The sequence below is a fragment of the Bacillus sp. UNC437CL72CviS29 genome (genome assembly GCF_000482345.1).
GTDB lineage: Bacteria > Bacillota > Bacilli > Bacillales > Bacillaceae_G > Bacillus_A > Bacillus_A arachidis.
In genome coordinates this window covers 115,344-173,014 of record NZ_AXVB01000003.1, presented here as the reverse complement: position 1 = coordinate 173,014, position 57,671 = coordinate 115,344, and the positions used below count along the sequence as shown (strand labels likewise).

The window sequence follows — 57,671 nt, the reverse complement described above, 5'->3', positions numbered from 1 at the left end:
CTACTTGTAAATGTAAAACCTCTTCATTATCAAAGACTGGTTCTTGAAGCCACTCTGCCTCTTGTCCTAAATGCCTTTTTAGAACTTCGTCTAAATAACTCCCCCAAATTAAAGCCATCGAATACATTTGATTTTCTGTCGGTATATCTTCTTCATCCCCAATTGCTTTCTTATCCCGTAAATCGTTCGCATAATAATCTAAAATCTCTTCCAATTCTTTGATATCCTCCTCGGAATAATTAAAAGTTTTGTCAAAGGCTTTTGCATATTCAATAGCCACATTACAAAGTTCTTGTATCCTATAGCTCAGATTACTTTGCTCCATGCCCTTCCCCCAAAACTTATTTGATAAAAATTATATCATCCTATTTCACTATGCATAATAAATGTACAACTGGTCATTTTAAGAACGTAGTATAATGAAGGAGGGTTATCATTGAAAAATGTAAAGATGCTTACAATCTGTTTTTTAGCAGCTATTTCGCTATTTGGATGTGCAGGAAAGCAAAAGGAGAAAGCATTGGATACTCGCGAAAACAATGACGTACGCAATGTTAGATACGAAGGAACCAACACTGACCTTCAAAGGGTACGAAATGATACGAACGGTATCACGAACAATGAAACACGACTACACGTAGCCAATAAAGCAGCTGACCGGATTGTTGAATTAGCAGAAGTGGACAACGCAACTGTAGTCGTCACAAACAAAAATGCCTATGTTGCAGTCGTTTTACGTGACAACGTAAAAGGTGATGTCACAAAGCAATTAGAGAACAAAATTGCTGACCAAGTAAGAGCTACAGATCCAGATATCCGCAATGTATTTGTATCATCAAATCCTGATTTTGCAGATCGCATGAGAGACTATGCGGACAAAATCAACCAGGGTAAACCAGTATCAGGACTATTTGAAGAATTTACTGAAACCGTTAGAAGAGTATTCCCTAATCCTCGATAATAAATCAAGTAGCCTTAATTGAAGAAGTAGTAAGCCGAATACTTTTGAAATCTAGACTGGCCGCTACTTCATTCAATTAAGAAGCTATTTAAACATAAAAGGTGTCATGATATGAAATTGTCATGACACCTTTTACATAAATTTATTTTCTAATTTCTGCTGAAAAGATTTTTCCTGCTTTCGAAATAACTGACTTCCTCTTTGCAAAATAGGAGCTCCATATTTATCATTGATCTGGTCAATCACAGCTAATATTGGCTCTTCTTTCGCATCTTCTTCAAATGAAAATAAATCCAGTTGCTTGATTGATTCTGTCTTCCACTCTAGTTCAGTAGCTGTAACACCAAGCAACCTAATCGGATCTCCATCCCAATGTTGTTTCCACAAACGTGAAGAAGCTTGAAAGATATCGCTTTCTTCCCAAATTGCATTTTTTAATTGTTTACTCCGTGTTACTGTACGCCGATCATAATATTTAATCGTAATTTGGATGTTATAACTGACAAGCGTACGTTTTTGTAGCCTTTTACTAACTGATTTCGCTAAGCACTCTAACATATCAAGCAATTCCTTCTCTTCATCCATATCCTTTGAAAATGTCTTTGAATTCCCAACACTTTTATGTTGTCCCATTTGATTCGGATCAACTTCTCTATCATCCATACCTTTTGCTCTTTTTTGTAAATCCACACCATGCTTTCCTATTTTGGCGCGAATGATATGTTCTTCCCCATGTGCTAACTGTTCAATTGTATATATATGGATCTCTTTCAATTTCTCTGCTGTTTTCTCACCAATTCCATGCATCGCTTCAACAGGAAGCGGCCACAGTAACTCCTGAATATCTCGTTTACGAAACACAGTAATACCGAGCGGCTTTTCCATGTCCGACGCAGTCTTTGCAAGAAAAAGGTTTGGGGCAATCCCAATGCTACATGGCAAATGCAACTCCGTTAATAACGCCTGTTGAATCATTCGAGCGATATCAATGGGGGAACCTAATCCATAACAATCTGTTATATCTAAGTATCCTTCATCTATAGAAACAGGCTGTATCTTCTCAGTAAAACGTGACAGAATTTGAAACATTTCAAATGATGCCTCACGATATAATTTAAAATTTGGATGCTTCACAATTAAATCTGGACATAATCGTTTTGCTTCCCAAAGAGGCATTGTTGTTCGTATTCCGTATTCTCTCGCTTCATAACTACATGTTATAATAATTCCTTTTCGCTCTTTTTCATTTCCGGCAATTGCTAGTGGCTTACCTTCTAACGATGGGTCATGCGCAATTTCAACTGATGCAAAAAAACAATTCATATCAACGTGTAAGATGACACGACCGTTTTTGGGATACATTTCTCTCATGTTTTCCACCCCCTAAAGAACATTCGTTCCTAATTTTATTATATCAAATTCCATGAAAACAGTGGAGCTTCTCCAACTACAAAAGCACGTTCGTTCCCATTCATATTTTTGATATACTTATATTAAATATGGATATTTTTTCACAAGAAGTGGCGTACATTACAAACTCAATTACACATTCCTTGTTATTATATTAATTATTGCTATTAACTATTTACTACTGCAAATTTTCAATTTTTATATTACCTTTGCACTTTTCCCTCGCGCAGTAGGTGTAGTAACAAAGTATATACTCCCATGGATTTTTTCTATTGGCTCATTCGCCTTGTAAAAGCGATTGAATCTAAATGAAAAGGGCGTGTAAACCTATTGTGGTTTACACGCCCTTTTTTCTTATGCTTACAATTATTTCGCTACTTCTTCAATAATTGCCACAACTAATTCAGCTGTTTTTGCTAATTCTTCAACAGGAATTTTCTCGTTTGTTGTATGAATTTCTTCATAACCAACTGCTAAGTTTACTGTTGGAATACCATGTCCAGCAATTACGTTTGCATCACTTCCGCCACCGCTTTGGTGAAGAGAAGGCGTACGACCAATTTTTTCAGCAGCACGTTTTGCAACTTCTACAACATGATCGCCATCGGCAAATTTAAATCCAGGGTACATAACTTTTACTTCAACATCCGCTTGACCGCCCATTTCTTTTGCAGTTGTTTCAAATGCTTCTTTCATTTTTGCAACTTGTTCTTGCATTTTTTCATCTACTAAAGAGCGAGCCTCTGCAAAGATTTGTACATGATCACAAACAATATTTGTTTGTGTGCCACCTTCAAAGCGACCGATATTTGCAGTTGTTTCCGAATCAATACGACCTAGTGGCATTTTTGCAATTGCTTTTGCTGCAATCGTAATTGCAGATACACCTTTTTCTGGTGCTACGCCAGCGTGAGCTGTTTTCCCACGAATAATCGCATTTACTTTTGCTTGTGTTGGTGCTGCAACTACGATTTCGCCAACTTTTCCATCGCTATCTAATGCATAACCATATTTTGCTGTAATACGGTCACGGTCCAATGCTTTCGCACCAACAAGACCAGATTCTTCACCAACTGTAATAATAAATTCAATTTTCCCATGGGAAATATTTTTTTCTTTTAAAACACGAATTGCCTCGAACATAGAAGCTAATCCCGCTTTATCATCTGATCCTAAAATTGTAGTACCATCTGATACGATATAACCATCTTTAATAGAAGGCTTAATTCCTTTACCAGGAACTACTGTATCCATATGAGAAGTGAAGTAAATTGTATCTACTCCTTCTTTCGTCGCTGGTAAAGTACAAATTAAATTTCCAGCTCCATGTCCAGTCACACCCATTGTGTCATCTTCAAATACTTCAACACCTAAAGCAGTAAATTTTTTTGTTAACACTTTACAAATTTCTGCTTCATATTTTGTTTCAGAATCTACTTGAACAAGTTCCATAAATTCATTTACTAAACGTTCTTGATTAATCATGAGAATGCGCCTCCTGCATTGCATTATGTATGTAACAAGGTTAATTATAACAGAATTTCGCAAAAGTTTCGAAAGACACGAAAAAAATAGATGGTTCACACATCTAGATAACCATCTATTCTACTCATTTAACAATACCCAGCGCATATGATCTTCCCACACCCCATTCACCATTAACATTTTCCGCGACACTCCTTCATATTGAAAACCAATCTTCGTTACAACTTGAATAGATGCTAAATTACGCGGCATAATCGGGGCTTCAATACGGTGTAAGTGAAATTCTTGAAAAGCAACATCAATTGCTTTTCTAAGCGCTTCTGTTGTATATCCTTTATTCAATTCATCTTTATCTAACTTATAGCCTAGAACGCAAGATTGATAAATCCCTCTCACAATTAAATTGAAAGAAATACATCCTATAATATTCGTATTATCTCCATTCTTAAAAATCCATAATCGAATCGTTTTTCCTTCATTAAACTCTTTTTTATCTTTTTGCAATCGTTTTTTTTGATAGTCTAGTGTAAAAAAATCATCTGGTCGATATTCTTCCCACGCCTTTAAAAACTCACGATTTTTGTCGTAATATTGAAGAACTTGCTCTGCATACGACTCATCGATTTCTCTTAATTGTAAACGTTCTGTTTCATATATTTTCATCATCGTATCTCCATTCTTCATCTAGTAAAACTTTTTAAAGGCACCGAAAAACCTTGTGTCCCATCCTTCTATATTCTCTATGTATTCTATATTTTCCTGTTATATTTTAGATACACTTCTCGAATTTTGTCTTCTTTATACTCTTGTCCATGTTTTCATTTCTCGATACAATAAAATTGTAATGATTGCAAGGAGGACCAGTATGAATAAAAAAGCACAAAAAATTATGATATACGTTATGCTAATTTCAATGCTTGTAACAACATTACTCACTGGAGCTAGTATGTTTTGGTAAAGAGGGCGATATATTTCGTCCTTTTTTACACAAACAGGCTGCTTATTCTTCTAGATAGAAAATAAGCAGCCTGTTCAATCGCAATGATTTTAATGAATAATATTTATTTCATGATTAGCACAATCGCGACAATACTGAATGAAAAGGCCATCACAAGTGCCATAACAAAACTCGTATAATGTTTCTGCTGAAACGCTCCAATTACAAATGTCAAATTAAGGAACACCATAAAAACAATAGATACAAGAAAAGAACATACATTAAAAGTTGCCAATATGAAAGTAACAACGAATAGAAAGCCAATAAAAAATTGCATATAGGAAAGCTTTGGATTCAAATACATACAAGCAACTCCTTTTCCTATTATCTTTGTATATTCTCATTAACTCATGGTTATGTACACATGTCAAGACAACCTAGTCAGAAAGAAAAAGCCAACTTGTATGGTTGACCTTTTCATAAGCAATAGCCCCTTTTTCTTTTGCGAGCTTCTGAAACGGCTTATTCGTTTTTACAATCCACACCTTTGTTCCAATCGGAATACGATCAAATAAATATTCCACATCTTGTTTTTTCATCCTTATACACCCTTGTGAAATATATTTCCCGATTGAACTTGGCTGATTTGTACCGTGAATACCATATTTACTCCCATCAGTACCTCGTGCATTAAACCCCATCCACCTAGACCCAAGTGGATTTTGGGGTGAACCACCAGGGATATCCTTCGCAATATAATAAGGATTTTTTGCCTTCATTACAATATCAAAAGTCCCCTCTGGTGTTAACTCGTTTGTTTTTCCAGTCGCTACAGGAAAAACTTTTTGAATTTTACCATCATCAATATAAGCAAGCTTATTCGTCTGCTTATTTACAATAATAAATGGATCTCCAGCACGCGGATTATCTCCAAGAGGCCAAATTGGTGAAAGAGAAAAACATAGTAGCAAGGATAGAAAATACGGCATGATTCATTCCTTCCCTCTATATAAGTTCTTTCACATTATCCTTCCCTTTAAACCTACTTTTAATGAGTAAATATTGCTCCATTTCATAAACAAGTTGAACAAGCTTCGCACGCATTTCAAATTCTTCACGGGTCTCAGGAAGTGGCATTTCCCTAAAAATCTCTCGCATTTCTTGTAATTGTCTAAGTGAAATAAGCCCCGTACTTTCAGGACGAATTGAGTTCCCAACGTTTTCAATCATTTCCGCAATCATATCTGATTGTTCATATGACCACGATAATGAGGCTGCAAGTGGCATAATCCGCTCCAAAATTTCAAATTGCTGCATACGCATATCAAAATATCGATAATAATAATCATCTTCTCGCATAAATTGATTTTCAAGCTTTTTGAAAGACAGCTCTTTTGCTTGCTTCAAAATGTTCTCTGTTTCAATTAATTCTTTTCCAGACCATGCGCTATCCCGATTTCGTAAATATACAGCCATCTCAAATAAAATCGTTTTAAAATTCCATTCTACTTTTTCTTGATAGCCTTTTAATTTTTTTTCTGCACTTGGCATATACATATTTACTAACAAAGCCACACTAATCCCAATTGTTAAAACAGCTACTTCATTTCCAATCGCTGCCCATGTGATATGTTTTAATGAATATAAATGCATAACAATAACTGAACTTGTAACAATTCCTTCTTGAATCTTAAACATAACAGCTGTCGGAATAAAAGTAAGAAGTAACAAACTAATTGCAAGCGGCGTATAACCGATTGTTTCAAAAATACAAAATGAGAATGCCATTGATAACAAACAGGCCAAAAATCGATGTAAAGAGACTTGAAGTGATTTCCACTTCGTATTTTGTACACACAAAATAACCAAAATCCCCGCAGAACTATAAAATTCCAACCCGAATAGCTGGGCAATAAAAACTGCTACACCTGTTCCAACTGCTGTTTTCACTGTACGATATCCAATTCTAAACATATCATTGCTCCTATACATTCATTCTAATTTCCCAGCATATAAGTCACGGCTATGAAAATAAAAAGGTCTCTCCACTCATTTTCTCCCTTTGTTTTCACGTGGCATGGGGATAAAAAAGCAATGACCGATTCTATGCAAGGGCTGACGCTCTCTTCTCCCTAAAAGAAAAGGTTTTATATTATTTTTTCAATCTGTATTTATATATATGTATACAGGTAGTTACAGTAAGTATAAAAAAAGGATGACAAACTGTCATCCTTTTCTCCTTATTATTCACGTAACTTTTACATGTTACAATATTTTTTGTAAAAATTCTTGCGCCCGCTTGCTCTTTGGCTCTGTAAAAAACTGTTCTGGGTGTGTATCTTCAACAAGTTTACCACCATCTAAAAAGAGCACACGATCAGCTACTTCTTTCGCAAAACCCATCTCATGTGTCACAATTGCCATCGTCATTCCAGTAGTCACTAAAGATTTCATTACTTCTAATACTTCCTTTACCATTTCAGGATCAAGTGCAGATGTTGGTTCATCAAATAGCATAACTTCTGGCTCCATTGCCAAAGCTCTGGCAATTGCAACACGCTGCTTTTGTCCGCCTGAAAGACGATTTGGATACGCGTCCTTTTTATCGAGCAACCCTACTTTTTCAAGAAGCTCCTTTGCCTTTTTCTCCGCTTCCTGTTTTGTCACTCCTTTTACATTTACTGGTGCATACGTAATATTTTCTAATACAGTCATATGAGGGAATAAGTGAAAATGTTGAAACACCATACCAACATTTTCGCGAACATGCATAATATTCGTTTTCGGGTTAGTCACTTCGGCATTACCAATCCAAATGTTACCACTTGTAGGTGTTTCTAGTATGTTCATACAACGTAAAAATGTTGATTTCCCCGATCCAGACGGTCCAACAATGGCAACAACTTCGCCTTTTTCAATTGTTGTTGTAATGCCTTTTAATACTTCATTTTGTCCAAATGATTTATGAAGGTTTTCAACTTTAATCACTTTTCTTCATTCTCCCTTCAATTGCTTTCCCAACAAACGTAAGAATAATTACTAAAATATAGTAAACAAGTCCGACAAATAATAGCGGTTCAAGATATTTAAACGTTTCACCACCTACAATATAAGCACGGCGCATTAAATCTGTAGCACCAATTACCGTTACTACTGCTGACTCTTTTGTAAGTGTTGCAAACTCATTCACAAGCGCTGGTAATATATTTTTTAATGCTTGTGGCAAAATAATATTTCTCATCATTTTTCCATACGGAACACCTAATGCCATCGCAGCTTCTGTCTGTCCTTTATCAACTGCTTGAATACCTGCACGAATTATCTCTGACATATATGCACCAGAATTTAAACTAAATGCAAGTACTGCTGCTAAAAATGCAGGTATATCATATCCAATCATTTGCGGGACACCGAAATAAATAATCATTAATTGCAAGACGAGCGGTGTACCACGAAATATCGATGTATATAAATCAGCGGCGATATTTAATACTCTTATTCTAGCAATTTTGCAAAGTGCTAATAGCGTTCCGAGCATAAAACCAGCTATAGCAGATACTGCTACAATTTTCAGTGTAACTTCTAGACCCTTTAATATATATGGTATCGACGGAGTAATTGCCGAAAAATCTAAGTTCATCTTTTGTCATTCCTCTCACAGAAAATAGAAAGGCAGCTTACTTTCCGCTGCCAAACCATTTCTTCACTAATTTATCCATTTCACCATTCTCTTGCATTTTCTTAATTACTTTATTAAATTCTGCTGTTTTATCACTATTTTTCGGAAGGGCAATTGCTGCTCCTACTTCTTCTGGAGCTTCCTTGATTTCAATTCCTTGTAAATCTTTTATTTTGTCTAAATAATTTTTAGCAACTGTATCTTCTATAATGGCAGCGTCAAAGCGTCCAGCCTGAATTTCTTGTACAATTTCTGGTATACGGTCACGACCTTCCGCCTGGAAGTTCACTTGTTTTTTGAAGTCGTTTGCTTTTTCTTCTTGAATAGAACCTGTTTGTACTCCTACTTTTTTATCTTTTAAATCTTGTAATGATTTAATACCAGAATCCTTTTTCGAAACGATCATGTTTTTAGCAACAAAATATATATCTGTAAAATCGGCATTCTTCTTACGATCTGGATTTGGTGTCATACCTGCCATAACAAAATCAACTTTTCCTGAGCTAAGAGATGCTAGCAATCCCCCAAAATCCATATCCTTTATTTTCACTTCATAACCAAGTTCTTTTCCAATATATTTTGCAATATCTACATCAAAACCGATAATTTCATCACTCTTGGAAGCTTCTACATATTCATAAGGTTTATAGTCTGCTGAAGTTCCCATAATAAGTACTTTCTTATTTTTATTCGCTTCTTTTGTTTCTCCCTTACTACAAGCACTAAACATACTTACGATTAAAATAAGTGCAAATGAAATTGATAATAACTTCTTCATGTTTCTTCCCCCTAATAATGTATATTTAAAAGTTTTATAGAATTTTTATTCGATGTTTGTATTGTATCAACGTTTTTATTTTTATGCAATAATTAAAATAAAAATAAATAATGTTTTTAATTATAATCAATATCCAATATGTTTTTTATGTATATTTTTTTGCATAATACATGTTTTTTATGTATATTCTCTTTCATGATATGCAACTAAGAATAAAGAAATTCAAATTCTATTAACCATTAAAGTGAGATTTTTCTACATATCCTTTCAATATGTGAAACTTCTAGCAAAAAGGAAATTTTTCTACTCCCCATCTTCCTCGTTTCACTCTAATTAGCAAGATACAAAAAAAACGGTACAAACACATAAGTGTCTGTACCGTTTTTTCATTCTATTAAATCTCTTCACAATTCTCTTCAAAATACGATTGTAATTTTGCAATAACTTGCATTGGATCGTGACCTTCAATTTCATGGCGTTCAACCATCGTTACAATCTTTCCATCTTTTAATAATGCGAAAGACGGAGAAGATGGTGGATATCCTTCAAAATATTCACGTGCACGTGCTGTTGCCTCTTTGTCCTGACCTGCAAATACTGTTACAAGTTGATTTGGACGTTTATCATAGTGTACGGAATGTGCAGCAGCAGGGCGAGCAATACCACCTGCACAACCACATACTGAGTTTATCATTACAAGCGTTGTGCCCTCTTTTTTGAACGCTTCATCGACCGCTTCTGTTGTTGTTAATTCTGTATATCCAGCGGAAACAATTTCCTCACGCGCTTGACGGACAACATCATTCATAAAAAAGTTAAAGTTAATCAATGTTTTCCCTCCTCTAGATCTATCTATTTGTATCTTACCAGTTACTGTTTCAGAAGTACAAGTAAACTTACTTTTGTGTATAAATAAAACGTCTTAGAACAAGTGTCCTAAGACGTTTCTCTTAATGTCCACGATGCTTTTGTTTTGCTTTTTGCACTTTGATAAGACGTTTTTTCTGCTTTTCTGCTTCACGCTGTTCCTTAGATTGCACTCTTTTTTCCTGCTTATGCAATTCATAAGATAAACTAATTGCTTCTTGTGCTTTCGTAAAGCGCTTTGTATGCATTTCTTTCGCAGCTTCTCTTATGATACGCTTTATATTTTTTGGACGCTGTTTCTCTTTCACTTTAACACCACATCTAGCAAAGTGATTAAAACACTTTAGCATCATACCATTTACAAACAAAAGTATCTCTTCATCTGATGGCTCAGCACCAAAAATATACCTCGCTGCATACAAAGTTCCTTTATGTGTGTTCTCAATCATTCCTACAAAAAATTGACCATCATGATATACTGTCAAATCCATTCGACAGCCCCTCCTTAGAAAAAATTAGAAATACTGGACATCCCGGAGGGGAAGGTTACTGACATACTAGTATGCGCCTGGACTACCAACCAGAACTGTGTTTTTGCATTTCTATATCCATTATACATCATTTTTACTTCATTTAACTCTTTTTCCTATATTTTCATATACTTCAATCATTTTTTTATGCGAACCTACAATATAATCTGGTAATCCTGTAATTGGAAAGAATTTAAGTTGAACTGCTTCCTCTTTATTGACAGATAGCAACCCTTCATATTCATTTGTATAATAAGCCGTCGTTACGGATTGAAATTCATCACCATTCGCTAATTTTATAAAGTAATTCGCTCCAGAGAACACATTAATGAGCTTTAAATTTTTTACATGAATCCCTGCTTCTTCATATACTTCACGGCAAGCTGTTTCTTCTGGTGATTCTCCAAGTTCCATCAAACCGCCAAGTAATCCCCATTTTCCGTACGGTTCTGTTCGTTGTTGTAGCAAAACATGTCCATCTTCATTCAATACGAGAACAACAGCACCAACTAAAATTAAAGGGCGATGACCAACTACTTTCCGTAATTCTTCTACATATCCCATCAAAACAAACCCTTCTTTTTTTATTTCGTTGTCCACACTATTGTATCATATGCAAGAAATGGTAAAATGCCATATTTTTTACTTTTTTATAAAGTAAAACTTTAATCAGTGGAGTTTTTCTCCCTCCCCAGTAATAATTCATTTTCATCAATTAGGCTTTTACGAGCAGCACATTCCCCCACCTAACTTTTTTTCTTTCCTTGCATTTTAATCTTAAACGCTAGACAAAATATTGATTTGTTCATTTTCATCTATAGTTGCTAATTGAATCAATTCAATTGATACTTTTTTTGATAATTCCTCCTTTGCCCATCTTTCCGTTTTCCCCAATAAAGTGAGCACATCCTTTTGAATTTTCCCGTCTTTTACAAGAATAAATGAAATAGGTGATTTTTTACCAGCTACTTTCATATCCTGCCGAGATACCGTTTCATATTCTGGATACTGAAATACCGAAACAACACCACTTGCTTCCCATAATGCTAATCTTATCGTTTTAATATCACTAGCACTTTGTAAGCGTAATTCAGAGAATAAATACTCTACTGTAATTCTTGCTTTTTTCAAATTATTAAAATCAATTGACCCATTATGTATAAGTATAATGGGCGATGGTTCTAAAAAGCGTCTCCATCGATCCCATTTCAACGCTAAAATCGAACTGACAATATAAAGAACAATGAGCATACATGTTGTAATCATCGATCCGAGTAAACCGACTCTTTCATCGGATAGTGCGTTAGAGAGATTCCCTTCCAACAATAGCACTAATACGACATCCAAAAAACGAAGCTGTGCAATGGAGCGTTGTCCCATTGCTTTAGCAACAAAAATTAAAAAAATATACGCTATGATAGCTCGAATCATCCATTCTATATAAGAAAGATGATGTGCCCCATTCAAAATATGCATATGCATGAATTTGCACTCCTTAATCATCACAAACTTTCACACTCCCTTTAGTTTGTGATGATTAAGAGCATCTATACAAAAAAGACCGATTCGCATGAAAACGAATCAGCCTTTTTACATAAAAATTAACTAACTGAAAACATATACTTTTTATAAGTTTTCCGCACCGATAAAACGAGCCCCATCATCATCATATTCGAGAATAAGGAACTTCCTCCATATGATAAAAACGGAAGCGCAATTCCTTTTACCGGCATTAATCCAACGATCATACCAACATTTTGGAAGATTTGTAGTGTTAAAACACCAATTATTCCTGCACATAATAATGTACCGAACAAATTATCTGCTGAATACCCAATTATAATTGTTCGATATAAAAGAAGAAGGAACATAAATACAATAAAAGCTGCAATTAAAAATCCACCTTCTTCAGCAATTGTAGCAAAAATGAAATCGGTATGCTTTTCGGGAATGTAGACACTTCCATATCCAAATCCTTTTCCATCCATTCCTCCACTACCCACCGCTAAAATTGATTGTTGTGTTTGATAACCTTGATCTGCGTGCTCAAATGGATCTAGCCATCCCAAAATTCGTGACTGTTGATGTGGCTTTAGTAAAGCAACCAATTTGTTGAAAAAAATATCTGGGTATTTCAAAAATATAAATACTAATGTGGACAATATGGTCAGTGGAATAACTGTACATATTGCAATTAACTTCTTTTGAATACCTGACATAAACAAAATACATGCGATCCCTGCAGCATATAGGAAAACCATCCCTGTATCAGGCTGACTATATACAATTAAAGCAGGTGGAATCGATACTAAAATAATCTTACCTACTAATATTAAATCCGTTTGAAAAGTTCGTACCATATATTTCGCATTATGCTTCACCGCTAAACTGGCAACTAAAATAAGCAACGCAATTTTGAAGAACTCTGATGGCTGAATTGCCCCAAGGACAGGGACACGAAACCATCTTTTTGCACCTAATATTTCAGGTGTTAAACCTTTAAATGGTGAAATCTTAAGTATGATAATAGAAGCAAATCCAACAATATACAATGGCCACGCTAATTTTTGCAACTGATCTAAATCAATACTTGCAACAAGTAGTAATAACACAATACCTATTATATAGTTAATCCCTTGTTTCATTGCAAAGTTCGCAGCTCCATATTGCCCTGTTTGTTGACTGCTATATATGGCAGCTATACTTGTAATGCATAAGACACACAAAATTAAAATTAATTTTACATCTAAACTTTTTAGAAACTCGGTACTTCTCTTCATGACACCCTCCTGAAACATTGTTAAGGCAAAATAAAAAATCAGGAGTCAATACGCTTCATGTTTTGACGGCTGATTGCACATTAATCTATAAAATACTTATATAGAATAACTTTCTTTTTCAAACAATACAATACATTATACTACAGTTTCGTCAGTAAGATTTGCCAAAAAAGGATTCTTTTTTTATTGTATATCTATATACTGAATATCAGCAATGTATTTTCATAAATTTATAATACATTGTTATTCATTGTCAGATTAATGGAAGGCATTTTTTATTGTGGAATACAAAGTGAAGAAGTATATCTTTTCTAAAGCAAAAAGCTCGCAGACGCGAGCTTTTTATTAATATACAGATGTATTATCCGCTGATACATTTTCAAGAATTTCTTTTACACGTCCTAAGAATTTACCACAAATCAAACCATCAAGTACGCGGTGATCAAGTGATAGACATAAGTTAACCATGTCACGTGCACCAAACATGCCATTATCCATAATTACTGGACGTTTTACAATAGATTCTACTTGTAAAATCGCAGCTTGTGGATAATTAATAATTCCCATGGACTGAACAGATCCAAATGATCCTGTGTTATTAATTGTAAATGTACCGCCTTGCATTTCGTCTGCTTTCAATGATTTTGTACGGACTTTTCCTGCAAGTTCTGTAATTTCACGAGCAATGCCTTTAATTGTTTTCTCATCTGCTTGTTTAATAACAGGTACAAATAACTCATCTTCTGTTGCAACTGCGATAGAAAGGTTAATATCCTTCTTCTGAACGATTTTATCGCCAGCCCACATTGAATTAATTTGCGGGTACTCTTTCAATGCTTGTGCAACTGCTTTTACAAAGAATGCAAAGAATGTTAAATTGAAACCTTCGCGCTTTTTGAATTCGCCTTTGATTGAATTACGGTATGATACAAGATTTGTTACATCTACTTCAATCATCATCCATGCGTGCGGTGCTTCATGTTTGCTACGCAGCATATTCGCAGCAATTGCTTTACGCACACCTGTTACCGGAATTTCGATATCTCCAGGTACTGTCGGTACAGATACTTGTTTTGCCGCTTCTGCTTTTGGTGCTGGCGTAGCTGATTTTGGTGCCTCCTGTAGTTTTGGTACAGAGACAGGTGCCTCTTCTTTCTTTGCCCCAACTACCGGGATGTTACCAGATTCAACTAGCTTTAAAATATCTTTACGTGTGATACGGCCATTTGCCCCCGTACCTTCCACTGCATCTAAATCAATATTATGTTCACCTGCAAGTTTTAATACAGCTGGTGAGAAACGTGGTTTGCCATCAGTTGGTTGCTTCATTTTTGGTGCTTTTTCAGATGAAGCTACTTCTACTTTTGGTTCCTCTTTTGTTTTCTCTTCTACAGTCGTGGCAGCTACTTCATCTGCTCCTTCTACTTGAATTACACAAACAACTTCACCTACAGCCAGTGTATCACCTTCACCAGCGATTAACTCTTTCACAATTCCAGTGAAAGAAGATGGCACTTCTGCATTTACTTTATCTGTCATTACTTCTGCAAGCGGATCATATTTATTTACATGATCGCCAACATTTACGAGCCATTTACTAATTGTACCTTCTGTTACACTTTCCCCAAGCTGAGGCATTGTAATATTTTCTACAGCCATGTATAGTCCCCCCGATTAAAATTCCGCAAGTTCACGCATTGCTTTTTCAACTTTATCTGGATTTACCATAAAGAATTTTTCCATTGTTGGTGCATATGGCATTGCTGGAACGTCTGGACCTGCAAGACGTGCAATTGGTGCATCTAAATCGAATAAGCAATTTTCTGCAATAATTGCTGCTACTTCACTTATGATGCTTCCTTCTTTATTATCTTCCGTTACAAGAAGAACTTTACCAGTTTTTGAAGCTGCTTCAATAATCGCTTCTTTATCTAATGGATACACAGTACGTAAATCAAGAATGTGAGCAGAAATGCCATCTTTCGCTAATTTTTCAGCAGCTTGAAGAGCAAAGTGAACACATAATCCATATGTGATGACCGTAATATCATCACCTTCACGTTTTACATCTGCCTTTCCGATTGGTAATACATAATCGTCCTCTGGTACTTCGCCTTTAATTAAACGATATGCACGTTTATGTTCAAAGAATAGTACTGGATCTTCATCACGAATTGCTGCTTTTAATAATCCTTTTGCATCATATGGTGTAGAAGGAATGACAATTTTTAAACCTGGTTGATTTGCGAACATTGCTTCTACAGACTGTGAATGATATAACGCACCATGAACACCGCCACCAAATGGTGCACGTATAGTAACTGGACAAGTCCAGTCGTTATTAGAACGGTAACGAATTTTCGCTGCCTCAGAAACAATTTGGTTTACTGCCGGCATAATGAAATCAGCAAATTGCATTTCAGCAATTGGACGCATTCCGTACATTGCCGCACCAATTGCTACCCCAGCAATTGCAGATTCTGCAAGCGGTGTATCCAGGGCACGATCTTCACCAAATTGATCATACAATCCAGTTGTCGCTTTAAATACGCCACCTTTTTTACCAACGTCTTCTCCTAATACAAATACTTTCTCATCGCGTTCCATTTCCTCGCGCATCGCTAATGTAATCGCGTCAATATAAGACATTACAGCCATGAAACGTTCCCCCCTATTCTGCGTATACGTGCTTCAATGCGTCTTCAGGTGCTGCATACGGAGCATTTTCTGCATATTCTGTAGCTTCGTTTACGATATGCATAATTTCATCTAACAGTTGTTTTTCAGATTCCTCTGTTAACACGCCAACTTCCTTTAAATAAGCAGCAAATGTAAAGATTGAATCTTTTTTCTTTGCCTCTTCTACTTCTTCTTTATCACGATATACACGATCATCGTCATCACTAGAGTGTGCTGTCAAACGATATGATACCGTTTCAATTAAAGTTGGACCTTCACCTCTGCGGCCACGATCAGCTGCTTCTTTTACAGCTTTATATACTGCAAGTGGATCATTTCCGTCTACTGTATATCCTGGCATACCATAACCAATCGCACGATCTGATACATTCTTACATGCTAATTGCTTTTCAACAGGAATAGAAATTGCATATTTGTTATTCTCACACATGAAAATAACAGGCAATTTGTGTACACCAGCAAAGTTTGCACCTTCGTGGAAGTCACCCTGGTTAGAAGAACCTTCACCAAATGTTACAAACGTTACTAAATCTTTCTTCTCCATCTTTCCAGCTAAAGCAATACCAACTGCATGCGGTACTTGCGTTGTAACTGGAGACGATCCTGTCACAATACGGTTTTTCTTTTGACCGAAGTGACCAGGCATTTGACGGCCACCAGAGTTTGGGTCTCCTGCTTTTGCAAAGCCAGATAACATAAGCTCTTTTGCTGTCATACCAAATGCTAGTACTACACCCATATCACGATAATATGGCAATGCATAATCTTTTTCGCGATCAAGTGCAAATGCTGCACCTACTTGCGCAGCTTCCTGTCCTTGACAAGAAATTACGAATGGAATTTTCCCTGCACGGTTTAATAACCACATACGTTCGTCAATTTTACGTGCAAGTAACATCGTACGATACATTTCTAATACTTGCTCATCACTTAAGCCAAGTTCTTCATGGCGCTTTTCTTTTACTTCTGCCATTTTTATAACCTCCTAAATCCACATTTTTATGCGTGTAACGCTTTTCCATCTACTGCTAACGCAGCTTCACCAATCGCTTCTGATAATGATGGATGCGGATGAATTGTATGTGCCACTTCCCAAGGTGTTGCATCAAGCACTCTTGCAAGACCTGCTTCAGAAATCATATCCGTTACATGTGGACCAATCATATGAACACCAAGAATATCATTTGTTTCTTCATCAACTACAAGTTTGACAAAGCCATCTGATTCGCCGTATACAAGCGCTTTTCCTATTGCACGGAATGAGAATTTACCTACTTTTAATTTATAACCTTTTTCTTTTGCTTCTTGTTCCGTTAAACCAACAGAAGCTACTTCTGGACTACTGTATACACATTTCGATACCATAGAGTAATCGATTGGCATAATTTCTTTACCAGCTATATGTTCTACAGCAACAATACCTTCATGAGAAGCAACGTGTGCAAGCTGTAAGCCGCCGATTACATCACCAATTGCATAAATATGTGATTCTTTCGTTTGATAAAATTCATTTGTTTGAATGTATCCTTTTTCTACGACAATTTCTGTATTCTCTAAACCGATATTTTGTGTATTCGCTTGTCTTCCTACAGATACAAGCATTTTTTCTGCCTTGAATTCTTTATTTTCACCATTGTGTTCTGCTTGAATTGCTACTCCATTATCTTTCACCAATGTTTCTGGTAATACTTTTGCACCCGTCACTACTTTAATACCTTTTTTCTTGAATAGACGTTGCATTTCTTTAGAAACATCTTGATCCTCAAGCGGCAGGACATGTTTTGCATATTCTAAAACAGTAACTTCTACACCGAAGTCAGCAAGCATAGATGCCCATTCAATCCCGATTACACCGCCGCCCACAATAATAATGGACTTCGGAAGTGTTTCCATTTTTAAAGCATGATCTGATGACATTACATATTCTCCATCTAATTCTAAACCTGGTAATGAATTTGGACGAGATCCTGTTGCAATCAGAACATTTTTTGGAATAAGCATTTCATTCTCTTCACCACTTGCAAGTTCAACCGAAATGGTTCCTGGCATTGGAGAGAAGATAGAAGGTCCAAGGATTCGGCCGATACCTTCAAACACATCAATTTTACCTTGCTTCATTAAATGTTGAACGCCTTTATGAAGCTGCGTTACAATTTTTTCTTTACGCTCTTGCACTTTTGCAAAGTTTAATTCTACATTGCTCGTTACAACGCCAAACTCTTCACTCTTTTTCGTAGTTGCATATACTTCAGCACTGCGTAGCAATGCTTTACTAGGGATACACCCTTTGTGTAAGCAAGTTCCGCCAAGATTATCTTTTTCAACAAGCGCTGTTTTTAGCCCTAATTGTGATGCACGAATGGCAGCAACATATCCACCAGTACCGCCGCCAACGATGACTAAATCATATTCTTTTGCCATTATCTCAACCCCTAGCTACCGTTTCTTTTTCTCGTACAACATACTCTTTTGGAGCTTCTTCCTCACGTAACACACGAAGCGCTCCTTCTGCTAATGCTTGTAATTCATCTTCTCCAGGATGTACAATGACATCTGCAATCCAATGAACACGCTCTTTAATTTCATCAACAAGGATTTTACTATATGCAAGTCCACCTGTTAAAACAATTGCATCGACTTTCCCATGAAGAACGGCACTTGCCCCACCAATTTCTTTTGCAACTTGGTACGCCATTGCTTTATAAATAAGTGTTGCCTCAGGATCACCTTTCTCAACCATGTTTTCAACCTTAATTGCATCATTTGTGCCAATGAGACTCACTAACCCGCCTTGTCCAACAATCTTTTTCATCATTTCATCGCGGTAATACTCACCAGAGAAACACATTTCAACTAACTGTCCAACTGGTACTGTTCCAGCACGTTCTGGACTAAATGGCCCTTCTCCGTTTAAGCCATTATTTACATCGATAACTTTTCCATTTTTATGAGCACCAACTGTAATCCCACCGCCCATATGAGCAATTAATAGGTTTAAGTCTTCATATTTACGATCAAGCTCTGCTGCAACCTTACGAGCTACCGCTTTTTGATTTAACGCATGAAAAATACTTTTCCGCTCCATACCAGCTATTCCACTAATGCGTGCAATCGGTGCCATTTCATCAACAACAACTGGATCAACGATGAATGCCGGAATATTTAATCCAGAAGCGATTTCATATGCTAAAATCCCTCCAAGATTTGATGCATGGTGACCGCTATATCCACTTTTTAAATCTTCTAACATCGATTCATTTACTGTATACGTACCACCTTCAATCGGACGAAGTAATCCCCCGCGGCCACAAACAGCGTTTAATTTCGAAATATTAATACCATGAGAATGAAGAACTTCTAAAATGGTTTCTTTTCGGAATTCATATTGATCAATAATTCGTTTATATTTCCCAATTTTATCTACATCATGACGAATTGTTTCTTCTAGAACAGGTCTTTCATTATCAAAAACACCTATTTTTGTTGATGTACTACCCGGATTAATAACAAGGATTCGATTTAAAGACAATGTTGCTACCTCCACCTTTAAATTCAAAAGGCAGTGGAAACCTCATAAGAGGTAACCACAGCTTTTGTAAAATTTATATATGATAGATTAGCGACGGCTAATAATGTCATGGCCGTTGCGTAAGAATGTACTACGTGTATTTTTTAAACTTGCAATACGCTCTTCAGCTAGACGATCTGCTGCAAGATAAGTTGGTACACCATCACGTTTTGAAATTTCAATTACTTTTGCAATTGTGTCATAAATAGATTCTACGCGTTTTAATGCACGTTCTCTATTGTATCCATATAATTCATCCGCTACGTTAATTACGCCGCCCGCATTAATTACATAATCCGGTGCATATACAATTCCCATTTCATGAATCGTATCGCCATGACGATCTTCTTTTAATTGGTTATTTGCAGAACCCGCAATTACTTTTGCTTTCAGTTGTGGAATTGTTTCATCATTCACTGTTGCCCCTAGTGCACATGGTGCGTAAATATCACATTTTACACCGTAAATTTCGTTTGGCTCAACTGCTGTTGCACCAAATTCTTCTACTGCACGTTGTACTGCTTCTTTATTAATGTCTGTAACGATTAATTGTGCTCCCTCAGCATGTAAATGTTTGCATAAGTGATATGCTACGTTTCCAACACCTTGAACAGCAATTACTTTTCCTTCTAAGCTATCTGTACCAAATGCTTCTTTTGCTGCTGCTTTCATACCACGGTAAACACCATAAGCAGTTACTGGAGATGGATTACCAGAAGAACCGAATGAAGGTGAAATACCTGTTACAAAGTCAGTCTCTTCATGAATAATATCCATATCATCAACCGTTGTACCAACATCTTCTGCAGTAATATAACGACCGTTTAAGCCTTGGATATAACGTCCTAGCGCACGGAACATTGCTTCACTTTTATCTTTACGTGGGTCACCGATGATAACTGTTTTTGCACCACCTAAGTTTAAACCAGCTGCTGCGTTTTTATATGTCATCCCTTTTGCAAGACGCAATGCATCTTCAATCGCCGCTTCTTCAGAATCATATGTCCACATTCTTGTTCCACCAAGTGCCGGTCCAAGTGTTGTATCATGAATTGCAATGATTGCTTTTAATCCAGATTCTTTATCTTGACAAAATACTACTTGCTCATAATCATATTTTTCTAAGTATTCGAAGATTTCTAATGTCATTGTCATTTCCCCCTAATTGTTTTTACCCTTTTGGTTTATTTAGAAGCAGTCGCAACTGCTAAAGCTAATGAATATACTTTTGTTTCTGCCGAATCGGCACGAGATGTTAAAACAATTGGTGCTTTCGCGCCAGCAATCATCGCTCCTACATTTGCATTTGCAAAATAAACAAGCGATTTATATAGCACGTTTCCGGCTTCAATCGTTGGGACGAGTAAAATGTCTGCCTTACCTGCTACATCACTTACAATGCCTTTGTGTTCTGCTGCAATTTGTGATACAGCATTATCTAAAGCAAGTGGTCCATCAACGACACAATTTTTAATTTGTCCACGACGATTCATTTGTGTCAACATTGCTGCATCAATTGTTGCCTGCATTGCTGGATTAATAACTTCCACCGCTGCAACTGGAGCCACTTTCGGTAATTCAATTCCTATTGCCCGGGCAACTTCAACAGTATTTTGTATAATAGCAGCTTTTTGCTGTACATCAGGTGCAATATTCATCGCTGCATCTGTGACGAAAATAAAGCGATCATAATTTGGAACTTCAAATGCCGCTACATGCGATAATACGCTACCTTTGCGAAGTCCCCACTCTTTATTTAATACTGCTTTTAAAATACTTGCTGTTGGGATGTTCCCCTTCATAAGCACATCGGCTTCACCATTTCTTACTGCCTTAACAGAAAGTTCCGCAGCCTCGATATTTGATGATGCTGCAATCACTTGAACATGGTCTGAAGCTTGTAATCCATGCTCTTGTAACATACCCATAATTATTTCTTGATTTCCATATAGACGAAATTGAGCTAACTGTAATTGTATCGCTTTAACTACTGCCTCAATTACTTCATGATCTTCAGCTACTGCCACAGCCACAGTTTTTCTTGGCTTTCCGGCTGCTTGATCAATTAGGTTTTGCAACTTCATATTTTGTAATCAACCCTTTCCGTCGTCCCTCGTCTATTTAATAAGCAAATACCGTGCCAACTTTTTAAAGTGGTCATACCAATTATGAAAACGTATACAAAATGCAGTAAAATCAGCACTTTGAAAAATCACATAATATTCTGTCTTAAAATGTCGTTTTTTATATACCATGCAATAAATTGCATGGTATGCAATTTATTGCATGCTATTTTTTGCATGGTCATACTTTTCTAACTTATAATATAAATTTCGAACTGAAATTCCTAACGCTTTTGCCGTCTTTGTTTTATTCCCTTCAAATTCCTCTAAATATTCATGTATAATATTCCCTTCAAATTCTGTTACCAGGTGTTCAAGAGACCTTTCTTCTAATTTAGGTAGCAAACTAGTCCCCTTTACCTCCACTTGATCTCCCTTATGCAAAGAAGGTAAATGATGCACCTCAATATACATTTCATTATAGTTCATAAAAATAATGGCCCGTCCCAAAATATTTTCTAGCTCTCTCACATTCCCAGGCCAATCATACGATTGCAAATATTCAATAGCCGCTTCTGTTAACCCTTCTACATTACGGCCATAATCTTGGTTAATTTTTTGAATCAATCGTTCTGATATAACAGGAATATCTTCCTTCCGCTGACGAAGAGAAGGAATTTGGATCGGAATTTTATTTAAGCGATAATATAAGTCTTCTCGAAACTCACCTTCCAAAATTGCTTTTTCTAAATTTACATGTGTGGCTGCAATAACCCGAACATTAATAGGAATCGGCTTTGTCCCTCCCACCTTCACAATCTCTTTCTCCTGTAAAACACGCAGTAATTTCGCTTGTGTACTTGCAGAAACTTCTCCAATCTCATCTAAAAAAATACTCCCATTGTTCGCTTCTTCAAAGAAGCCACGTTTACCGCCTCTTCTCGCACCAGAAAATGCTCCTTCTTCATAACCAAACAGTTCACTTTCTAATAGCGTTTCTGAAATAGCAGCACAGTTCACACGCACAAATTTATTGTACTTCCGATTACTCCCATTATGAATAGCATGCGCAAATAACTCTTTTCCAGTTCCTGACTCTCCTCGGAGCAATACAGTTGCCGGTGTATTCGCTCCAAGTTTTGCTTGTTCAATTGCGGCCATCGTTTCATCAGACGTCCCCACAATATCCTCAAAAGAATATTTTGCTTCGAGCGTTCGAATAATTTGTCTTGCCCGATTTAATTCATGCGTTAACTTTTGAATTTCTGACACATCACGAATAACACCAACGCTGCCCTTCAATATACCATCAACAATAACCGGTGCCACATTTACAACTACATCTCGTTTTTTCTGTCCAATCTTCATATGTATCCCCCGAACAGCTCTACGCGTCCGAAGTACTTTCATATGCATACTCTCGCCTTCTACAATATCAGTCGTCGCCGGTTTCCCAATAATGTCATCCTCGTTTAGACCGGTTAATTTTGTATAAGCAGGATTAATTACAAGACCTCTCCCCTTCTCATCTACAACAGAAATCGCTTCCTCAGACGAATGAATGATCGCTTCTAATAATGTTTGAATTTCTTTTAAATCTGTAACCTCTTCCGCCAAGTCTACAACTTCTGTAATATCTTTAAAAATTGCAAATGCCCCTTGAACCTCTCCGTCTTCTTTCAAAATAGGAATGCGCGTTGTAATAATCTTCTTTCCATTCCCTAATGTCAGTTCATGATTCACTTCTATTTGTTTCGTTCGTATAATGCGAAGTAATTTACTAGTCGGGATTACTTCGAAAATGTATTTCCCTACCGCTTCTCCGGACTTATAACCTGTTATACGTTCTGCACTTTTATTAAATAATTTTACATACCCTTCTGAATTAATCACGATCATTCCATCATGAGTGGAATTTAAAATTAAATTCCCTTGCTGCGTTTGTTCTTTTAATTTTTCAATTAGCTCTTCCTTCTCATGTGCTAACCTCGTAACAATCTTCGCAATATCTCCTGGTATCAAAAGGGTGTTTTCTCGTTTGCTTTCTAAAAGAACTTTATGTAATTGATAATCCCCTGTCATATCAAACATCACATCAATATCAGTTGCCAAAAAGGGCTCTATATTCGTTCCAATTGCAATATGTCGTTCTTTTGCAAGTTGCAATCCTTTCGCCTTTGGGTTTATATCAATCATCCCTATAATCTCAAATATATTTGAACTCTGTAGCAAGCTCAGAATCGTACTTCCACCTTCGCCCGCTCCAATAATTAACACTTTTTGTTTCACACATTACACTTCCCCTCGAAGTATCTCTGCAAAATTTTGCACACCCTTATCTTACTCGTTCAGCCCCCTCTTGACAAACCCCCTTTTTATATAACATCATTTAATATATACAAAATTATCTGAAAAGGAGCATTACCTATGCAGCGTTACTTTGCTCTTCTCTTAGCACTTATTCCCATTTCATTAGCAGTGCTAGGGATAAAACTAATGAGAGATACTGTATTCGGCATCCTTTTATCTCCCATTCCTGTATTGTGGTTGCAATTTTTAATAGGTGTATTCTGCTTTGCAATCGGTTTTTATATCTTTGGCGGCTTCGTATTATACCGCGATCGTAAGCGAAATAAAGTTCAAGCCCGTTTTCGAAGATAAGTAAACATAAAAAATGAGACCTTCTTTCATTAAGGGTCTCATTTTTCCACTTGCAATAGTACTCTAGCAGTTTCTGGATAATCAGTAATAATTGCTGATATATTCATATCAAAATATTTACGCATGACCGTCTCATCATTTATCGTATACGGACGAACATCAACTCCACATTCCATTGTTAATTCAGCAATCGCATCAGGAAGGTAACGATAATTCGGATGAATAGCAGTAGCACCCATTTTTTGCGCATACGCCCACGGACTATGTAAACCTTCTCGATATAAAATAGCCGTTTGAATATCCGGGGCCATCATATGACACATCTTCATACTGTAATGATTAAAAGAGGAGAAAATGATTCGATCTTCTAAGGCAAATTTTCTTACAAGTGTTATAACCTCTTCTTCTAAACCATGATATGGAATTTTATTATTTTTTAATTCAATGTTAAGCAACAATGAATTAGATTGTAGCCATTCTAGCACTTCCTCCAGTAAAGGAATTTTGCAGAACCCTACTTTTTCAGAAAACTTGTAACTGGCATCTAACTTCCGTAAATCTTCATATAAATAATTTCGAACAGCACCCTTACCGTTCGTTGTACGATTGACCGTTTCATCATGAATAACAACGATTTTTTTGTCTTTTGTAAACTGTACATCCAATTCAATACCATCTGCTCGAAATGATTCCGCAGCTTCAAACGAAATCATTGTATTTTCTGGATACGTCCCAGCTGCACCTCTGTGAGCAAATACAAGAGTCATCCTCTCTCCCCCAATCTTATGCTATACTATACGAAAAAGGAGGTACTTCTATGAGACCATTACAAATTTCTCCAGACACTGCAATTCGCCTATCAAAAGCTCTAGGTGTTCCACTTGAACAAATTATGCATATGCCACAGCATATTTTAATTCAAAAGTTAGTTGAATTAGAAAAACAAAATAAAGATAAAGAATAATATAGTCCTGTTTTGCAGGGCTTTTTATTACCCTCAATTTATTCCCTTTTTAATTCATCTTATCACTGAGCAATTTCACATAAAACCTTATAGTTTAAACGAAAATAATGTGAGTGCACAGTTACCCATCATTAACAAACATTTTTTAATGCGAAAGAAAAACACCTCTTACTTTATAACCTCGATAGTGAACCCATTTAGATTGGCAATGTTAAAGCCATTACGATATTTTCTCTATACTCCTCGTCCTTTTCCTTCAATTCTAGAACCTTACGCCTCAAATCAATATTCACATATAGTTCGCAATAACGATTTAATTCTTCATCTTCATCAAAAAACAATTTAAATTTTAGAATTTCATTTTCAAAATTTGATGGATCACCCGCTAATGTAAAACACGTAAAAGGTACTACATTATTCATTTTAGAATTACTATCTTTCGATAAGTATAAATGTGATATAACGTTTACTAAATAATCGGAATCACTCCCCAAAGAATAAAATACAATACCGTTTTGATGAAAAGCGTTATCATTTATTTCCCCTTCAGTACTTATACCCCTTATCATATTATTTTTAAAAGCAATCATGAATCCAACAATTTCCCCTTCAAATTGACCAAAAGCTTTAACAACATGATACCCTTTCTCTCTCCAATAATGTGTAATATTAAACGTTAAATCTTGAAATCCCTCTTCTGTATTTTCATTAATCACCACAAATTTCATATCAGTCCTTATACTCCTTTTTCTATTTTCTAAAAAGATACCTCTTATTTCCAGCGTAACATAATAAAAACCTCCTATCTATCGGAATAAACTTCTAATCCAATAAATAAAAGGTTTTTAAATTAACCGCCAATTACTTATGTACTTTATTGCCTACATACGTAATTTGTTGGCTATTAAATTTTGTTATGAAATACGCTTAACATCTTGATACAACAACACTTACGAAGCCTTATGTTCAAGCCTTAACTTATCTGCTACCATCGCGATAAATTCTGAATTCGTAGGTTTTGCTTTTGACATCGATACAGTATAACCAAATAAGGACGAGATTGAATCAATATTCCCACGGCTCCACGCCACTTCAATTGCATGGCGGATTGCGCGTTCTACACGGCTTGCTGTCGTATTATATTTTTTTGCAATATCCGGGTATAAAACTTTCGTAATAGAGCCAAGAAGCTCGATATCGTTATATACCATAGAGATCGCCTCTCGCAAATACATGTATCCTTTAATATGAGCTGGTACACCAATTTCATGAATGATGCTGGTAATACTCGCATCTAGATTCTTCGGTTTTCCATCTACTGTTGTTGCAGATCGGAAAGATGGTAGTGGACGTTTAATTGTAGTATTCGTTTTACCGCTTACTTGACGAATATGACTCGTTAAATTTTCCATATCAAATGGCTTTAAGATAAAATAAGAAGCACCTAAATCAACTGCTTTTTTCGTTACATCCTCTTGTCCAAATGCTGTTAACATAATAACATTCGGCTGCCTTAGTCGTTCAATATGCCGCATTTTCTCTAATACCGCTAAACCATCTAAATGCGGCATAATAATATCCAAAACGAGTACATCTGGTTGTTTCTCTTTCAGTAAATTTAAACACTCTTGACCATTATAAGCAATCCCAATTACTTCCATATCATCTTGGGCAGCAACATAACTTTCTAACATTGATACTAGTTCCTTATTATCATCCACAAGACACACTTTAATTTTCTCCACAGCTTTTCCTCCCTTACCGAATCGATTCTCCCGACATGTGTAAGCTTCTAGGCTACATGAATTGTTCGACAATTGTGTGAAATTTCCCTTTTAAAGTTTCTTAATTTCCGATAAAATCACAAAAAAATATGTTTATCGTTCATTTATTTTCTTTCTTTACACATTCCATCATAGGTTTACAACGAAACGTTCACTCTTTTGTTTTATTTTACAACAAAAAGCAGCTCTTGCGGAGCTTTTACAAAATTTCAACGAATTTCTCAAAAAAAAAGCAAGCTGATGTTAGTCAGCTTGCTTTTTTCTCTTGCTCATAAATATTAATTCCTGCTTCATGTAACATCCATTCAATATGAACACCATACCCCGAAGTCGGATCATTCACAAATACATGTGTAACAGCACCAATCATTTTTCCATTTTGAACAATTGGGCTACCACTCATCCCTTGAACAATACCACCTGTTTTGGCCAACAAACGTTTATCTGTAACTTTTACAACCATTCCTTTTGTCGCTGGGAACTTTTGTGGTACCGTGCTTACGATTTCGATATCAAATGCCTCTACTTTGTCTTGATCGATAACTGTTAATATTTTTGCCGGTCCTTCTTTCACTTGATGAGATAAAGCAATCGGCATCGCCTCATCCATTATGCCATTTTTTATGCCTGTATTTAATTTACCAAAAATACCAAACGGACTATTTGTTGTAATATTACCAATTACTTCACGATCCGGTGAAAACCTTGCTAATTTTTCTCCTGGATTTCCATGACTACCGCGTTCAATAGAAGTAACTGTCGAACGAACAATCTGTCCGTCTTCTACTTGAATTGGTTTTTTCGTATCATTATCAGAAATAACATGCCCAAGTGCTCCATATTTCATGGAATCCGGATGAACAAACGTCATTGTTCCAATACCAGCAGCTGAATCACGAATATATAAACCAATTCGGTAAGACGACTCACCATTACCTTTTTCTGGTGTTAGTTTTGTACGAATATACTTACCATCTCGTAATAAAACAAGATTAATCGGTTCACCTGTTTGTCCACTGTCATGGATAAAAGGTGCCACATCACTCATTTTTTCAATTGTTTTTCCATTAATTTCAGTAATCATATCCCCAACTTGTACACCAGCCACTTCTCCAGGTGATACTTTACCTCTCTCTGTTTGAATTAAATGATGCCCAACAACAAGTACACCTTTTGTATTCAATTTTACTCCAATTGATTGGCCGCCTGGAATCACTTTAAAATCTTTCAATACTTTAACATTTACTTTTTTTACTGGAAAACCAGCAAGTTGAAAAACCATATCCGCTTCACCAGTTTGATGCGAATTTACTACAAGTCCGGATTTCTGTTCTTTATTTGAACTCACTGTAAAAACACTATGATTTGTCGATGAAGCCTGGAAAACTGGAAATGATGTTATTTCTGATTGTTGTCCCTCAAAAATAACAAGTTGCTTTGGGGATGAAATAAACGTACGAAGCGGTTTAAAACATCCGATAAAAACTAATGAAACAAGGAGACAAAGACCTATTATTTTTCGAAATTGCTCTAATTTCAATTTGTTCACTCTCCTCGCTCCTACCCACATTCAGCCTAACGACTTCATCTTTTAATTTCTCCTTGCAACGCTCTGTTTATAACCGGAAGAATTAAGAAATCATCATTTGAGCAAAAAGGCTATCCATTATTGGATAGCCTCTGCTGTCTGTTTAAAACGATGTGCTTGCATAAGTAACTCTTTAGCATGTTCCGTCGTTAAATCGGTAATTTCCACGCCAGAAATCATTCGAGCGATCTCCGTTACCTTATCCTCTGTACTTAATACAGCAACTGATGTAATCGTCCGATCATTTGCAACTTGTTTACGGATAAATAAATGTGAATCCGCCATCGATGCTACTTGAGGTAAGTGCGTAATACAAAGTACTTGTGAGTTTACAGATACACGATAAATTTTTTCCGCGATCGCTTGTGCTACCCGGCCACTCACTCCCGTATCTACTTCATCAAAAATGACAGATGCAACACCTTGGTGCTTAGAAAAAATACTTTTCAAAGCTAAAATAATACGGGATAATTCTCCACCAGAAGCTACTTTTGAAAGTTGTTTTAATGGTTCACCTGGATTTGTTGAAATATAAAATTCCACATGATCATATCCATCCACCGTACATTTCACTGGCATCCCATCTACAAGCGGATCATCAATACTACCTTCCCTTTTCGCAATCCTCACTTCAAATTTCGTTTTTTCCATATAGAGTTCTTTTAATTCTTGGTGGATTGCGTTCGTAAGGTGATCTGCCAGCTGATGACGCATATCACTCAACATCGTTGCTTCCTTTAAAACTACATTTTCTACTTCTTTTAATTTCTTTTTCGTCGTTTCAATATGTATATCTTTATTTTCAATTGTAAAAATTTCTTGTTCTATTTTATCAGCATACGCCAAAATCTCTTCTACAGTATTTCCATACTTTCTCTTTAACATACGAATTTCATTTAAACGTGTTTCAATTTCGTCTAAGCGATTCGGATCATATTCCATCATATCTAACTTTTCCCGAAGCTGATAGGCAACCTCTTCTAACAAGTAATAACTATTAGCAATCGAATCATGATTTTCTTGATATGCCTCATCTAGGTGTGTAATACTTTCCATTTGTCCCATTGCATTTCGTACATGATCGAGCCCACCGCCATCTTCACTTAATGAACGGTATGCATCACCAAGCGCTTTATAAATTTTTTCGAAATTGGAGATTTTTAATCTCTCTTCCGTCAATTCATGTTCTTCATCAACCTTCAAATCTGCTTTACGAATTTCTTCATGCTGGAATTGAATTAAATCTAATCGATGTGCCATCTGTTGTTCATTCTCTGTTAGAGATTTAAGATGCCTCTTCAACTGCTCATACTCAGCGTGTACACCTTGATATATTTCTAATTGGTTCACGATACGATCCCCATCAAAATGATCGAGCATAAACAAATGACGTTCCTCATTCATCAAATCTTGTGTTTCATGTTGTCCATGAATATCGACAAGTGTTTTCCCAATCTCTTTTAATATACTCAATGTAACAAGCTTACCATTTACACGACATACACTTTTCCCGTTCGCAGCAATATCCCGTTTTAAAATGATCATTCCATCTTCAATTTCAATATCTAGCTCTTCAGCTTTCGCAATACATGGATGCTTGTCATCCTCTATATAAAATAAACCTTCGATTTCAGCTTTCTCTGTTCCGTACCTAACAAACTCTGCTGAACCACGGCCACCAACAAGTAAGCTAATTGCATCAATAATAATTGATTTACCGGCACCTGTTTCACCACTCAAAACTGTTAAACCTTTTTGAAAAGAAATATTTAATGACTCAATAATAGCAAAGTTTCTAATCGATAATTCCGATAACAATGCTCCATTCACCTCGTTATAAACTAATCCTCTACTAAGGGCTTCCGCTGAGCACTTTTCGCTCAAGTAGTTATTACATGTATCATTTACTCTTCTAGCCCGCTCCATTGTACCAAACATTTGTTTTACGGGTCAATCCATCGATTTCCTAACTTCATTCTAACAAACACTATATTCCACTTTACATTTATCTATTTTTCCCATAACAAAAAAATATCTTGTTTACTTTTTGCTTAAAGCAAAAAATAAACAAGATTCTTTCTTTACAGCATATTTAAGAAACGATCTGATACAAAACCTGTATCTTCAGGCGTACGACAAATGATTAAGCAAGTATCGTCACCACAAATGGTTCCGATAATCTCATCCCATTCTAAATGATCAATAAGTGCTCCGAGCGCGTGCGCGTTACCAGGTAATGTTTTTAACACAAGCATATGTCCTGCTGTGTCTAACTTTACAAACGAATCGACGAGATTACGTTTTAATTTTTGCAACGGATTGAATCGTTGATCTGCTGGCAAGCTATATTTATAGCGACCATCATGTAATGGCACTTTCACTAAGTGCAACTCTTTAATGTCACGTGACACAGTTGCTTGCGTTACATTAAAGCCTTCATTACGTAAAATATCAACTAGTTCATCTTGCGTTTCGATTTCTTTATTCGCGATAATTTCTCTAATTTTAATATGGCGCTGACCTTTATTCATACATTTGCACCTCACACTATCTCTTACCATAGTTTAAACATTGGTATACTTCACTTATTTATGTTAACTTATAATCGTTTACTTGTACATAATTGTTTTTACAATCATTATACAATTCGAACAAAAAGAGGAACAACAATCGTTATTCCTCTTTCCCTTTTTGTTTTAAGACCTCATGAGCTGCTGTTACAACTTGCTCTACAGAAACTAGGGAATGATTTTCACCACTCTCACGCTCACCATGCCACGTTAAATGAATTAAAAACTCAATATTTCCGTCTCCACCCGTAATTGGAGAGTATGTTAAATTTTCAACATCATATCCTTCTTTTATTGCGAAATCAATGATCATTTCTACGACAGCTTCATGAACTTTACGATCGCGAACAATACCTTTCTTCCCAACCTGCTCTCTTCCGGCTTCAAATTGTGGTTTAATTAAAGCCGCAACATCACCATTTGGAGTCAATATTGTTTTTAAGACTGGCAAAATTAATTTTAATGATATAAATGAAACATCAATGCTAGCAAATTGCGGTAATCCACGCTCTAAATCGGTCGGTGTTACATAACGAAAATTCGTTCGTTCCATGACAACAACTCTCTCATCTTGACGAAGCTTCCAAGCGAGTTGATTGTACCCTACATCTAAAGCGTAAGATAACTTCGCACCGTTTTGCAGCGCACAATCTGTAAAGCCACCAGTTGATGAACCAATATCTAACATAATTTTATCTTGTAAATCAAGGTGAAAAGTCTCTAATGCCTTCTCTAACTTATAACCGCCACGGCTCACATATGGCATGACTTGTCCTTTTACCGTAATCGGTGTATCTTGTGGTATTTTTTCCCCTGGCTTATCGAGTCTCATTTCATTTGCATACACTAGTCCTGCCATAACAGCGCGTTTTGCCTTTTCGCGTGTTTCTATAAGCCCTCGTTCTACTAATAGTACATCTACTCTTTCTTTTTTTACACTCATTTGTTACGCCCTTTTTTGTTTTGATGGAATCATTGTATGAATACGGTCCACAACAGCATCTGTCGTTAAACCAATTTCTTCTAACAGCTTTGTAACACTACCATGTTCAATGAAATAATCTGGAATACCCATTCGTTCAATTAAAGCACTATGATATCCATGCTCAGTAGCAAATTCTGCTACACCTGTACCAAATCCACCGATTAAACAAGCTTCTTCAATTGTTAAAATCGGCATATTTTTTCCTAAGAGTTCATGTAAATACGTTTCATCCATTGGCTTAATAAAACGAGCATTCACAACTTTCACTGAAACTCCAGCTTTTTCAAGACGCTCCGCTGCTTCCATTGCCATTGGAATCGTTGTACCAAATGTTAAAATTGCTGCTTGCGTGCCTTCTTTTAATGTTTCCCATGTACCAATTGGAATCGCTTTGAATTCTTCATCCATTTGAACTCCAAGTCCATTTCCACGAGGATAACGCAGAGCAATTGGACCATCTTCATACTGCATCGCTGTATATACTAAATGCTGACCTTCATTTTCATCTTTCGGCATCATGAGTACCAAGTTCGGTAAATGACGTAAAAATGCGATATCAAATACACCTTGATGCGTTTCACCATCTGCCCCAACTAGTCCTGCACGGTCAATTCCAATGAAGACATTTAAATTTTGACGACATATATCATGAACAACTTGGTCATATGCACGCTGCAAGAAAGTTGAATATATTGCTAAGAACGGCTTCATTCCTTGCGTTGCCATCCCAGCGGCCATCGTTGTTGCATGTTGCTCAGCAATTCCAACATCAATCATACGATTTGGAAACTCTTTATGAAACTTTTCTAGCTTAGAACCAACTGGCATCGCTGGTGTAATCGCAACGATGCGCTCATCTGTTCTTGCAAGCTTATGAACCGTATCACTTACAACAGAACTCCATGCTGGTGCAACTTCCTTCGGTTTCACAAAGTCTCCCGATTCAATTTTATATGGCCCTGTTCCATGCCAAGTCCCAATGACATCACTCTCGGCAGGTTTATAACCTTTTCCTTTTTTCGTAATGACATGAACAAGCACTGGCCCTTTTGTTTTCTTTGCATATTGAAGCGTTTCAAACAAGTTTTCATAACTATGCCCGTCAACAGGACCTAAATATGTAAACCCTAACTCTTCAAAAAAGACACCTGATACAAGTAAATATTTTAAGCTATCTTTTACTTTTTCTGCCGTTGCTGCAACCTTCCCGCCAACTGCTGGAATCTTCTTAAGTAAATACTCTAGTTCATCTTTCACCCACTGGTATTTCCCAGCGGTACGTAAGCGACCAAGTACATTATGAAGTGCACCAACATTCGGCGCAATCGACATTTCATTATCATTAAGAATAACAATCATATCTGTTTTTTCATGTCCGATATGGTTTAACGCTTCTAAAGCCATTCCACCCGTTAAAGCGCCATCCCCTATGATTGGTATAACACATTCTTTCGTTTTCTTTAAATCGCGCGCCAGAGCCATTCCCATCGCAGCAGATAATGAAGTTGAACTATGGCCTGTTTCCCATACATCATGCTCACTCTCGCAACGTTTTGGGAAACCACATAGACCTTTATATTGTCTTAATGTACCAAACTCTTTTGCACGCCCTGTTAAAATTTTATGCACATAGGATTGATGTCCTACATCCCATAAAAATTTATCGTTTGGACTATCAAATAATTTATGCAGAGCAATTGTGAGTTCTACTACACCTAAGTTAGGAGCAATATGTCCACCTGTTTGAGAAAGCTCTTCAATTAAAAACTTCCGAATATCCTCACTCAGTGCCTCTAGTTCGCTGATAGACATATCTTTCAAAAAACTAGGGTTTTGAATTTGCGTTAGATCCACATGGATCACTCACTTTCGTTTCATAATCTGTCAACATGTCAAATATTATAAAAAATATTTGTACAACACAAGAAATTCTTTACTGGTTTTCCTATTACACTCTATTCTACCCTACTTTAGCAAACAATTTTCCATCCTTCTCTACCTTCTAAGAAAGTGAATTATCCCTTTCTATTAAGAAGTGATTCGATTCAAAGGATTATTGATTGCAGCTTCTCTATACGATGAAAAAAGAGCCGCTAACACAAAGTGATAACGGCAACGTAATCTAAATATATTTTTGCCAATAACAAAAAAAGAAAAACCTTTTTCTACATTTATACCACAAAATGAAGAATGACTCAACAAATGAAAACGCTTCTATATTAGTTATTACGCTTTGCTATTAAATCACAAATGGATAATAAATATTCATCTTGTAATCGTAAAGATGCTATCGCATCTTTCGCTTTAGCAATTGTTTCTCCTAAGATACATTTTGCTTCATCTATCGTAAACAACGTAGTATATGTACTTTTTTCATTGGAAACATCACTACCTATTGGTTTTCCAATCTCTTCTTCTGTTCCTTCTACATCTAAAATATCATCGCGAATTTGAAAAGCCAGACCGATATATTTTGCAAATGCAAGTAGTTTTTCTTCTTGCTCTCTAGTTGCTCCTGCAAGTATAGCTCCCGCAAGCACAGCATACTCTAATAAACGCCCTGTTTTATGCCTATGAATATATTCTAATTCTCTAAGTAACAGTTGCTTTCCTTCCGCCTCCATATCCGCTACCTGTCCGGCAACCATTCCTTCTGGTCCAGCTGCTTTGGCAAGTTCAAGCGCAAGCCTTAGTTTTGTTTCTGCAGAAATATCTTGATGATCATACGCTGACACTACTTGGAAAGCATATGTTAATAAGCCATCTCCTGCTAAAACAGCCATCGCTTCACCAAACACTTTATGATTTGTTGGTTTTCCTCTTCTTAAATCATCGTCATCCATACATGGTAAATCATCATGAATTAACGAATACGTATGAATCATTTCAAGAGCACAAGCTGCTCCTATGCCCAGTTCTCTTTCTTTTCCAAAAGCTTGCAACGTTGCAAATAAAAGTAACGGACGAAGACGTTTTCCACCCGCTTCCAATGAGTATGTCATCGCTTCACGAAGTACATTTGGACATTGTAATTGATTTACATAGCGTACAAGCTGCCCCTCGACGAAAGTTTTACTTTCTTTCACAAAAGCATCAAAAGCTACATATGCCACTATGCTTCATCTCCTACAGCCGTAAATGGGCTAAGTTCCCCATCTTCTCCCAGGATAACCGCCATTTGTTCTTGTACATCTTTCAACTTCTCATCACATAGCTTAGACAACTCCATACCTTCTTTAAAATATGAGATTGCCTCTTCTAAAGGAACATCACCTTGTTCGAGCTTAGAAACGAGATGTTCAAGCTGAGAAATTGCTTCTTCAAAGCTTAATTTATTTTCCATTGTTTAATTCACGCTCCTCTACGCCCGATACGTTACAATCTAAAACACCATCTTGTAATTGTACTGAAACAACGTCACCAAGACCGACATCTTTCACACTTTTTAACACTTGCTTTTTCTCGCTATACACAAGTCCATAACCTCTCATCATTACTTTCAGCGGACTTAATGCTTCTAGTTTTTGAGCCGCCCCCATAAATGCAAATTCTTTCGTTTGCAGTAATGTTTGCATTTCGCGTTGTAATTGCTTCTGCAATGTTTGTATTCTTGTCTTTGTTTGTAAAATCTTTTGAGAGGGATGATGCTTCTCCAAATAAAATGAAAGTTGTTTTAACTGATTTATCTTTTTCTCTATATAACGTTCTTTGGCTAAAATAAGCTGCTCAAGAGTGCGATCTAACTGTTCTTCTTTTTGTTCATACACTTGCTTTGGATAACGAAACGCATACGATTTTTGAAGTGTTTGCAACTGTTCTTGCTTTTTATGTAACGTTTCTCGCATTGCTCTTTGCAGACGAAGGGTTCGTTGCAACACTTTCTCTTGTAATTCAAGTATATTAGGTACTGCAAGTTCTGCTGCTGCTGTTGGAGTTGGTGCACGTAAATCTGCTACAAAATCTGCAATTGTAAAGTCTGTTTCATGTCCAACTGCTGAGATGATTGGAATTTCACTTGTAAAAATCGCCCGTGCAACCATTTCTTCATTAAAGGCCCATAGCTCTTCAATAGAGCCGCCTCCACGCCCGACAATTAATACATCTATCTCCCTCATATCGTTCGCTGTTTGAATCGCTTGTACAATTGAGGGAGCCGCAAACTCCCCTTGTACAAGTACAGGAAATACAATCACATTGCCAATTGGATAACGACGTTTAATCGTTGTTATAATATCACGAATCGCTGCTCCCGTTGGTGATGTGATGACACCAATTGTTTTTGCATATGCAGGAATTGGCTGTTTATATACTTGTGAAAACAACCCTTCTTCCTCTAGTCTTACCTTTAATTGTTCATAAGCTAAATGAAGATTACCAACTCCATCAGGCTGCATGTCATTAACATAAATTTGATATGAACCACTTGCTTCATAGACAGAGATTTTCCCTTTTACAAGTACCTTCATTCCATCTTCTGGTCTAAACTTTATATTACGATTATGCCCCGCAAACATAACCGCTGCTATCCTTGCATTTTCATCCTTTAATGTGAAATACATATGGCCACGGCTATGATATTTAAAGTTTGAAATTTCTCCTTTTAACCAAACAGACTGTAAATGCGGGTCATACTCTATTTTTGTTTTTATATAGCGTGTTAATGCTGTAACGGTTAAATATTGCTTTTCCATCTCTCTCTCCTCATAGCCGATTCAAATTATTTACAAACAACCCCTGCACGTTTTGCAGATTCAACTGTATTATGAAGAAGCATTGTAATTGTCATTGGACCGACTCCTTTTGGTACTGGTGTAATATAGCCTGCGATATCCAGTACATTATCAAAGTCAACATCACCGCATAGTTTTCCTGTGTCTAGACGATTAACACCAACATCAATTACAACTGCGCCTTCTTTTATATAGTCAGCAGTTACCATTTTTGGTCTTCCAACAGCTACAATTAAAATATCCGCTAACTTTGATAATTCTTTTATATTTTTCGTTTTGGAGTGACAATATGTTACAGTCGCATTTTCATTTAAAAATAACTGTCCCACTGGTTTTCCAACAATATTACTTCTTCCAATTACAACAACATGTTTTCCTGTAATATCAAGATTTGTTTCTTTTACTAATTCAACAATACCATGCGGTGTACATGGAAGGAATGTATCTTGGCCTGTCATCATACGACCAACGCAGATTGGATGGAATCCATCTACATCCTTTTCAGGTGAGATTCTTTCAATGATAGCTTTTTCTTCAATATGTTTCGGTAAAGGTAGTTGCACTAATATTCCATTAATACGGTCATCTTCATTTAAGCGATCGATTTCAGCTAACAAACGCTCTTCTGTAATTGTATCTGGAAACTCAATTAGCTCTGAATAAATTCCAACTTGTTCACAGCCCTTTTCTTTTCCTTTTACATAGGAACGAGACGCTGGATCTTCTCCAACTAAAATAACAGCTAATCCTGGTACAATCCCTTGTTCTTTCAACTTCACAACTTCTTCTTTTAATTGTGCTCGTTTTTTCTCCGCAACTTCATTGCCTTTGATGATTACTGCTACCATTTTAAGATTCCCCCTTAAAGAAATTACAGTGTGTCTTTTATATTAGATAAAACGCCGTTTATAAAACGACGAGATTCCTCATCCCCAAATGTTTTGGCAATCTCAATTGCCTCGTTAATTGTTACATTATGCGGAATTTCTTCCATGTACTTCATTTCATACACAGCTAGACGTAAAATACTGCGATCCACAATACTAATACGTTCTAATTTCCACTTCTTTAAATTTTGACGAATTGCTTCATCAATCGCTTCTTTATGTTCTACAAAACCAACAACAAGTGATTCTAAAAACTCGTTTGTTTCTTCGCCTTCTTCTAGCGTATTTTCCACCGCTACTTTCGGCTCTAATTCACCAGTAATATCCATTTGATATAATGCTTGCATGGCTCTTTCTCTAGCCGTCCTACGTTTCATTGTAACTCTCCTTTATACTTCAAGTCTTTCCTTATGTTTTGTTATATTATTATAATTTATAAGCCGTCAATTTACTTACCCTTACAGTTTTCATTGATTTTTCAACTTTATAATACAATGATAATACCACAATTTATCGTTTCATACACGAGTTATAAGGCTGAAAAATAATAAAAAGATTAACTTCAAGTTCCATATCATATCACAATGTACGTTTTTTTTAAAACGCATCATTTCTTGCTTATTTTTTCTATTTTTGAAATAGTATAATAATTAGAAGGTTTTGTGTGTGAAGAAATGAAACAAGAAAAAAAGGTGCCTTTTTGACGAGGCACCTTTTCATTTTTACACTGGCTCGATTTCTGTTTTTTGCGTTTCGAATGTTACACCAACAATGTGAACATTCACTTCTTTTGGCTCAAGACCCGTCATTGTAAAGAGCGCTTGACGAATATTATCTTGAATTTTTTGTGCAACAACTGGAATTGCTACACCAAAATACATAACAACATAAACGTCAACAATAATATCTTCGTTTACTAATTCAACCTTTACGCCTTTACCATGATTTTTCTTTCCTAACTTTTCAACAACATCTGTAGCAAAGTTACCGCGCATTGCAGCTACTCCATCTACTTCAGCAGCTGCAATACCTGCAATTACCTCAATTACTTCTGGTGCAATTTCTACTTTTCCAAGGGTTGTATCTTGACCCATATCTAACATATGTTCAGCCATGAAAAAAACCTCCTTTAAATGTATCACTGCGTCACAAGTTCATGCTCTTCCAAAAATTTCGTATTAAATTCCCCTTTTATAAAATCAGGATGATCTAGCAATTGTAAATGGAATGGGATTGTCGTATGTACGCCTTCAATGACAAATTCACTAAGCGCTCGTTTCATTTTTGCAATTGCTTCTTCACGTGTTTTTCCGTGAACAATTAATTTCGCAATCATCGAATCATAAAAAGGTGGAATTGAATAACCAGGATAAACAGCTGAATCGACGCGAATACCAAATCCTCCTGGTGGTAAGTACATTTCTACTTTCCCTGGAGATGGCATAAAGTTTTTGGCAGGATTTTCCGCATTAATTCGACATTCAATTGCCCATCCACTAAATTGTACTTCTTCTTGCTGTAGCGATAGCTTTTCTCCTGAAGCAACACGAATTTGTTCTTTAATTAAGTCCATCCCTGTTACCATCTCTGTAACCGGATGTTCTACTTGAATTCGTGTGTTCATTTCCATAAAGTAAAAGCTTTTCGTTTTATATTCATAAATAAACTCAACCGTACCAGCACCTGTATAATCAACCGCTACCGCTGCTTTTACCGCTGCTTCACCCATTTTCTCGCGAATATTCGCATCAAGAGCAGGAGAAGGGCTTTCTTCTAATAATTTTTGCAAACGGCGCTGAATTGTACAATCACGCTCTCCTAAATGAATCGCATTGCCATGTGCATCTGCCATTATTTGAATCTCAACATGGCGGAAATCTTCAACGTACTTTTCTAAGTATACACCAGGGTTCCCAAAAGCGGTACTAGCTTCTTGCTGTGTAATTTGAATCCCCTTTACAAGCTCCTCTTCATGACGCGCAACGCGAATACCTTTTCCACCGCCACCTGCAGTTGCTTTAATAATAACGGGATATCCAATTTGCTTTGCAAGCTCGATCGCTTCTTCTATGTTTTTTATAATTCCTTGTGAACCCGGTACAATTGGAACTCCTGCTTCTTTCATTGTATCACGAGCAACGTCTTTTGTACCCATTTTTGAAATTGCTTCGGGGCTAGGTCCGATAAAAATCAAATTACATTCACGGCATAGTTCTGCAAAATCAGCATTTTCAGCTAAAAATCCATAACCAGGGTGAATTGCATCACAACCTGTTAATTTTGCAACGCTTATAATATTCGTTAAATTTAAATAGCTTTCTTTTGATACCGTTGGCCCAACACAATACGCTTCATCTGCAATTTTCACATGAAGTGATTCTTTGTCCGCCTCTGAATAAATAGCAACTGTTTCAATATTCATCTCTTTACAAGCACGAATAATTCGTACAGCAATTTCCCCACGATTAGCTATCAATACTTTTTTTATCATCACAAAGACTCCCTTATTACGCTTTTACAAGAAATAGCGGTTGTCCATATTCAACAAGTTGTCCATTGTTGACAAGAATTTCAACAATTTCTCCATTTACCTCTGCTTCAATTTCATTAAAAAGTTTCATCGCTTCAACAATGCAAACGACTGTCCCTTCTGAAACACGATCTCCAACACTTACATATGGAGGTGTATCAGGAGAAGAAGAAGCATAGAATGTACCTACCATCGGTGATACGATTTTATGTAAATTCTCATCTTGAACAGCTTTCTTCTCTTCCTGCTTCGGTGCTTCTACTTGCGCCGCCGCTACCGCAGTTTCGATTTCTACAGCCTGTGTTTGTAGCGCTTGCTTCATAACTGGAGCAGTTTGCACAGAAACCACTTCATTACCTCGCTTTTTCATTTTAATTGTCGTGCCATCTTTTTTGTATTCAAATTCATCAATGTTAGAGCTATCAATTAATTTAATTAGTTCACGAACTTCTTGAATTTTAAACATGTAAAATCCACTCCCATACACTTGTTTGTCTCGTTTTTACAACTACCAACATATATAAAACTGTTTCGGTTGTAAAAATACGATGATTCTACTAGAAAGCTTATTTCTATGACACTTACTAGATAAAAATATTTGTTATTCTCATTTTACGATAAATATTTTCAACATTCCAACTTTATATTTCTTTACAATAAATCGAAACTCCTGTAAGAATATTATTTCACTAAATGATTTATTACCTAGTAATAATACCAAGTTTCACTCAAAATTGGCAAGACCACTTCAGAAAAAACATGTTTTTTCTTTATTAAAACTACGAAATACAAAGCATATTTCTACTAATACATTTTGATTCTCCAACATATAAATCGCTACTACGAGGAACAAAGAAGGACCTGATCGCTTCTATGCACAGACGAATTCGCTCCCTCAAAAAAGGTTTCTTTTTCATTTTATGTACCCCTGCATTTGTTGATTTATCAATACATATTTTTACCAAATATTATTTTTTTATTTACAAGCCGTTCATCCTTCCTTCATATACGAATAGTATATTCAAAGTAAAATATCTTGTAGTGAGGTGCAGAAATATGATATGGCTCATCTTGTTCGTTCCAGCTGTATTGATATGGCTCATCGTCGTCTTCACTCATGTAAAATATGGAAATAGTAATCATCATTACCACGAACCTTTAATTTTTTACTCGCAGCGCATTTCTCCTTTTCCTATAGAAAAGATTGAAACAGCACAAAAAAAGTGACATAGAAAAAAGCTATCGAAAGCGATAGCTTTTTCTATTATTCTTGCTATTGATATATCATACATTTTATTTAACTGGGTCAAACTTGACACCTACATCTTTTAATCCCGCCTCAGCTCGAACAAGTTGGATAATCTTATTCGCTTCTTTCTGAGAATGCTTTGCAGCTTTTACTGTTACTTTAATATCATTTCCATCTGCTCTTACTAGCGCATCATTATAACCGCCTTGTGATTTAATAACTGTTTCAAGCAAACCTTCTTTTGTCTGCATCTTATCGATTGCGTTTAATTCATCTTTTGCTTTACTTATTTCTTCAGCAGAAGATTTTTCTGATTTCATAACATCTTGCAATTTTTCTTTTTGTGCACTACGTTGATCCTCCAATTGCATACGTAAGGCTGTAAAATTCTCATCACTTGATTGTACTGATACATTGCTTTCTTTTTTATTTGTTTCTTTTTTACTTGTCTCTTTTTTACCATCCTCTTTTTTATCTGTTTCTTTATTGGATGTTTCTTTTGTTGTTTCTTTTGTTGTTTCTTTTGTTGCTTCTTTCGTCACTTCTTTTTCAACACCTTGCTTTTCTTGTCCAACCTTTTCACCCGCTGTTGGTGTTGCAGTGTTCATCTTGTCAGGCGTTGTTACATAATAAACAGATAACACAACAACTAAACTTAGCATTGTTAATAACCAAACTGTTTGTTTTTTTAACACTTTATTTCCTCCCTAACTCTTTTTTGGTAGTACCGCAACGCGGTGTGATGGCACATCAAGCATACGTGTCACCGCTTCCTTCACCATCGCTTTAATTTGTATATTATCCACTCCTTTTGCTACAACAAGAACGCCTCGCACTTTCGGTTTCTCTGTTCGTAGTACAATTGGAGTTTCTTTATCACCTTCGCGTATAATCACTGTTTTTTCATCAGTAGATTCATCTTCAACTTGCCTTTTACCTCCAGTTTTATCTGTTTCACCTGTTGTTTGTGATCGTTTTACAATATTTTTTTCTAGTATTTTTTCTTCAGATGAATCCAAATTCACTTCAATAGACACATCTTTAACCCCTGTTATATCTTCTAATGCCGTTTTCAATTCTTGTTCATACGCTTTTTCATATTTTTCTACAGCTGACATATTATCGCTCTTTTTTTGCCCAAAGGTCGGTACTTCTTTTTCGGTCTCTTGACTTGTCTTTTCTTTAAACACAGGTACTTCTTCTTTTTTAGGTTGAAAAAAATTACTAGAAAACATAAGCAACATTCCAAGTATAAGTAGGACAAGTAAAAACTTCGGTGTTACCTTTTTCCCCTTCTCCTTATCGTCTTTTTCGTCCCCTTTTAATAAGTTGCGAAAAAATGAGAATTTCGAATTTTTATCTTTATTGTCCATTTACTCTACCTGTCCTCCCTTCCATTTGAACTTGGATTTGTTTACCCTCTAGTTGCCACCTGCTTGAAAAAAACTCTTTCATTTCTATGTTTGTTTCTTCCGAAGTTTCTCGTGGTTCTTTCGTATTAATTTCAACTGGTTTTACTGTTTCAATTGCATCGCTTTTTTTCGGCTCCATTTCTTTTAATGTCACAATAACAGATTGAATATCCTTTGCTGTTTTTACTTCTTCTTTCGTTTCTGCTGCGATTACTTTTATTTCAGACACTGTCACGCCATACTTTTTCTCAAATTCTTTCCCAACTTCTTTTTTCATTTTGACAGCCATCTCTTCTAAACTATATGCACGTGTGAGGGCTTGTATTTCTTTTTTCTTTGTGTCAATTGAATTTTTTATTGATCCATCTGCTACGTATTTTTCTTGATTAAAATTTGCAATCACTTCATTTACATCTGTTTGCAATAATTTAAATAGCGGCGTTAAGATCAATACAACTAACAATAGACCTACAACAAACTTGACATACTTTTGCAAATTCGAGTTAGGAAGGATAAGATGAAGCATTGTCGCTAAGAGTAAAAATACGATAATATTTCGAATCCACTCTGTAATAAATTGCATATCTGTCACCTCCTATCGCATCATGAGAGTAATGTTCCCCGCAGCAATAATGATGGTAATGCTTAAAAAAAACATAAAAGATACGATAGATAAACAGGCAAATACATAAATAATACTTTTCCCAATAATGTCTAAACATTTAATAATAGCCCCTCCACCAACCGGCTGTAGTACCGCTGCAGCAAATTTATAAATAAATGCAATACAAAAGATTTGAATGGCTGGAAAAGCTGCAATTAAACATAAAATAATAAGCCCAATAATCCCTACCGTATTCTTTAACAATCCAGAAGCACTAATAACCGTATCTGCCGCTTCTGTGAACATCCGCCCTACCACTGGAATAAAGTTCCCTGTTACAAACTTCGCAGTTTTAACAGCAATACCATCAGCAACTGCTGTTGCTGTCCCTTGCACAGATAATACGCCTAGAAAAATTGTTAGAAAGATACCAATGATCCCCACACTTACATTTTGCAAGAGCTTGGACAATTTCGTAACTTTATATTGATCACTCATTGTACTTACAATGCTTAAAATGGTCGCGAGTAATAAAAGTGGAAGTACAATATAGTTCATAAGTAGCCCACTTGTATTCATTAAAAAAATGATAATCGGATGGAAGAATGATACCGATACAACCCCGCCTCCTGTCGCTATGAGCGCTAAAAGAATAGGAAGTAGCGCCAATATGAAATCTACCATCGTTTGAATCGTTTCTCGCGCATATGTCATTACTACATAAAAACTATTTAAAGCAAAAATAATTAGTACCATGTATACAACTGCATCTGCAATTTTACTCACACTACTCTTTGAAAAAGCAGATTGTAACGACTGTAATAATGCACTAAAAATTGTGAGCATAATAAGCGTTCCAAGCAGCTTTCCATTTGCAATAAGCTCATGAAATAAATATTTTAATAGCCCTGTCATCCATTCTTTTATCGAAAATTCCTTTTCGCCCTTTACAAATTCCATAAAGCTTCCCTTTTGGCTTTCTGGTAAATAGCCTCCATATTTCGTGACAAGCCCGTCCCAATACTGCTTCACATCTTCTATCCCAAGCTTATCCAATTGCTGATCTACGACGTTTTTTTCTATAGGAGAAGCTTGTACAACAATTGGTAAAGAAAAGAAAAGGAAGCAAGCAAACAGCAGCTTTTTTCCAAGCCTTCGCAACATTCACTCCTCCTTATCCGGTAGGTAAGAAACCGAGAATGGTTTCAATAACAACCGTTAAAATCGGAATCGCCATAACAAGAATTAAAATTTTCCCCGCTAGTTCAATTTTTGATGCGATTGCACCTTGACCAGCATCTTTTGTAATTTGTGCTCCAAACTCGGCAATGTAGGCAATTCCAATAATCTTCAGCAGCGTCTCTACATAGACATTGCTCACTTTCGCCTCACTTGCAACTCTCTCAATCATTTTTAGAATGGAATGAATTTGATCAATTAGTAGCAGAAACATTACACTCGCAATGAACACAATAAATAAAGAAGTAATACTAGATTTATGTTGATTTAGCACAGCTGCTAAAAATGTCGCAACGAGGCCCAATCCGACAATTTGCAAGATTTCGATTCGAACCGCCCCCTTTACTGGAAAAGAAAGACACTTTTAATCTTGTCAAACAAAGTATTAATTAAAAATGCAACATGAAATAAAATAACGACAAAACCGACAAGAATCACCCAGTTTGCAATATCCTCCCGCTTTAACTCTTTTAGTACTGTATGAATGAAAGCTAAAACAATGCCGATTCCGGCGATTTGAAATATTAATCCAACATCGATGGACATCGCCCTTCCCCCCTATAGCAGTAAAATTACGATAAGTAGCCCTGCTAATACACCCAAACTCTTTATCATCTTTTCATATTGAAATTGTAGCGCTTTCGCTTCACCCTCTTCTCTTTCTAAATGTGTAATACATAAGCGAATATGTTTTTGCTGCGATTCACGGTCATGCTGTCCTAATGTTTCACCAAATTGTTGTAAAATCTCATATTCAGTTTGTTTAAATGCAGTGAGCTTCCAATTTTCTTGCAAACTATCAAGCCAAGCATCTCTAACTGTTTGCTCACCGCTATCTAATCGCTTTGAAAAACTTTGAAATATCCAATTTAAAGGCTTGGGCATTTGTTTAACTAAACGCTCTGCCGCTTCTGATAAAGGCGTATGTCCATACATGATTTCAGCTTCTAGCGATTGCAGTGCTGCCTTTAAAAGCCTAAGTTGACGTGGGCGTTCACTATACCTCTTAGCGTACGATAAACCAAAAAAAGTGGTAACCGCTACAATTAACACCGCACCAAAGATTTTTACCATACACTTTGAACCTTCCCTCGTTTTCGAACCGGTTTTCCATCTTTATCCTTTACTTGAGCAACTGTTCCAGGCCCCTTTGCTTTCGATAGTTCAATAAAGCGATCAAACACACCAAGTTCCATCACACCCTTTAAAGATGGCCTTTTCATTACATCATCAAAAGAAAATCCATGAGCACTTATAAAAAGCTGAACACCTGCATGGACCGCCTCCATAATTGCTTCACTATCTTCTATACGCCCAATTTCATCCACTATTAATATATCCGGGCTCATGGAACGAATCATCATCATCATTCCTTCTGCTTTCGGGCATGCATCCAATACATCAACACGCGGACCAAATTCATATTGCGGAATCCCTTTTACACATCCGGCAATTTCCGAACGCTCATCAACAATCCCAACTTTACAAGATGGAATTTCATGAGAACGAACCCCTTGGCTCATACAACGTGCAACATCCCTTAGAAGTGTCGTTTTCCCTGTTTGTGGCGGCCCAATTACCATCGTATTTAGCCAACGTGTATCATACAAATAGGGCAGAAGCGGCTCAGCAATTCCAATTTTTTGACGTGCAATCCGAATATTAAATGACGACACATCCCGAATCATTTTCACTGCACTTTTCTCAGTAATTACTTTTCCAGCTAAGCCAATTCTGTGTCCACCGCGCAAGGTAACATATCCGCGCTTCAACTCCTCTTCCATCGTATAAATGGAATATTGACTCAGCTTATTCAACAAGTAGATAGCATCCTCTGCTGTAACAATATAGTCAGAAAAGAACACTTCTCCATGTGCAATACACTCAAGTGGCCTTCCGATTCGAACTCGGATTTCTTCTAACTTGCTATATTGTTCACAGCCCTCAATGAACTGTCTCATCGTTTTTGGTAAAACCTCTAATACTTCTTTCATAGGATTCTCCCCACCATACTTGACTTACTATTTCAACACCGCAATAAAAATGCAGCCTATTCCAAGAGCGAGAAAAAAAAGCTTTAAAAAAGAAATCTCACTCGCAACGCTCGCAATTCCAATTGACATCGTTAAAATTAATACAGTCGGTCCAACAAATGCCAACATACCATTTATAAACAATGCTTTTTTTGCATCATTCACATAGAGCATAAGCAAAGCGGCGAATATTTCCGCGCTACCTGAAAACAACCGAAGCAAACCCATGACAAGCACGGATGTTTCCATTGCCGCCAGCCACTGTTTCATTCTCCCACCCTCTCTCCTAACAATTCCTTTACAAATAGCTGACAAAATCTTTAGGCTGAAAGATCATATTTGTACAACCATATGCAGAGGTTGTCTATTTCAGAAGTAAAAACATATTTTCTGTATTAAATTCCATAAAATTCCGAATATTCACATCCACTTATGTTATACTAAATGCAAGAAGGAGGGCGGGGGAATGTAACACGTAACATTAGTACCACTGGATTTACAATATGCAGAAATCCTTTTTACTTTATCAGGTGATGCACATGTGAAGGACGCCCCTAGGAATAAAAGTAGATACCCCCGAGGATACAAAAGCATTTATTCGTTTTGCAATGAAAGAAGAACGAAAAGGGAAATCTCTATCCAGAATAATTGTCAATGAAAAAAAGAAATAATTGGCATTACTTCTCTCAAACATATTGATCACCAAAAAAAGACATCTCATATTGGTAGTTGGCTCGGTTATCCTTATTGGGGGCAAGGTTACAATGAGGCTGCTAAAAAAGAAATATTTAAAATTGCATTTGAAGAATTAGATCTTATATATGTATTTTCCGGTGCAAAAACGGCGAATGTTCGTTCTTTAAAAGCGCAGGAAAAGTTACCTTATATTTCATTACATATGGAGGAGCAATTCCCAAAGGAACACGCTTTATTAGAATAAGAAACAAAAGTTCCTTGTGTACTACATGCCTTATCTCGAAAAAATTTTTTAAGGTGGTTACAACAAAATGATTGATGCTGATAAGGAAGTTACTTTTAAAAAATAGAGAGGTGATTAGAATGAACCTTATGCGTGCTCTTTACATAATTATATTGGAAGTAATCGGTATTTTTTTATTTTCTAAAATAGTAGATTGGTCATTTATGGAGGTATTCTTCCTAAGTAGTCTAAGTATATTTGGAGTTTCTTGGCTCACTACTTTAAATATGAACCGCAATGCGAATATGGATCACGCAGTATATAAGGGAATGACTGGCGTAGAGACAGGAGAAATAAGGCCATTTCAGATCAATTGGAATCCTTTCACATTCGGAACATCCATTCTTGTAGTGATTAGCCTTATTATAAGTGTTATTTATTACTTACCTTATTTCATATAGAAAAAGCACTCGTGATGATCACGAGTGCTTTTTCTAACTATGCACGAGAAACGTATTTACCTTCACCTGTGTTGATGATCAGCATTTCGCCTTCGTTAATGAAAATTGGTACTTGTACAACAAGACCAGTTTCTAATGTAGCTGGTTTTGTTACGTTAGAAGCTGTGTCACCTTTAATACCTGGCTCTGTTTCAACAACTTTTAACTCTACAGTATTTGGAAGTTCAACCCCAAGTACTTCGCCTTGGTATGTCATAATAGCTACTTCCATATTTTCTTTTAAGAATTTTAGCTCGCGCTCGATTTGAGTTTCACCAAGTTCGATTTGCTCATAAGTTCCGTTATCCATGAATACGTGAGACTCACCGCTCGCGTATAAGTATTGCATACGACGGTTTTCGATATGTGCTTTTTCTACCTTTTCACCTGCACGGAATGTTTTTTCTTGAACAGAACCTGTGCGAAGGTTACGTAATTTAGAACGAACGAACGCAGCACCTTTACCTGGCTTTACGTGTTGGAAATCTAGAACTTGCCAAAGGCCATTGTCCACTGAAATTGTTAAACCTGTACGAAAATCATTTACTGAAATCATGCAAAAAATCCTCCTGTGTATTACAAAATAATAAGTTCTTTCGGAGACTTCGTGATTACTTCATTACCTTCGCTTGTTATGATGATATCGTCCTCGATACGCACACCACCAACACCTGGAATATAAATACCTGGCTCTACTGTTACAGCCATACCAGGCTCAAGTACCGTTTCAGAGCGGAACGCTAAACCTGGTGCTTCATGAATCTCAAGACCCACTCCATGACCAGTAGAATGCCCAAAATATTCACCGTATCCTTTTTCCGTTATGTAGTCACGTGTTAATGCATCTGCTTCACGACCAGTTAAACCAGCTTTAATGCCGTTTACACCACGGATTTGCGCTTCTAAAACGACATTATAAATTTCTTTTAATTTATCAGATGGTTCGCCGACTGCAATCGTACGTGTAATATCAGAGCAATATCCTTTATAATAAGCACCGAAGTCTAATGTTACGAAATCTCCTTTTTCTATCACTTTTTCAGATGCCACACCATGCGGCAGTGCTGAACGAAGTCCTGAAGCAACGATAATATCAAACGAAGAAGATGTTGCTCCTTGTTTTCTCATGAAAAATTCAAGTTCATTTGACACTTCAATTTCAGATACGCCTGGGCGAATGAATGATAGAATATGTTCAAAGGCAGCATCTGCAATCTGTGCAGCTTCCTTTAATATCTTAATCTCTGAATCCGTCTTAATCAAGCGTAACTTTTCTACAAGCCCAGAAGTTGGAACAAATTCCGCTTCAACGGCTTCTTTATGTGCTGTATAAGAGCTATATGTAAGATCATCTTGCTCAAAGCCAAGCTTTTGAATCCCCAAGTTTTTCACTTGTTTCGCAACTTCATCCAGAATTAGTCCTGTATGTTGTACAATCTCATAACTAACAGCTTGTTTACTAGCTTGCTCTACATAGCGGAAATCTGTAATAAATAAAGCACGATCGTTAGAAATAAGTACAACACCAGCTGTCCCTGTAAAGTTCGTCATATATCTACGACTATATTCATTTGTTAATAAAATACCATCAATACCAGCTTCATCAAATGCACTTCTTAACTTCGTGATCTTTTCCATCAGTTTTATGCCTCCCTAAGTTTCTCCATTAATGCAAATAACGCTAACTTATAGCCATAAAAACCAAATCCAACAATTTGTCCTGTAGTGGCAGCTGCCGTCACAGATTCATGGCGAAACGATTCGCGCTGGTGTATGTTGGAAATATGTACTTCAATAACCGGAATCGAAATGCTCGCAATCGCATCCCGAATCGCATAGCTATAATGCGTAAATGCTCCTGGATTTAGAATGATTCCTTCATATATGTCATCGGCCTCATGAATGATGTCAATAAGAACACCTTCATGATTCGATTGAAAACATTCTAACTCCACTCCCAATTTCTCTGCTTCTTGCTTCATCTCTGTTTCAAGTGTCGCTAACGTTCCTTTCCCATATACATTCACCTCTCGGACACCAAGGCGATTTAGATTAGGACCGTTAACGAGGAGTAATCTTTTCATATTTGTAAACTCCTTAATATAAAAATGTCTATACAACATTTTAACACAGGAGTCACTTATTTGAATAGTTTGTCTACTCTGCCCCTTCCCCTTGATTCATGTTGTTCGCTTCAAACGAAACAGAATATGTGATAAATACACCATATAAAATAAAAATACATATCGTTGTGACAATTGTTTCTTTTGGTAAATGAAGTGCATTTTTTATAACAGGTGCAATAGAACCTAGCCCCAAAAATAAAATACTCCACCAAAAGAAACCATAAATGATCCCAGGTAGTATCCCTTCAAATCTTTTAAAAAGAACCTTATAGAGAAAGGCCACCAAAATAGAGAGAATCCCAATACAGACAATACCTAATACATTTCCCCAAACGCCTTCTTTCCATGATCCAAACGCAAATGGTAAAAGCAAATAGTTTGGTCCAGCTTCTGTAAATGAAAAAACATGAAGAAAATACCATATACTTCCCCAAAAAAAACCGCCAAACAAACCAATCTGTACAAATTTATTTATTCCTGATTGTTCTTGCTTCACATCAACACCTCCGCTTACTAGTATGTCCGAAACTATTTTGAAGCATGTTTAAATCATGCGAATTTTGTCTATAAAAAGAATAAGAAATGTCTGGCTCCTGCAACAATTTTTCTTGTCAGCAGCTTGTGTTTGTCGATAAAATAAAGGAAACTCGGTGATTGTCAAATCTCACAATGACAGAACCAAGTGTGACAATTGCCTCTTTTCTACATAAGAGAGAAACAAATACAGGTTGGTGTTAACATGGCAGAGGAGACAAAACAAATATACGGTGGGCAAGCGGTCATAGAAGGAGTTATGTTTGGTGGTAGAGAATATACTGTTACAGCGGTTCGTCGTAAAGATAAATCAATCGAATTTTATCGACTACGACGCGTGCAGAATAAAGTATTATCTACGCTAAAGAAGATTCCATTTCTACGTGGTATCGCCGCTATCATTGATGCAAGTGCTAATGGAGCAAAGCACTTAAACTTTGCTTCAGAACGATTTGACGTTCATCCTGAAGACGATGAACAGCTTGTAAACAAACAAGAAGAACAATCCAAATTAACGATGATATTAGGAGTAGCCGCAGTCGGTGTCTTATCGTTCATATTCGGTAAAGTTATTTTCACAGCAGTTCCCGCACTTTTAGCAGAATTGACAAGACCATTTTTCCCATCTCACACTGGGCAAATTATTGTCGAAAGCATCATTAAGCTCATCCTTTTACTGAGCTATATATATATTGTGTCCCTAACTCCGATCATTAAGCGTGTGTTTCAATATCACGGTGCGGAACACAAGGTTATCAACGCTTATGAAAACAATCTTCCGCTGACAGTAGCAAATGTCCAAAAACAAACTCGCCTTCATTATCGTTGTGGTAGTAGTTTCATTATATTTACAGTCATTATCGGAATGTTTGTCTACTTTCTTGTTCCAACTGATCCGCTTTGGGTCAGAGTCGTAAACCGAATTCTATTAATTCCAGTTGTTCTAGGTATTTCTTTTGAAGTCTTACAGTTTACAAATCGATTACGAGATATTCCAATCTTACGTGTATTAGGATACCCAGGATTATGGCTGCAACTATTAACAACAAAAGAACCAGAAGATGATCAAGTTGAAGTTGCGATTGCATCCTTTGAAGAATTATTACGTTTGGAGAAAAAACAATAATAATTTTTTAAAATGGTACTCAACTCCTTTCCTTGTCGCTAATATACTAATTTTAATATATGTTATTTAGGAGGTGTTCCCTATGAACGGTCGTTCGTTTACGTTCGCTTTATTCGTACTTATTATTGGGCTAGCAATATTTGGTCTCGTATCATCTGCAATTACTGATCCATATGGAATGGTTAAAAACATTGTCATCATGTTACTTGTTGTTGGTGTCTTTTATGTATTATATAAAATGTTTACAAATTCCAGCGGTTCCGCCAATTCGCAAAACTCTTATAAGCGTGCTGCGAAACAATCGAACCGAAAATACGGAAAACAAAATGTAGCACCCCTAAGCAATTCTTTATTAAAACGAAATGCTTCTGATGACAAAGTTAAGAAAAGCAATTCATCATTGTTAAAGCGGAAGCGAAAACAATCCCATTTAACCGTGATTGAGGGTAAAAAAAATAAAAAGAAAGACCGCGCTTCCTTTTAGGAAATGCGGTCTTTTTTCATTTATGCTCTCTCACATATTGAAGCACTTCTGTTAAACTCTTTTCTTTCATACTCCCTAAGCGAAGATGGTGATTTTCAAACTGCAAAGTCTTTGTAACTTCATTAGGAACAACGACACATTTTAATTCCGCTGCAATCGCTGCTTTCAATCCATTCACTGAATCCTCAAACACAACAGCTTCTGATGCATCAACTTTCAATTCTTCAATAGCTGCCTTATACAGTGCTGGATCCGGTTTTACTTTCTCAACATCTTCTTTTGTTTTAATAACTTCAAAATACTCTCGAATCCCTAAATCTTCTAAAAATCCGATAACCCACTTTCTTGAAGAACTAGAAGCTAAACCAATTTTTACTCCAAGACTTTTTGCTTCTTCTAAATATTCTTTCACACCATCACGAACGACTGGTATTTTCATTTTCTCTTGATGTAACGCCGAAACTTTTTCTTTTAGCAATTTTTTATTAAATTGCTCTTTCAATTGTTGTTCAATATATGTATAAAGTACTTCATCTGTTGTTCCAATACATTTCGCAAACTCTTCTAGAGGTAACTCACCACCATATTCGTGAATCACTTCCTGAAAAGATTGGAACCAAATTGTCTCTGTATCTACAATTAATCCATCAAAGTCAAAAATAATTGCTTTCATTCCTATCCCACCTTTTACAAAACGATTTTTCACATCTCTATATATTCAATTTAAACAAAGGAATTTCCTTTTCTAAACAAAAAAGGAAACGCACTTCGTTCCCTTTACTTTCCCTGCTCTTCATTTGCTTTTTGAACGCCGCGAAGTGTTTCAATTCGAAGCTCATCTTGCTCAAAATATTGTACTAAATCACCAATGCGGTCAATAGCTTCCCAACTTAAATGATGTTCAATTCCTTCTACATCATTATAAATCTTACTTTCATCCACACCGATAATACGCATAAATTGTTCTAATAACTCATGACGATATACAAGACGCTCCCCGATTTTTTTCCCTTTTGTTGTTAATACAAGCCCTCTATATTTTTCATAAATTAGATACTCATCTTTATCTAATTTTTGTACCATTTTCGTTACAGAGGATGGATGTACACTAAGCGCTTCAGCAATATCAGACACGCGGGCATATCCCTTTTCATCAATCAACAAATAAATTTGTTCAATATAATCTTCCATACTAGGGGTAGGCATCGGTTTCCTCCATCCAATTTCATTTTATATTTTCCGCACGAAGCAATCAATAAAATGATACACCAGAAAGGGTATCATGACAAGAGTCGAACCGATCAAATGCCCTGAAACAAAAAAAGAATCTGTATAGTACAAATTCCCCTATACGGAATATTGAATTTCAGTATTTGGAAAATTTTTGTGAATACATCCCCTTATTGTCTCCTCTAACCTCACTACAAAGCGAAAACGTGTTTTCCATTATGCTTTGCATCCAACAAATGATCTACATGCGAATATTTCGTAATGTAACGAAGACGATCTTATTCACTCTATCCAATACACTCAATCGTTTTCGCATTACGATATTTCTGCAAATCATTCTCTTCAGATAAATCACGAATCTGATTATGGGATGTTGTCTCTCAAATTTCTAGACCCATCCATGTAAACTTATCATATAATTACTCAAGTGCCTGTATTTCAAAATAAACAACCTTTGGCATAAATAGCTTTATATAACTTTCCCCCTGCTTTTAGTATGAGCAACAGTACACTAATAACGCTGTTTTTCTTCTGTCTAATTTTACAAACTGAAAAATTTCATAAAGAAAAAAAGAAAAATACAAAATAATTAACGTAAATTGTTGACGTGATGCTTTTATTATCGGTATCATAAATCTTCGTGAGCAATTATTTTTCGTTATACGATTTTTTTATTATTACTGAATTTTTGAGAGGAGAAATTTGATGTCACTTAAGAAGAAAACGCAAGTACGCACCGGCAAAATGGTTCGTGAACTAATGTTAGCAGACGAAGATGTAAATGCTTCGCTAATTATGGTATATAGTGAAAACGGTGTAAACGCAGAAATTAAAATCGAGGGCTTAACGCCGAAATGTAACGAAGAATTATTTTTGAGCGGAAACGTGGATTGGAACAAGAGTGTCATTTATAAAATTGTTGATTTCACTGGAAACGCTGAAGTTGGTAAAGTTACATTAACAGCAATGAACAAAAATAATGTTTCTCTAGAAATTGAACGCGTTATGTGGAGCAAAGAAAATAAAGAAGCTGCAGAACAAGAAATAACACCAGTAGAAGCTGCGCCAAAGAAGGAAGTAGTCGTAGAGGCACCAAAGGTAGTTACAGCGTCACCTAAACCTATTACACGTGTTGAGGAACCTGTTGCAACGCCTAAACCTATTCCGGCACCAGCACCTAAACCAGTGCGTTCAGAAACAGTTGTAGCGGCACCTAAACCAGCACCTATAAAAAATGAAGTACCTACTCCAGTCGCAAAGAAAGAAACAGTTACGGTTATGCCTACAAAGCCGAAACAAACAACTGCGGCTGAAACAAACTCAAAACTACAAGAAAATTATGTAAAACTTGTGAAAAAGACAATTGAAGTATGTCAAGATTACGAGCTTGGCATCGATATAGATGATTCTATTGAAAATTTAAAAGAAGAATTACAAAGCCAAGGTATTAGCGTTACTTTTGATAAAGAAATTATGGATGTCGTAAATCGCCTTCGTTCTTTACAAGAAAAAGGGATTAAAGTAGAAAAAGTACTGAATTTACTATAAAAAATAAGGAGGTGGCAAATGCCACCTCCTTATTTTTTATAATTCCACTCATCGCTCTCATATTTTTCTTTTGCTAATGTTTGCACTTCTTGAAGCTGTTCTTCCGTTAGTTCATACGGGACTAGCTCCACATCTAAGCCTTTTTCAAATCCAACTTGGAACGCTTCAATCAACTGTTCAATCGTAAATGTACGGTCTGTTAATTCATTGATTGCGACCGCTTTAGAAGAAAACATGCTCTTCATACGCTCTTTCACTCGCTCATTTGGGAATAAAAATAAATCATACAGCTCATCTAAATCAATTTCTAACGGAATAGATCCATGCTGTAGGATAACTCCTTTTTGGCGCGTTTGTGCACTTCCAGCAATTTTCCGGCCTTCTACAACAATTTCATACCAAGACGGAGCGTCAAAACATACACCTGAACGTGGATTTTTTAAATTTTCACGATCCGCTTCTGTTTTTGGAACCGCATAGTACGCTTCTAATCCTAGCGCCTTAAAACCTTCAAGTAGCCCTTGAGAAATTACGCGATACGCTTCTGTAACTGTTCTAGGCATATTCGGATGATCTTCAGAGACAATAACACTGTACGTTAATTCCTTATCGTGCAATACTCCCCTACCACCTGTTTGACGGCGAACAAATCCATATTCCTTCTCTTTTACTACATCCATATTGATATCTTTTTCTACACGTTGAAAATACCCCACTGTTAATGTTGGCACTTCCCATTCATAAAAACGAATTGTTGGTGGCATTTTCTTTTCACTTTGCCAATTTAATAAACATTCATCTAACGCCATATTGAATGCCGGTGAACATTGACCAGAGTTAATATAGCACCATTTTTCTTTTCCCATCCTGCACCTCATGTAACCAATTATTTTTCACAATATCTAGTCTAACAAATTCGACAAAATTTGTGAAAGAATACGAAATTTCTTCTTCTCACCGAACGAACCTGTTGCATAAATACATACGGGCATTATAATATTGAAAGTAGGATAAGAAAAAAGGGAGCGATAGAATCGTGTCAACAAACTTAATTATTATACTAGCCGTAGTTCTAGCATTCATCGGCTACTCTGTATGGATGTTTTTCTATCAGAAGAAATTGATTAAAACACTTTCAGAAGAAGAATTTCGCGCTGGCTACCGTAAAGCACAGCTTATCGATATTCGTGAAGCAGATGAATTTAACGCTGGTCATATTTTAGGTGCTCGTAATATTCCGCTATCACAAATCCGTATGCGTTACAAAGAGCTACGTAAAGACCAACCTGTTTATTTATACTGTCAAAGTGGATTCCGTACAGGACGTGCGGCTCAATATCTAAAAAAACAGGGTTACAAAGATTTCTACCAATTACAAGGTGGATTTAAATCTTGGACAGGCAGAATTAAAAAGAAATAATATTTTGAAGAACTAGCATGACTCATCAGCTAGTTCTTTTCTTCCATGTTGTTCGCAATATATGCTAAGTTTTGTTTTACTACTTCTTCATTTCTTAATTCTACATTGCGATATAACAATTGATATTCTAATCCTTTCTCTTTCCATATGAGCGTTGCAAATTCTTCCCCTTGTTCAAATTCATCCCTATTTTTAAAATAAGCAGTTGCCCCATTATTCAACTTCATCTGTTCCTGAAATCGATTTTGTTCTACAATATACGGAAAACTATAGGAAAAGTTAGCAACTGTTAATTCTATATAATCTTTTCTTCTTTTTTCCTGTTGTTTATATTTAATCGTTAAGACCGCGTTCTTCTTTCCAATTGTTCTTACTTCTCCTTTTACACCACTCATAACATCGTACGGCAAATATGTCGGAACTTTAAATGCTTCCGAAAAATATTTTTTTGTATCCTTTAACGAAATGGGACCAGATACAAGATCTACAGCTCCATCCGCATTTCCCACAAATTGTTTTTCCTCTTTCGCTGTTTGTTGGAATGAACATGAACTCAGTAACATACTAGAAAACACGAAACAAATGATTCTTTTTTTCAATTTGTTTCCGCCCTTTCATCCCGCTCCTTTTGCGAACAAAGCGTTAATATGTTGTTCATATTCGCTCCACCTGTCAACTCTCCCTTTGAAAACTTTCCCCGTTTATCTCACAGATTTTGACACAGCATTTTTATTTAGACAAAAAAAGACTTCCTGCTACTCTTACGCCCAAAATAAAAAGGTGACGCGAA

66 protein-coding genes and 4 pseudogenes (1 of these 70 only partly in view) are annotated in these 57,671 nt (G+C 36.3%); 12 read left to right on the top strand and 58 right to left on the bottom strand.

Annotated elements, in window-relative coordinates; all coding sequences use genetic code 11:
- Positions 1-325 carry the 5' portion of a hypothetical protein gene (locus M014_RS27535; protein WP_026590023.1) on the bottom strand. 110 nt of this gene lie to the left of the window's left edge, so 325 of the gene's 435 nt are visible here — the first part of the coding sequence; the start codon lies at positions 323-325; its stop codon lies beyond the left edge, outside the window.
- A 126-nt stretch (positions 326-451) separates the two neighbouring features.
- Between M014_RS27535 and M014_RS0100980 the strand changes: the two genes are divergently transcribed.
- Positions 452-961, top strand: coding sequence for a YhcN/YlaJ family sporulation lipoprotein (locus M014_RS0100980; RefSeq protein WP_035414453.1), 510 nt, complete (start codon positions 452-454; stop codon positions 959-961).
- A gap of 132 nt (positions 962-1,093) precedes the next feature.
- Here the strand turns inward: M014_RS0100980 and M014_RS0100975 are convergent, their stop codons facing one another.
- Entirely contained in the window at positions 1,094-2,332 is a 1,239-nt protein-coding gene (locus M014_RS0100975) for a DNA polymerase IV (protein WP_026590021.1), read from the bottom strand.
- Positions 2,333-2,453: 121 nt separating this feature from the next.
- Between M014_RS0100975 and M014_RS29490 the strand changes: the two are divergent.
- Positions 2,454-2,683 (top strand): annotated as a pseudogene (locus M014_RS29490) (hypothetical protein).
- Positions 2,684-2,737: 54 nt separating this feature from the next.
- On the opposite strand, the gene M014_RS0100970 reads toward M014_RS29490, so the two are convergent.
- Positions 2,738-3,856, bottom strand: coding sequence for a tripeptidase T (locus M014_RS0100970; protein ID WP_026590020.1), 1,119 nt, complete (start codon positions 3,854-3,856; stop codon positions 2,738-2,740).
- A 120-nt stretch (positions 3,857-3,976) separates the two neighbouring features.
- Complete coding sequence (locus M014_RS0100965) at positions 3,977-4,522, bottom strand: GNAT family N-acetyltransferase (protein WP_026590019.1); 546 nt, start codon at positions 4,520-4,522, stop codon at positions 3,977-3,979.
- Between the two features lie 199 nt (positions 4,523-4,721).
- On the opposite strand from M014_RS0100965, the gene prli42 reads away from it, so the two are divergent.
- Positions 4,722-4,814, top strand: coding sequence for a stressosome-associated protein Prli42 (gene prli42 / locus M014_RS29030; protein ID WP_090687428.1), 93 nt, complete (start codon positions 4,722-4,724; stop codon positions 4,812-4,814).
- Between the two features lie 103 nt (positions 4,815-4,917).
- Here the strand turns inward: prli42 and M014_RS0100955 are convergent, their stop codons facing one another.
- The 19 genes from M014_RS0100955 to M014_RS0100860 all read right to left on the bottom strand — a co-directional run bounded on the left by M014_RS0100955 (position 4,918) and on the right by M014_RS0100860 (position 24,047).
- A complete protein-coding gene (locus M014_RS0100955; protein ID WP_026590018.1) occupies positions 4,918-5,157 on the bottom strand; it encodes a DUF3894 domain-containing protein in 240 nt (79 codons plus the stop codon).
- Between the two features lie 73 nt (positions 5,158-5,230).
- A complete protein-coding gene (locus M014_RS0100950) occupies positions 5,231-5,782 on the bottom strand; it encodes a L,D-transpeptidase (protein WP_026590017.1) in 552 nt (183 codons plus the stop codon).
- A 16-nt stretch (positions 5,783-5,798) separates the two neighbouring features.
- Complete coding sequence (locus M014_RS0100945; RefSeq protein WP_026590016.1) at positions 5,799-6,767, bottom strand: aromatic acid exporter family protein; 969 nt, start codon at positions 6,765-6,767, stop codon at positions 5,799-5,801.
- A 291-nt stretch (positions 6,768-7,058) separates the two neighbouring features.
- The gene (locus M014_RS0100940; RefSeq protein ID WP_026590015.1) at positions 7,059-7,781 is read right to left on the bottom strand and encodes an amino acid ABC transporter ATP-binding protein; all 723 of its coding nucleotides are present in this window, start codon (positions 7,779-7,781) and stop codon (positions 7,059-7,061) included.
- Positions 7,774-8,433: an amino acid ABC transporter permease gene (locus M014_RS0100935; RefSeq protein WP_026590014.1), complete on the bottom strand. Its 660-nt coding sequence runs from the start codon at positions 8,431-8,433 to the stop codon at positions 7,774-7,776. Before M014_RS0100935 ends, M014_RS0100940 begins: the two co-directional genes overlap by 8 nt.
- A 37-nt stretch (positions 8,434-8,470) precedes the next feature.
- Positions 8,471-9,250 carry a transporter substrate-binding domain-containing protein gene (locus M014_RS0100930; protein WP_026590013.1) on the bottom strand — a complete coding sequence of 260 codons (780 nt, stop codon included), beginning with the start codon at positions 9,248-9,250 and terminating at the stop codon, positions 8,471-8,473.
- A gap of 394 nt (positions 9,251-9,644) precedes the next feature.
- On the bottom strand, positions 9,645-10,058 hold the full coding sequence (locus M014_RS0100925) for a BrxA/BrxB family bacilliredoxin (RefSeq protein ID WP_139265493.1): 414 nt from the start codon (positions 10,056-10,058) through the stop codon (positions 9,645-9,647).
- Between the two features lie 142 nt (positions 10,059-10,200).
- The gene (locus M014_RS0100920) at positions 10,201-10,608 is read right to left on the bottom strand and encodes a YjdF family protein (protein ID WP_026590011.1); all 408 of its coding nucleotides are present in this window, start codon (positions 10,606-10,608) and stop codon (positions 10,201-10,203) included.
- A 138-nt stretch (positions 10,609-10,746) separates the two neighbouring features.
- A complete protein-coding gene (locus tag M014_RS0100915; RefSeq protein ID WP_026590010.1) occupies positions 10,747-11,211 on the bottom strand; it encodes an NUDIX hydrolase in 465 nt (154 codons plus the stop codon).
- Between the two features lie 213 nt (positions 11,212-11,424).
- The gene (locus M014_RS0100905) at positions 11,425-12,129 is read right to left on the bottom strand and encodes a DUF421 domain-containing protein (protein ID WP_026590009.1); all 705 of its coding nucleotides are present in this window, start codon (positions 12,127-12,129) and stop codon (positions 11,425-11,427) included.
- A 119-nt stretch (positions 12,130-12,248) separates the two neighbouring features.
- The gene (locus M014_RS0100900) at positions 12,249-13,427 is read right to left on the bottom strand and encodes an FtsW/RodA/SpoVE family cell cycle protein (protein WP_026590008.1); all 1,179 of its coding nucleotides are present in this window, start codon (positions 13,425-13,427) and stop codon (positions 12,249-12,251) included.
- 345 nt (positions 13,428-13,772) lie between these two features.
- A complete protein-coding gene (locus M014_RS0100895) occupies positions 13,773-15,086 on the bottom strand; it encodes a dihydrolipoamide acetyltransferase family protein (RefSeq protein WP_026590007.1) in 1,314 nt (437 codons plus the stop codon).
- 15 nt (positions 15,087-15,101) lie between these two features.
- Positions 15,102-16,085 (bottom strand): 3-methyl-2-oxobutanoate dehydrogenase subunit beta, encoded by a 984-nt coding sequence (gene bfmBAB / locus M014_RS0100890; RefSeq protein ID WP_026590006.1) that lies wholly within the window; start codon positions 16,083-16,085, stop codon positions 15,102-15,104.
- Between the two features lie 13 nt (positions 16,086-16,098).
- Positions 16,099-17,100: a 3-methyl-2-oxobutanoate dehydrogenase subunit alpha gene (gene bfmBAA / locus M014_RS0100885; RefSeq protein ID WP_026590005.1), complete on the bottom strand. Its 1,002-nt coding sequence runs from the start codon at positions 17,098-17,100 to the stop codon at positions 16,099-16,101.
- 26 nt (positions 17,101-17,126) lie between these two features.
- Positions 17,127-18,548, bottom strand: a complete 1,422-nt coding sequence (lpdA, locus tag M014_RS0100880) for a dihydrolipoyl dehydrogenase (RefSeq protein WP_026590004.1) — start codon at positions 18,546-18,548, stop codon at positions 17,127-17,129.
- A 4-nt stretch (positions 18,549-18,552) separates the two neighbouring features.
- Positions 18,553-19,656, bottom strand: coding sequence for a butyrate kinase (gene buk, locus M014_RS0100875; protein ID WP_026590003.1), 1,104 nt, complete (start codon positions 19,654-19,656; stop codon positions 18,553-18,555).
- An 87-nt stretch (positions 19,657-19,743) separates the two neighbouring features.
- Positions 19,744-20,844: a leucine dehydrogenase gene (locus tag M014_RS0100870; RefSeq protein WP_026590002.1), complete on the bottom strand. Its 1,101-nt coding sequence runs from the start codon at positions 20,842-20,844 to the stop codon at positions 19,744-19,746.
- 35 nt (positions 20,845-20,879) lie between these two features.
- Positions 20,880-21,779: a phosphate butyryltransferase gene (gene yqiS / locus M014_RS0100865; RefSeq protein ID WP_026590001.1), complete on the bottom strand. Its 900-nt coding sequence runs from the start codon at positions 21,777-21,779 to the stop codon at positions 20,880-20,882.
- Positions 21,780-21,974: 195 nt separating this feature from the next.
- Positions 21,975-24,047, bottom strand: coding sequence for a sigma-54 interaction domain-containing protein (locus M014_RS0100860; RefSeq protein ID WP_026590000.1), 2,073 nt, complete (start codon positions 24,045-24,047; stop codon positions 21,975-21,977).
- Between the two features lie 138 nt (positions 24,048-24,185).
- On the opposite strand from M014_RS0100860, the gene M014_RS0100855 reads away from it, so the two are divergent.
- Positions 24,186-24,419: a DUF2627 domain-containing protein gene (locus tag M014_RS0100855; protein WP_026589999.1), complete on the top strand. Its 234-nt coding sequence runs from the start codon at positions 24,186-24,188 to the stop codon at positions 24,417-24,419.
- A gap of 38 nt (positions 24,420-24,457) precedes the next feature.
- Here the strand turns inward: M014_RS0100855 and M014_RS0100850 are convergent, their stop codons facing one another.
- Entirely contained in the window at positions 24,458-25,186 is a 729-nt protein-coding gene (locus M014_RS0100850) for a glycerophosphodiester phosphodiesterase (RefSeq protein ID WP_026589998.1), read from the bottom strand.
- A gap of 50 nt (positions 25,187-25,236) precedes the next feature.
- Between M014_RS0100850 and M014_RS27690 the strand changes: the two genes are divergently transcribed.
- On the top strand, positions 25,237-25,383 hold the full coding sequence (locus M014_RS27690; protein WP_081810939.1) for a YycC family protein: 147 nt from the start codon (positions 25,237-25,239) through the stop codon (positions 25,381-25,383).
- 197 nt (positions 25,384-25,580) lie between these two features.
- Here the strand turns inward: M014_RS27690 and M014_RS27530 are convergent, their stop codons facing one another.
- The 15 genes from M014_RS27530 to accB form a co-directional block, all read right to left on the bottom strand.
- Positions 25,581-26,111 (bottom strand): hypothetical protein, encoded by a 531-nt coding sequence (locus M014_RS27530; protein ID WP_051588523.1) that lies wholly within the window; start codon positions 26,109-26,111, stop codon positions 25,581-25,583.
- A 222-nt stretch (positions 26,112-26,333) separates the two neighbouring features.
- A complete protein-coding gene (gene spo0A, locus M014_RS0100835; protein ID WP_026589997.1) occupies positions 26,334-27,128 on the bottom strand; it encodes a sporulation transcription factor Spo0A in 795 nt (264 codons plus the stop codon).
- Positions 27,129-27,414: 286 nt separating this feature from the next.
- Positions 27,415-28,716: a SpoIVB peptidase gene (gene spoIVB, locus M014_RS0100830; protein WP_026589996.1), complete on the bottom strand. Its 1,302-nt coding sequence runs from the start codon at positions 28,714-28,716 to the stop codon at positions 27,415-27,417.
- A gap of 117 nt (positions 28,717-28,833) precedes the next feature.
- A complete protein-coding gene (recN, locus tag M014_RS0100825; RefSeq protein ID WP_026589995.1) occupies positions 28,834-30,573 on the bottom strand; it encodes a DNA repair protein RecN in 1,740 nt (579 codons plus the stop codon).
- Between the two features lie 263 nt (positions 30,574-30,836).
- Positions 30,837-31,286, bottom strand: a complete 450-nt coding sequence (gene argR / locus M014_RS0100820; RefSeq protein ID WP_017150893.1) for an arginine repressor ArgR — start codon at positions 31,284-31,286, stop codon at positions 30,837-30,839.
- A 142-nt stretch (positions 31,287-31,428) separates the two neighbouring features.
- Entirely contained in the window at positions 31,429-32,268 is an 840-nt protein-coding gene (locus tag M014_RS0100815) for a TlyA family RNA methyltransferase (RefSeq protein WP_026589994.1), read from the bottom strand.
- Positions 32,269-32,271: 3 nt separating this feature from the next.
- Positions 32,272-34,164: a 1-deoxy-D-xylulose-5-phosphate synthase gene (gene dxs / locus M014_RS0100810; protein ID WP_026589993.1), complete on the bottom strand. Its 1,893-nt coding sequence runs from the start codon at positions 34,162-34,164 to the stop codon at positions 32,272-32,274.
- Between the two features lie 365 nt (positions 34,165-34,529).
- Positions 34,530-35,423 (bottom strand): polyprenyl synthetase family protein, encoded by an 894-nt coding sequence (locus M014_RS0100805; protein WP_026589992.1) that lies wholly within the window; start codon positions 35,421-35,423, stop codon positions 34,530-34,532.
- On the bottom strand, positions 35,423-35,653 hold the full coding sequence (gene xseB / locus M014_RS0100800) for an exodeoxyribonuclease VII small subunit (protein ID WP_026589991.1): 231 nt from the start codon (positions 35,651-35,653) through the stop codon (positions 35,423-35,425). Before xseB ends, M014_RS0100805 begins: the two co-directional genes overlap by 1 nt.
- The gene (gene xseA / locus M014_RS0100795) at positions 35,643-37,001 is read right to left on the bottom strand and encodes an exodeoxyribonuclease VII large subunit (RefSeq protein WP_026589990.1); all 1,359 of its coding nucleotides are present in this window, start codon (positions 36,999-37,001) and stop codon (positions 35,643-35,645) included. Before xseA ends, xseB begins: the two co-directional genes overlap by 11 nt.
- Before the next feature lie 26 nt (positions 37,002-37,027).
- Positions 37,028-37,888 carry a bifunctional methylenetetrahydrofolate dehydrogenase/methenyltetrahydrofolate cyclohydrolase FolD gene (gene folD, locus M014_RS0100790; protein WP_026589989.1) on the bottom strand — a complete coding sequence of 287 codons (861 nt, stop codon included), beginning with the start codon at positions 37,886-37,888 and terminating at the stop codon, positions 37,028-37,030.
- Positions 37,889-37,911: 23 nt separating this feature from the next.
- A complete protein-coding gene (nusB, locus tag M014_RS0100785) occupies positions 37,912-38,304 on the bottom strand; it encodes a N utilization substance protein NusB (RefSeq protein WP_026589988.1) in 393 nt (130 codons plus the stop codon).
- 345 nt (positions 38,305-38,649) lie between these two features.
- The gene (locus M014_RS0100780) at positions 38,650-39,042 is read right to left on the bottom strand and encodes an Asp23/Gls24 family envelope stress response protein (RefSeq protein WP_026589987.1); all 393 of its coding nucleotides are present in this window, start codon (positions 39,040-39,042) and stop codon (positions 38,650-38,652) included.
- A 23-nt stretch (positions 39,043-39,065) separates the two neighbouring features.
- Positions 39,066-40,418, bottom strand: coding sequence for an acetyl-CoA carboxylase biotin carboxylase subunit (gene accC / locus M014_RS0100775; protein ID WP_026589986.1), 1,353 nt, complete (start codon positions 40,416-40,418; stop codon positions 39,066-39,068).
- A gap of 16 nt (positions 40,419-40,434) precedes the next feature.
- Complete coding sequence (gene accB, locus M014_RS0100770) at positions 40,435-40,923, bottom strand: acetyl-CoA carboxylase biotin carboxyl carrier protein (protein ID WP_026589985.1); 489 nt, start codon at positions 40,921-40,923, stop codon at positions 40,435-40,437.
- Between the two features lie 590 nt (positions 40,924-41,513).
- On the opposite strand from accB, the pseudogene M014_RS29485 reads away from it, so the two are divergent.
- Positions 41,514-41,712: pseudogene (locus M014_RS29485) on the top strand (DNA recombination protein RecO).
- 38 nt (positions 41,713-41,750) lie between these two features.
- On the opposite strand, the gene M014_RS0100765 reads toward M014_RS29485, so the two are convergent.
- Genes M014_RS0100765 through M014_RS0100725 form a run of 9 tightly spaced genes read right to left on the bottom strand, consistent with a single transcriptional unit; the run spans position 41,751 to position 47,264 of the window.
- A complete protein-coding gene (locus M014_RS0100765) occupies positions 41,751-42,401 on the bottom strand; it encodes a SpoIIIAH-like family protein (RefSeq protein WP_026589984.1) in 651 nt (216 codons plus the stop codon).
- Positions 42,402-42,413: 12 nt separating this feature from the next.
- Positions 42,414-43,079: a stage III sporulation protein AG gene (gene spoIIIAG / locus M014_RS0100760; RefSeq protein ID WP_026589983.1), complete on the bottom strand. Its 666-nt coding sequence runs from the start codon at positions 43,077-43,079 to the stop codon at positions 42,414-42,416.
- Complete coding sequence (gene spoIIIAF / locus M014_RS0100755; protein WP_026589982.1) at positions 43,069-43,701, bottom strand: stage III sporulation protein AF; 633 nt, start codon at positions 43,699-43,701, stop codon at positions 43,069-43,071. Before spoIIIAF ends, spoIIIAG begins: the two co-directional genes overlap by 11 nt.
- A 12-nt stretch (positions 43,702-43,713) precedes the next feature.
- Positions 43,714-44,886 carry a stage III sporulation protein AE gene (gene spoIIIAE, locus M014_RS0100750; protein ID WP_026589981.1) on the bottom strand — a complete coding sequence of 391 codons (1,173 nt, stop codon included), beginning with the start codon at positions 44,884-44,886 and terminating at the stop codon, positions 43,714-43,716.
- Between the two features lie 10 nt (positions 44,887-44,896).
- Positions 44,897-45,280 (bottom strand): stage III sporulation protein AD, encoded by a 384-nt coding sequence (spoIIIAD, locus tag M014_RS0100745; RefSeq protein WP_081810938.1) that lies wholly within the window; start codon positions 45,278-45,280, stop codon positions 44,897-44,899.
- Between the two features lie 23 nt (positions 45,281-45,303).
- A complete protein-coding gene (gene spoIIIAC, locus M014_RS0100740) occupies positions 45,304-45,507 on the bottom strand; it encodes a stage III sporulation protein AC (RefSeq protein WP_000020914.1) in 204 nt (67 codons plus the stop codon).
- Positions 45,508-45,519: 12 nt separating this feature from the next.
- Positions 45,520-46,035 (bottom strand): stage III sporulation protein SpoIIIAB, encoded by a 516-nt coding sequence (spoIIIAB, locus tag M014_RS0100735; RefSeq protein WP_026589979.1) that lies wholly within the window; start codon positions 46,033-46,035, stop codon positions 45,520-45,522.
- Complete coding sequence (spoIIIAA, locus tag M014_RS0100730; RefSeq protein WP_026589978.1) at positions 46,029-46,955, bottom strand: stage III sporulation protein AA; 927 nt, start codon at positions 46,953-46,955, stop codon at positions 46,029-46,031. Before spoIIIAA ends, spoIIIAB begins: the two co-directional genes overlap by 7 nt.
- A gap of 27 nt (positions 46,956-46,982) precedes the next feature.
- Positions 46,983-47,264, bottom strand: coding sequence for a YqhV family protein (locus tag M014_RS0100725; protein WP_026589977.1), 282 nt, complete (start codon positions 47,262-47,264; stop codon positions 46,983-46,985).
- A gap of 220 nt (positions 47,265-47,484) precedes the next feature.
- On the opposite strand from M014_RS0100725, the pseudogene M014_RS29480 reads away from it, so the two are divergent.
- A pseudogene (locus tag M014_RS29480) lies at positions 47,485-48,009 on the top strand (GNAT family N-acetyltransferase).
- A gap of 53 nt (positions 48,010-48,062) precedes the next feature.
- Complete coding sequence (locus M014_RS0100720) at positions 48,063-48,374, top strand: hypothetical protein (protein WP_026589976.1); 312 nt, start codon at positions 48,063-48,065, stop codon at positions 48,372-48,374.
- 37 nt (positions 48,375-48,411) lie between these two features.
- Here the strand turns inward: M014_RS0100720 and efp are convergent, their stop codons facing one another.
- From efp to M014_RS0100700, 4 genes are all read right to left on the bottom strand, one after another.
- On the bottom strand, positions 48,412-48,969 hold the full coding sequence (efp, locus tag M014_RS0100715; protein ID WP_026589975.1) for an elongation factor P: 558 nt from the start codon (positions 48,967-48,969) through the stop codon (positions 48,412-48,414).
- Between the two features lie 20 nt (positions 48,970-48,989).
- Positions 48,990-50,051: a Xaa-Pro dipeptidase gene (pepQ, locus tag M014_RS0100710; protein ID WP_026589974.1), complete on the bottom strand. Its 1,062-nt coding sequence runs from the start codon at positions 50,049-50,051 to the stop codon at positions 48,990-48,992.
- 5 nt (positions 50,052-50,056) lie between these two features.
- Positions 50,057-50,497: a type II 3-dehydroquinate dehydratase gene (aroQ, locus tag M014_RS0100705; RefSeq protein WP_026589973.1), complete on the bottom strand. Its 441-nt coding sequence runs from the start codon at positions 50,495-50,497 to the stop codon at positions 50,057-50,059.
- A 73-nt stretch (positions 50,498-50,570) separates the two neighbouring features.
- Positions 50,571-51,035, bottom strand: coding sequence for a YqhR family membrane protein (locus M014_RS0100700; protein WP_026589972.1), 465 nt, complete (start codon positions 51,033-51,035; stop codon positions 50,571-50,573).
- Positions 51,036-51,278: 243 nt separating this feature from the next.
- Here M014_RS0100700 and M014_RS0100695 point away from each other — a divergent pair, with 243 nt between their 5' ends.
- Positions 51,279-52,199, top strand: coding sequence for a DUF1385 domain-containing protein (locus M014_RS0100695; RefSeq protein WP_026589971.1), 921 nt, complete (start codon positions 51,279-51,281; stop codon positions 52,197-52,199).
- Positions 52,200-52,281: 82 nt separating this feature from the next.
- A complete protein-coding gene (locus M014_RS0100690; protein ID WP_026589970.1) occupies positions 52,282-52,683 on the top strand; it encodes an SA1362 family protein in 402 nt (133 codons plus the stop codon).
- 16 nt (positions 52,684-52,699) lie between these two features.
- Here M014_RS0100690 and M014_RS0100685 read toward each other — a convergent pair whose 3' ends face one another.
- The 4 genes and pseudogenes from M014_RS0100685 to M014_RS30515 form a co-directional block, all read right to left on the bottom strand.
- Positions 52,700-53,356, bottom strand: coding sequence for an HAD family hydrolase (locus M014_RS0100685; protein ID WP_035414365.1), 657 nt, complete (start codon positions 53,354-53,356; stop codon positions 52,700-52,702).
- 104 nt (positions 53,357-53,460) lie between these two features.
- Positions 53,461-53,889, bottom strand: a complete 429-nt coding sequence (gene mntR / locus M014_RS0100680) for a transcriptional regulator MntR (RefSeq protein WP_026589968.1) — start codon at positions 53,887-53,889, stop codon at positions 53,461-53,463.
- Between the two features lie 224 nt (positions 53,890-54,113).
- Positions 54,114-54,188 (bottom strand): annotated as a pseudogene (locus M014_RS30520) (spore photoproduct lyase family protein); the annotation flags it as partial.
- A 12-nt stretch (positions 54,189-54,200) separates the two neighbouring features.
- Positions 54,201-54,272 (bottom strand): hypothetical protein, encoded by a 72-nt coding sequence (locus tag M014_RS30515; RefSeq protein WP_441296542.1) that lies wholly within the window; start codon positions 54,270-54,272, stop codon positions 54,201-54,203.
- Positions 54,273-54,618: 346 nt separating this feature from the next.
- Here M014_RS30515 and M014_RS0100675 point away from each other — a divergent pair, with 346 nt between their 5' ends.
- On the top strand, positions 54,619-55,461 hold the full coding sequence (locus M014_RS0100675; protein WP_026589967.1) for a hypothetical protein: 843 nt from the start codon (positions 54,619-54,621) through the stop codon (positions 55,459-55,461).
- Positions 55,462-55,490: 29 nt separating this feature from the next.
- On the opposite strand, the gene M014_RS0100670 is transcribed toward M014_RS0100675, so the two are convergent.
- Entirely contained in the window at positions 55,491-56,327 is an 837-nt protein-coding gene (locus M014_RS0100670) for a lipoate--protein ligase family protein (RefSeq protein ID WP_026589966.1), read from the bottom strand.
- 170 nt (positions 56,328-56,497) lie between these two features.
- On the opposite strand from M014_RS0100670, the gene M014_RS0100665 reads away from it, so the two are divergent.
- Positions 56,498-56,881 (top strand): rhodanese-like domain-containing protein, encoded by a 384-nt coding sequence (locus tag M014_RS0100665; RefSeq protein WP_026589965.1) that lies wholly within the window; start codon positions 56,498-56,500, stop codon positions 56,879-56,881.
- 29 nt (positions 56,882-56,910) lie between these two features.
- Here M014_RS0100665 and M014_RS0100660 read toward each other — a convergent pair whose 3' ends face one another.
- Complete coding sequence (locus tag M014_RS0100660) at positions 56,911-57,456, bottom strand: hypothetical protein (RefSeq protein WP_035414449.1); 546 nt, start codon at positions 57,454-57,456, stop codon at positions 56,911-56,913.
- Between the last annotated feature and the right edge of the window lie 215 nt (positions 57,457-57,671).

Excerpts from the sequence above, each read along its gene's own strand:
- nusB (WP_026589988.1), bottom strand. The coding sequence starts at position 38,304 with ATGAAACGTAGGACGGCTAGAGAAAGAGCCATGCAAGCATTATATCAA.
- argR (WP_017150893.1), bottom strand. The coding sequence starts at position 31,286 with ATGAATAAAGGTCAGCGCCATATTAAAATTAGAGAAATTATCGCGAAT.
- M014_RS0100675 (WP_026589967.1), top strand. The coding sequence starts at position 54,619 with ATGTCACTTAAGAAGAAAACGCAAGTACGCACCGGCAAAATGGTTCGT.
- M014_RS0100895 (WP_026590007.1), bottom strand. The coding sequence starts at position 15,086 with ATGGCTGTAGAAAATATTACAATGCCTCAGCTTGGGGAAAGTGTAACA.
- M014_RS27690 (WP_081810939.1), top strand. The coding sequence starts at position 25,237 with ATGAGACCATTACAAATTTCTCCAGACACTGCAATTCGCCTATCAAAA.
- prli42 (WP_090687428.1), top strand. The coding sequence starts at position 4,722 with ATGAATAAAAAAGCACAAAAAATTATGATATACGTTATGCTAATTTCA.
- xseB (WP_026589991.1), bottom strand. The coding sequence starts at position 35,653 with ATGGAAAATAAATTAAGCTTTGAAGAAGCAATTTCTCAGCTTGAACAT.
- lpdA (WP_026590004.1), bottom strand. The coding sequence starts at position 18,548 with ATGGCAAAAGAATATGATTTAGTCATCGTTGGCGGCGGTACTGGTGGA.
- M014_RS0100670 (WP_026589966.1), bottom strand. The coding sequence starts at position 56,327 with ATGGGAAAAGAAAAATGGTGCTATATTAACTCTGGTCAATGTTCACCG.
- accB (WP_026589985.1), bottom strand. The coding sequence starts at position 40,923 with ATGTTTAAAATTCAAGAAGTTCGTGAACTAATTAAATTAATTGATAGC.
- M014_RS0100975 (WP_026590021.1), bottom strand. The coding sequence starts at position 2,332 with ATGAGAGAAATGTATCCCAAAAACGGTCGTGTCATCTTACACGTTGAT.
- M014_RS0100980 (WP_035414453.1), top strand. The coding sequence starts at position 452 with ATGCTTACAATCTGTTTTTTAGCAGCTATTTCGCTATTTGGATGTGCA.
- M014_RS0100930 (WP_026590013.1), bottom strand. The coding sequence starts at position 9,250 with ATGAAGAAGTTATTATCAATTTCATTTGCACTTATTTTAATCGTAAGT.
- M014_RS0100780 (WP_026589987.1), bottom strand. The coding sequence starts at position 39,042 with ATGGCTGAACATATGTTAGATATGGGTCAAGATACAACCCTTGGAAAA.
- M014_RS0100720 (WP_026589976.1), top strand. The coding sequence starts at position 48,063 with ATGCGTGCTCTTTACATAATTATATTGGAAGTAATCGGTATTTTTTTA.
- spoIIIAC (WP_000020914.1), bottom strand. The coding sequence starts at position 45,507 with ATGTCCATCGATGTTGGATTAATATTTCAAATCGCCGGAATCGGCATT.
- M014_RS0100870 (WP_026590002.1), bottom strand. The coding sequence starts at position 20,844 with ATGACATTAGAAATCTTCGAATACTTAGAAAAATATGATTATGAGCAA.
- M014_RS0100965 (WP_026590019.1), bottom strand. The coding sequence starts at position 4,522 with ATGATGAAAATATATGAAACAGAACGTTTACAATTAAGAGAAATCGAT.
- spoIIIAF (WP_026589982.1), bottom strand. The coding sequence starts at position 43,701 with ATGCAATTTATTACAGAGTGGATTCGAAATATTATCGTATTTTTACTC.
- M014_RS0100850 (WP_026589998.1), bottom strand. The coding sequence starts at position 25,186 with ATGACTCTTGTATTTGCTCACAGAGGTGCAGCTGGGACGTATCCAGAA.
- spoIIIAG (WP_026589983.1), bottom strand. The coding sequence starts at position 43,079 with ATGGACAATAAAGATAAAAATTCGAAATTCTCATTTTTTCGCAACTTA.
- folD (WP_026589989.1), bottom strand. The coding sequence starts at position 37,888 with ATGGTAGCAGTAATCATCAAAGGCAATGAAGTTGCGGAGAAAAAACGA.
- M014_RS0100900 (WP_026590008.1), bottom strand. The coding sequence starts at position 13,427 with ATGAAGAGAAGTACCGAGTTTCTAAAAAGTTTAGATGTAAAATTAATT.
- M014_RS27530 (WP_051588523.1), bottom strand. The coding sequence starts at position 26,111 with ATGAAATTTGTGGTGATTAATGAAAATACAGAAGAGGGATTTCAAGAT.
- efp (WP_026589975.1), bottom strand. The coding sequence starts at position 48,969 with ATGATTTCAGTAAATGATTTTCGTACAGGTTTAACAATTTCAGTGGAC.
- spoIIIAA (WP_026589978.1), bottom strand. The coding sequence starts at position 46,955 with ATGAAAGAAGTATTAGAGGTTTTACCAAAAACGATGAGACAGTTCATT.
- bfmBAA (WP_026590005.1), bottom strand. The coding sequence starts at position 17,100 with ATGGCAGAAGTAAAAGAAAAGCGCCATGAAGAACTTGGCTTAAGTGAT.
- M014_RS0100955 (WP_026590018.1), bottom strand. The coding sequence starts at position 5,157 with ATGTATTTGAATCCAAAGCTTTCCTATATGCAATTTTTTATTGGCTTT.
- M014_RS0100915 (WP_026590010.1), bottom strand. The coding sequence starts at position 11,211 with ATGGGATATGTAGAAGAATTACGGAAAGTAGTTGGTCATCGCCCTTTA.
- aroQ (WP_026589973.1), bottom strand. The coding sequence starts at position 50,497 with ATGAAAAGATTACTCCTCGTTAACGGTCCTAATCTAAATCGCCTTGGT.
- mntR (WP_026589968.1), bottom strand. The coding sequence starts at position 53,889 with ATGCCTACCCCTAGTATGGAAGATTATATTGAACAAATTTATTTGTTG.
- spoIIIAB (WP_026589979.1), bottom strand. The coding sequence starts at position 46,035 with ATGGTAAAAATCTTTGGTGCGGTGTTAATTGTAGCGGTTACCACTTTT.
- M014_RS0100690 (WP_026589970.1), top strand. The coding sequence starts at position 52,282 with ATGAACGGTCGTTCGTTTACGTTCGCTTTATTCGTACTTATTATTGGG.
- bfmBAB (WP_026590006.1), bottom strand. The coding sequence starts at position 16,085 with ATGGCTGTAATGTCTTATATTGACGCGATTACATTAGCGATGCGCGAG.
- M014_RS0100925 (WP_139265493.1), bottom strand. The coding sequence starts at position 10,058 with ATGAATGATGTTGTCCGTCAAGCGCGTGAGGAAATTGTTTCCGCTGGA.
- xseA (WP_026589990.1), bottom strand. The coding sequence starts at position 37,001 with ATGGAAAAGCAATATTTAACCGTTACAGCATTAACACGCTATATAAAA.
- pepQ (WP_026589974.1), bottom strand. The coding sequence starts at position 50,051 with ATGGAAAAGATCACGAAGTTAAGAAGTGCATTTGATGAAGCTGGTATT.
- M014_RS0100905 (WP_026590009.1), bottom strand. The coding sequence starts at position 12,129 with ATGCATATGCATATTTTGAATGGGGCACATCATCTTTCTTATATAGAA.
- M014_RS0100855 (WP_026589999.1), top strand. The coding sequence starts at position 24,186 with ATGCAGCGTTACTTTGCTCTTCTCTTAGCACTTATTCCCATTTCATTA.
- M014_RS0100725 (WP_026589977.1), bottom strand. The coding sequence starts at position 47,264 with ATGAAACAGTGGCTGGCGGCAATGGAAACATCCGTGCTTGTCATGGGT.
- M014_RS0100695 (WP_026589971.1), top strand. The coding sequence starts at position 51,279 with ATGGCAGAGGAGACAAAACAAATATACGGTGGGCAAGCGGTCATAGAA.
- M014_RS0100935 (WP_026590014.1), bottom strand. The coding sequence starts at position 8,433 with ATGAACTTAGATTTTTCGGCAATTACTCCGTCGATACCATATATATTA.
- M014_RS0100815 (WP_026589994.1), bottom strand. The coding sequence starts at position 32,268 with ATGAGTGTAAAAAAAGAAAGAGTAGATGTACTATTAGTAGAACGAGGG.
- M014_RS0100970 (WP_026590020.1), bottom strand. The coding sequence starts at position 3,856 with ATGATTAATCAAGAACGTTTAGTAAATGAATTTATGGAACTTGTTCAA.
- accC (WP_026589986.1), bottom strand. The coding sequence starts at position 40,418 with ATGATAAAAAAAGTATTGATAGCTAATCGTGGGGAAATTGCTGTACGA.
- M014_RS0100920 (WP_026590011.1), bottom strand. The coding sequence starts at position 10,608 with ATGGATTTGACAGTATATCATGATGGTCAATTTTTTGTAGGAATGATT.
- yqiS (WP_026590001.1), bottom strand. The coding sequence starts at position 21,779 with ATGAAGTTGCAAAACCTAATTGATCAAGCAGCCGGAAAGCCAAGAAAA.
- spoIIIAE (WP_026589981.1), bottom strand. The coding sequence starts at position 44,886 with ATGTTGCGAAGGCTTGGAAAAAAGCTGCTGTTTGCTTGCTTCCTTTTC.
- M014_RS0100950 (WP_026590017.1), bottom strand. The coding sequence starts at position 5,782 with ATGCCGTATTTTCTATCCTTGCTACTATGTTTTTCTCTTTCACCAATT.
- M014_RS0100945 (WP_026590016.1), bottom strand. The coding sequence starts at position 6,767 with ATGTTTAGAATTGGATATCGTACAGTGAAAACAGCAGTTGGAACAGGT.
- M014_RS0100685 (WP_035414365.1), bottom strand. The coding sequence starts at position 53,356 with ATGAAAGCAATTATTTTTGACTTTGATGGATTAATTGTAGATACAGAG.